55 protein-coding genes (2 of these 55 only partly in view) are annotated in these 55,267 nt (G+C 71.7%); 24 read left to right on the plus strand and 31 right to left on the minus strand.

Annotated features, from left to right (window positions below; all coding sequences use genetic code 11):
- Nucleotides 1–195, plus strand: the 3' end of a protein-coding gene (locus ACIBO8_RS23955; protein WP_396117492.1) for a Pr6Pr family membrane protein. It extends 423 nt beyond the left edge of the window; only the last 195 of its 618 coding nucleotides appear in the window; the start codon falls outside the window, past its left edge; its stop codon occupies nt 193–195.
- On the opposite strand, the gene ACIBO8_RS23960 is transcribed toward ACIBO8_RS23955, so the two are convergent.
- From ACIBO8_RS23960 to mce, 4 genes are all read right to left on the minus strand, one after another.
- Nucleotides 155–1,267, minus strand: a complete 1,113-nt coding sequence (locus ACIBO8_RS23960) for an AI-2E family transporter (protein ID WP_396117748.1) — start codon at nt 1,265–1,267, stop codon at nt 155–157. The genes ACIBO8_RS23955 and ACIBO8_RS23960 overlap by 41 nt on opposite strands.
- A gap of 346 nt (nt 1,268–1,613) precedes the next feature.
- Nucleotides 1,614–3,224, minus strand: coding sequence for a Laminin subunit beta-1 (locus ACIBO8_RS23965; RefSeq protein ID WP_396117749.1), 1,611 nt, complete (start codon nt 3,222–3,224; stop codon nt 1,614–1,616).
- Nucleotides 3,225–3,449: 225 nt separating this feature from the next.
- Nucleotides 3,450–4,757: a DivIVA domain-containing protein gene (locus tag ACIBO8_RS23970; protein ID WP_396117493.1), complete on the minus strand. Its 1,308-nt coding sequence runs from the start codon at nt 4,755–4,757 to the stop codon at nt 3,450–3,452.
- A 280-nt stretch (nt 4,758–5,037) separates the two neighbouring features.
- Nucleotides 5,038–5,472 (minus strand): methylmalonyl-CoA epimerase, encoded by a 435-nt coding sequence (gene mce / locus ACIBO8_RS23975; RefSeq protein ID WP_396117494.1) that lies wholly within the window; start codon nt 5,470–5,472, stop codon nt 5,038–5,040.
- Nucleotides 5,473–5,652: 180 nt separating this feature from the next.
- Between mce and ACIBO8_RS23980 the strand changes: the two genes are divergently transcribed.
- The 4 genes from ACIBO8_RS23980 (at nt 5,653) to ACIBO8_RS23995 (ending at nt 10,794) form a co-directional block, all read left to right on the plus strand.
- Nucleotides 5,653–6,837 carry an acetyl-CoA C-acetyltransferase gene (locus ACIBO8_RS23980; RefSeq protein WP_396117495.1) on the plus strand — a complete coding sequence of 395 codons (1,185 nt, stop codon included), beginning with the start codon at nt 5,653–5,655 and terminating at the stop codon, nt 6,835–6,837.
- Between the two features lie 117 nt (nt 6,838–6,954).
- Nucleotides 6,955–7,920: a methylmalonyl Co-A mutase-associated GTPase MeaB gene (meaB, locus tag ACIBO8_RS23985; RefSeq protein WP_396117496.1), complete on the plus strand. Its 966-nt coding sequence runs from the start codon at nt 6,955–6,957 to the stop codon at nt 7,918–7,920.
- A 99-nt stretch (nt 7,921–8,019) separates the two neighbouring features.
- Nucleotides 8,020–9,579: a diguanylate cyclase domain-containing protein gene (locus tag ACIBO8_RS23990; protein WP_396117497.1), complete on the plus strand. Its 1,560-nt coding sequence runs from the start codon at nt 8,020–8,022 to the stop codon at nt 9,577–9,579.
- Between the two features lie 96 nt (nt 9,580–9,675).
- On the plus strand, nt 9,676–10,794 hold the full coding sequence (locus ACIBO8_RS23995) for a sugar ABC transporter substrate-binding protein (RefSeq protein ID WP_396117498.1): 1,119 nt from the start codon (nt 9,676–9,678) through the stop codon (nt 10,792–10,794).
- Here ACIBO8_RS23995 and ACIBO8_RS24000 read toward each other — a convergent pair.
- Nucleotides 10,787–11,584, minus strand: coding sequence for an alpha/beta hydrolase (locus ACIBO8_RS24000; protein ID WP_396117499.1), 798 nt, complete (start codon nt 11,582–11,584; stop codon nt 10,787–10,789). The genes ACIBO8_RS23995 and ACIBO8_RS24000 overlap by 8 nt on opposite strands.
- A gap of 11 nt (nt 11,585–11,595) precedes the next feature.
- Nucleotides 11,596–11,877, minus strand: a complete 282-nt coding sequence (locus ACIBO8_RS24005; RefSeq protein ID WP_396117750.1) for a hypothetical protein — start codon at nt 11,875–11,877, stop codon at nt 11,596–11,598.
- A 101-nt stretch (nt 11,878–11,978) separates the two neighbouring features.
- Between ACIBO8_RS24005 and ACIBO8_RS24010 the strand changes: the two genes are divergently transcribed.
- Genes ACIBO8_RS24010 through ACIBO8_RS24020 form a run of 3 tightly spaced genes read left to right on the plus strand, consistent with a single transcriptional unit; the run spans nt 11,979 to nt 15,664 of the window.
- Nucleotides 11,979–13,472 carry an aldehyde dehydrogenase family protein gene (locus ACIBO8_RS24010; protein ID WP_396117500.1) on the plus strand — a complete coding sequence of 498 codons (1,494 nt, stop codon included), beginning with the start codon at nt 11,979–11,981 and terminating at the stop codon, nt 13,470–13,472.
- Between the two features lie 54 nt (nt 13,473–13,526).
- Entirely contained in the window at nt 13,527–14,168 is a 642-nt protein-coding gene (locus ACIBO8_RS24015) for an ATP-binding cassette domain-containing protein (RefSeq protein WP_396117501.1), read from the plus strand.
- On the plus strand, nt 14,165–15,664 hold the full coding sequence (locus ACIBO8_RS24020; RefSeq protein WP_396117502.1) for a DUF6297 family protein: 1,500 nt from the start codon (nt 14,165–14,167) through the stop codon (nt 15,662–15,664). The genes ACIBO8_RS24015 and ACIBO8_RS24020 overlap by 4 nt, the downstream gene beginning before the upstream one ends.
- Here the strand turns inward: ACIBO8_RS24020 and nucS are convergent.
- Nucleotides 15,661–16,320, minus strand: a complete 660-nt coding sequence (gene nucS, locus ACIBO8_RS24025) for an endonuclease NucS (protein ID WP_396117503.1) — start codon at nt 16,318–16,320, stop codon at nt 15,661–15,663. The genes ACIBO8_RS24020 and nucS overlap by 4 nt on opposite strands.
- A gap of 59 nt (nt 16,321–16,379) precedes the next feature.
- Here nucS and ACIBO8_RS24030 point away from each other — a divergent pair, with 59 nt between their 5' ends.
- The 7 genes from ACIBO8_RS24030 to ACIBO8_RS24060 all read left to right on the plus strand — a co-directional run bounded on the left by ACIBO8_RS24030 (nt 16,380) and on the right by ACIBO8_RS24060 (nt 23,975).
- On the plus strand, nt 16,380–17,006 hold the full coding sequence (locus ACIBO8_RS24030; protein WP_396117504.1) for a DUF4126 domain-containing protein: 627 nt from the start codon (nt 16,380–16,382) through the stop codon (nt 17,004–17,006).
- A complete protein-coding gene (locus ACIBO8_RS24035) occupies nt 17,003–18,376 on the plus strand; it encodes a hypothetical protein (RefSeq protein ID WP_396117505.1) in 1,374 nt (457 codons plus the stop codon). Before ACIBO8_RS24030 ends, ACIBO8_RS24035 begins: the two co-directional genes overlap by 4 nt.
- A 79-nt stretch (nt 18,377–18,455) precedes the next feature.
- A complete protein-coding gene (locus ACIBO8_RS24040) occupies nt 18,456–21,101 on the plus strand; it encodes an FtsK/SpoIIIE domain-containing protein (RefSeq protein WP_396117506.1) in 2,646 nt (881 codons plus the stop codon).
- Nucleotides 21,088–21,825 carry a hypothetical protein gene (locus tag ACIBO8_RS24045; protein WP_396117507.1) on the plus strand — a complete coding sequence of 246 codons (738 nt, stop codon included), beginning with the start codon at nt 21,088–21,090 and terminating at the stop codon, nt 21,823–21,825. Before ACIBO8_RS24040 ends, ACIBO8_RS24045 begins: the two co-directional genes overlap by 14 nt.
- 16 nt (nt 21,826–21,841) lie before the next feature.
- Nucleotides 21,842–22,702: an ABC transporter ATP-binding protein gene (locus tag ACIBO8_RS24050; RefSeq protein WP_396117508.1), complete on the plus strand. Its 861-nt coding sequence runs from the start codon at nt 21,842–21,844 to the stop codon at nt 22,700–22,702.
- Nucleotides 22,699–23,481 (plus strand): ABC transporter permease, encoded by a 783-nt coding sequence (locus ACIBO8_RS24055; RefSeq protein WP_396117509.1) that lies wholly within the window; start codon nt 22,699–22,701, stop codon nt 23,479–23,481. Before ACIBO8_RS24050 ends, ACIBO8_RS24055 begins: the two co-directional genes overlap by 4 nt.
- The gene (locus ACIBO8_RS24060; RefSeq protein WP_396117510.1) at nt 23,457–23,975 is read left to right on the plus strand and encodes a hypothetical protein; all 519 of its coding nucleotides are present in this window, start codon (nt 23,457–23,459) and stop codon (nt 23,973–23,975) included. Before ACIBO8_RS24055 ends, ACIBO8_RS24060 begins: the two co-directional genes overlap by 25 nt.
- A gap of 42 nt (nt 23,976–24,017) precedes the next feature.
- Here the strand turns inward: ACIBO8_RS24060 and ACIBO8_RS24065 are convergent, their stop codons facing one another.
- Nucleotides 24,018–24,872, minus strand: coding sequence for a 3-hydroxyacyl-CoA dehydrogenase family protein (locus tag ACIBO8_RS24065; RefSeq protein WP_396117511.1), 855 nt, complete (start codon nt 24,870–24,872; stop codon nt 24,018–24,020).
- 135 nt (nt 24,873–25,007) lie between these two features.
- On the opposite strand from ACIBO8_RS24065, the gene ACIBO8_RS24070 reads away from it, so the two are divergent.
- Nucleotides 25,008–25,364, plus strand: coding sequence for a hypothetical protein (locus tag ACIBO8_RS24070; protein ID WP_396117512.1), 357 nt, complete (start codon nt 25,008–25,010; stop codon nt 25,362–25,364).
- A 4-nt stretch (nt 25,365–25,368) separates the two neighbouring features.
- On the opposite strand, the gene murA is transcribed toward ACIBO8_RS24070, so the two are convergent.
- Nucleotides 25,369–26,655 carry a UDP-N-acetylglucosamine 1-carboxyvinyltransferase gene (gene murA / locus ACIBO8_RS24075; protein WP_396117513.1) on the minus strand — a complete coding sequence of 429 codons (1,287 nt, stop codon included), beginning with the start codon at nt 26,653–26,655 and terminating at the stop codon, nt 25,369–25,371.
- A gap of 41 nt (nt 26,656–26,696) precedes the next feature.
- On the opposite strand from murA, the gene ACIBO8_RS24080 reads away from it, so the two are divergent.
- Complete coding sequence (locus ACIBO8_RS24080) at nt 26,697–27,275, plus strand: cob(I)yrinic acid a,c-diamide adenosyltransferase (RefSeq protein ID WP_396117514.1); 579 nt, start codon at nt 26,697–26,699, stop codon at nt 27,273–27,275.
- 444 nt (nt 27,276–27,719) lie between these two features.
- On the opposite strand, the gene ACIBO8_RS24085 is transcribed toward ACIBO8_RS24080, so the two are convergent.
- The 13 genes from ACIBO8_RS24085 to glyA form a co-directional block, all read right to left on the minus strand.
- Entirely contained in the window at nt 27,720–28,187 is a 468-nt protein-coding gene (locus ACIBO8_RS24085; protein WP_396117515.1) for a DUF2550 domain-containing protein, read from the minus strand.
- A 9-nt stretch (nt 28,188–28,196) separates the two neighbouring features.
- Nucleotides 28,197–28,478 (minus strand): F0F1 ATP synthase subunit epsilon, encoded by a 282-nt coding sequence (locus ACIBO8_RS24090; RefSeq protein WP_364704987.1) that lies wholly within the window; start codon nt 28,476–28,478, stop codon nt 28,197–28,199.
- Nucleotides 28,479–28,583: 105 nt separating this feature from the next.
- On the minus strand, nt 28,584–29,717 hold the full coding sequence (locus ACIBO8_RS24095) for an LCP family protein (RefSeq protein WP_396117516.1): 1,134 nt from the start codon (nt 29,715–29,717) through the stop codon (nt 28,584–28,586).
- Nucleotides 29,718–29,941: 224 nt separating this feature from the next.
- Nucleotides 29,942–31,384, minus strand: a complete 1,443-nt coding sequence (atpD, locus tag ACIBO8_RS24100) for a F0F1 ATP synthase subunit beta (RefSeq protein ID WP_396117517.1) — start codon at nt 31,382–31,384, stop codon at nt 29,942–29,944.
- Nucleotides 31,384–32,313, minus strand: coding sequence for a F0F1 ATP synthase subunit gamma (locus tag ACIBO8_RS24105; protein WP_396117518.1), 930 nt, complete (start codon nt 32,311–32,313; stop codon nt 31,384–31,386). Before ACIBO8_RS24105 ends, atpD begins: the two co-directional genes overlap by 1 nt.
- Nucleotides 32,314–32,316: 3 nt before the next feature.
- Nucleotides 32,317–33,966: a F0F1 ATP synthase subunit alpha gene (gene atpA / locus ACIBO8_RS24110; RefSeq protein WP_396117519.1), complete on the minus strand. Its 1,650-nt coding sequence runs from the start codon at nt 33,964–33,966 to the stop codon at nt 32,317–32,319.
- Nucleotides 33,967–34,046: 80 nt separating this feature from the next.
- A complete protein-coding gene (locus ACIBO8_RS24115) occupies nt 34,047–34,868 on the minus strand; it encodes a F0F1 ATP synthase subunit delta (RefSeq protein ID WP_396117751.1) in 822 nt (273 codons plus the stop codon).
- Nucleotides 34,865–35,425, minus strand: coding sequence for a F0F1 ATP synthase subunit B (locus tag ACIBO8_RS24120; protein ID WP_396117520.1), 561 nt, complete (start codon nt 35,423–35,425; stop codon nt 34,865–34,867). Before ACIBO8_RS24120 ends, ACIBO8_RS24115 begins: the two co-directional genes overlap by 4 nt.
- Before the next feature lie 25 nt (nt 35,426–35,450).
- Nucleotides 35,451–35,684 (minus strand): F0F1 ATP synthase subunit C, encoded by a 234-nt coding sequence (locus ACIBO8_RS24125; protein ID WP_396117521.1) that lies wholly within the window; start codon nt 35,682–35,684, stop codon nt 35,451–35,453.
- Between the two features lie 69 nt (nt 35,685–35,753).
- Nucleotides 35,754–36,539, minus strand: a complete 786-nt coding sequence (gene atpB / locus ACIBO8_RS24130; protein WP_396117522.1) for a F0F1 ATP synthase subunit A — start codon at nt 36,537–36,539, stop codon at nt 35,754–35,756.
- 15 nt (nt 36,540–36,554) lie between these two features.
- Nucleotides 36,555–36,716 (minus strand): hypothetical protein, encoded by a 162-nt coding sequence (locus ACIBO8_RS24135; RefSeq protein ID WP_396117523.1) that lies wholly within the window; start codon nt 36,714–36,716, stop codon nt 36,555–36,557.
- A 261-nt stretch (nt 36,717–36,977) separates the two neighbouring features.
- A complete protein-coding gene (locus ACIBO8_RS24140; RefSeq protein WP_396117524.1) occupies nt 36,978–37,496 on the minus strand; it encodes a hypothetical protein in 519 nt (172 codons plus the stop codon).
- Nucleotides 37,493–38,782 (minus strand): serine hydroxymethyltransferase, encoded by a 1,290-nt coding sequence (glyA, locus tag ACIBO8_RS24145; RefSeq protein ID WP_396117525.1) that lies wholly within the window; start codon nt 38,780–38,782, stop codon nt 37,493–37,495. Before glyA ends, ACIBO8_RS24140 begins: the two co-directional genes overlap by 4 nt.
- An 81-nt stretch (nt 38,783–38,863) precedes the next feature.
- Between glyA and ACIBO8_RS24150 the strand changes: the two genes are divergently transcribed.
- The gene (locus ACIBO8_RS24150) at nt 38,864–40,330 is read left to right on the plus strand and encodes an SDR family oxidoreductase (RefSeq protein WP_396117526.1); all 1,467 of its coding nucleotides are present in this window, start codon (nt 38,864–38,866) and stop codon (nt 40,328–40,330) included.
- On the opposite strand, the gene ACIBO8_RS24155 is transcribed toward ACIBO8_RS24150, so the two are convergent.
- The 4 genes from ACIBO8_RS24155 to prmC are packed head-to-tail and all read right to left on the minus strand — an operon-like array spanning nt 40,311 to nt 43,429.
- Nucleotides 40,311–41,246: an L-threonylcarbamoyladenylate synthase gene (locus ACIBO8_RS24155; protein WP_396117527.1), complete on the minus strand. Its 936-nt coding sequence runs from the start codon at nt 41,244–41,246 to the stop codon at nt 40,311–40,313. The two genes, ACIBO8_RS24150 and ACIBO8_RS24155, sit on opposite strands and share 20 nt — an antisense overlap.
- The gene (locus ACIBO8_RS24160) at nt 41,243–41,869 is read right to left on the minus strand and encodes a phosphotyrosine protein phosphatase (protein WP_396117528.1); all 627 of its coding nucleotides are present in this window, start codon (nt 41,867–41,869) and stop codon (nt 41,243–41,245) included. Before ACIBO8_RS24160 ends, ACIBO8_RS24155 begins: the two co-directional genes overlap by 4 nt.
- Before the next feature lie 2 nt (nt 41,870–41,871).
- Entirely contained in the window at nt 41,872–42,516 is a 645-nt protein-coding gene (locus ACIBO8_RS24165) for an L-threonylcarbamoyladenylate synthase (protein WP_396117752.1), read from the minus strand.
- 37 nt (nt 42,517–42,553) lie between these two features.
- Nucleotides 42,554–43,429: a peptide chain release factor N(5)-glutamine methyltransferase gene (prmC, locus tag ACIBO8_RS24170; protein WP_396117529.1), complete on the minus strand. Its 876-nt coding sequence runs from the start codon at nt 43,427–43,429 to the stop codon at nt 42,554–42,556.
- Between the two features lie 16 nt (nt 43,430–43,445).
- Here prmC and ACIBO8_RS24175 point away from each other — a divergent pair, with 16 nt between their 5' ends.
- On the plus strand, nt 43,446–44,951 hold the full coding sequence (locus tag ACIBO8_RS24175) for a diguanylate cyclase domain-containing protein (protein ID WP_396117530.1): 1,506 nt from the start codon (nt 43,446–43,448) through the stop codon (nt 44,949–44,951).
- A 17-nt stretch (nt 44,952–44,968) separates the two neighbouring features.
- Nucleotides 44,969–46,318: a PQQ-binding-like beta-propeller repeat protein gene (locus tag ACIBO8_RS24180; protein ID WP_396117531.1), complete on the plus strand. Its 1,350-nt coding sequence runs from the start codon at nt 44,969–44,971 to the stop codon at nt 46,316–46,318.
- On the opposite strand, the gene prfA is transcribed toward ACIBO8_RS24180, so the two are convergent.
- Nucleotides 46,302–47,393, minus strand: a complete 1,092-nt coding sequence (prfA, locus tag ACIBO8_RS24185) for a peptide chain release factor 1 (RefSeq protein WP_396117532.1) — start codon at nt 47,391–47,393, stop codon at nt 46,302–46,304. The two genes, ACIBO8_RS24180 and prfA, sit on opposite strands and share 17 nt — an antisense overlap.
- Nucleotides 47,394–47,458: 65 nt before the next feature.
- Nucleotides 47,459–47,683: a 50S ribosomal protein L31 gene (gene rpmE, locus ACIBO8_RS24190; RefSeq protein WP_364711667.1), complete on the minus strand. Its 225-nt coding sequence runs from the start codon at nt 47,681–47,683 to the stop codon at nt 47,459–47,461.
- A 210-nt stretch (nt 47,684–47,893) separates the two neighbouring features.
- Here rpmE and ACIBO8_RS24195 point away from each other — a divergent pair, with 210 nt between their 5' ends.
- Genes ACIBO8_RS24195 through ACIBO8_RS24205 form a run of 3 tightly spaced genes read left to right on the plus strand, consistent with a single transcriptional unit; the run spans nt 47,894 to nt 50,498 of the window.
- A complete protein-coding gene (locus ACIBO8_RS24195) occupies nt 47,894–48,973 on the plus strand; it encodes an RNA ligase (protein ID WP_396117533.1) in 1,080 nt (359 codons plus the stop codon).
- The gene (locus ACIBO8_RS24200; RefSeq protein ID WP_396117534.1) at nt 48,970–49,866 is read left to right on the plus strand and encodes an AAA family ATPase; all 897 of its coding nucleotides are present in this window, start codon (nt 48,970–48,972) and stop codon (nt 49,864–49,866) included. Before ACIBO8_RS24195 ends, ACIBO8_RS24200 begins: the two co-directional genes overlap by 4 nt.
- On the plus strand, nt 49,866–50,498 hold the full coding sequence (locus ACIBO8_RS24205; protein WP_396117535.1) for an RNA ligase family protein: 633 nt from the start codon (nt 49,866–49,868) through the stop codon (nt 50,496–50,498). The genes ACIBO8_RS24200 and ACIBO8_RS24205 overlap by 1 nt, the downstream gene beginning before the upstream one ends.
- On the opposite strand, the gene ACIBO8_RS24210 is transcribed toward ACIBO8_RS24205, so the two are convergent.
- From ACIBO8_RS24210 to thrB, 3 genes are all read right to left on the minus strand, one after another.
- Nucleotides 50,495–51,649 (minus strand): nitric oxide synthase oxygenase, encoded by a 1,155-nt coding sequence (locus tag ACIBO8_RS24210; protein WP_396117536.1) that lies wholly within the window; start codon nt 51,647–51,649, stop codon nt 50,495–50,497. The two genes, ACIBO8_RS24205 and ACIBO8_RS24210, sit on opposite strands and share 4 nt — an antisense overlap.
- Before the next feature lie 160 nt (nt 51,650–51,809).
- Nucleotides 51,810–53,846 carry a transcription termination factor Rho gene (gene rho, locus ACIBO8_RS24215; RefSeq protein WP_396117537.1) on the minus strand — a complete coding sequence of 679 codons (2,037 nt, stop codon included), beginning with the start codon at nt 53,844–53,846 and terminating at the stop codon, nt 51,810–51,812.
- Between the two features lie 315 nt (nt 53,847–54,161).
- Entirely contained in the window at nt 54,162–55,097 is a 936-nt protein-coding gene (gene thrB / locus ACIBO8_RS24220; protein ID WP_396117538.1) for a homoserine kinase, read from the minus strand.
- A gap of 83 nt (nt 55,098–55,180) precedes the next feature.
- Here thrB and ACIBO8_RS24225 point away from each other — a divergent pair, with 83 nt between their 5' ends.
- Nucleotides 55,181–55,267: the beginning of a hypothetical protein gene (locus ACIBO8_RS24225; protein WP_396117539.1), read on the plus strand. 330 nt of this gene lie beyond the right edge of the window; only the first 87 of its 417 coding nucleotides appear in the window; its start codon is at nt 55,181–55,183; its stop codon lies beyond the right edge, outside the window.

Consider the following 55,267-nt stretch of genomic DNA (forward strand, 5'->3'; position numbering starts at 1 on the left):
TTCGCGCTGCTCCGCGGGCTGGTGACGCACACGTACCCGTACCCGTTCATCGACGTCGGCGACCTCGGCTACGGCGGGGTGGCGCTGAGCACGCTCTTCTTCGCGGTCGCGTTCTGGCTGCTCGGGCTCGCGTTCGTCGCGATCGACCGGCTGCCTATCTCCGTTCCATACTCGGGTTCACGACCTCGCGGATGATCAGCTGGACCGCGGCCACCATCGGGATCGCGATCAGCGCGCCGAGCACGCCGAAGAGCCCGACGCCCAGCAGCGCGGCCGTCACCGCCGCCACGTCGCTGACCTTCACCGAGCGCCGCATGACGTTCGGATAGATCAGGTAGTTCTCCACCTGCTGGTAGACGACGAAGAACACCAGGCAGACGATCCCGTTGGTCAGCGAGTCGGCGAAGCCCACCAGGCTCACGATCACCGCGCCGAGGGTGGCGCCGATCTGCGGGATGAGGTCGCAGACGGCGACCACCACGGCCAGCGCGAACGGGTACGCGAGCCCGATGATCAGAGCCAGCACCCACGTCGAGATCCCGGCCAGCACGGCGATCGCGATCGCACCCACCATGTACGCGCCGACCTTGGTGAGGATCTCGTCGGTCAGCAGCCGCACCCGGGTCCGCCGTGAGGCCGGGACCAGGGCGTACGCGCCCTCCTTGATCCGGTCGAACGCCGCCATGAAGTAGATGACCAGCACCAGCACGGTCAGCACGTTGAAGATCGTGCCGAACAGCAGCTTCGCCCCGCCGACCACACCGCCGAGCGCGTTGGTCACCGTGCCGGCATTGATGGCGCCCTGCACCTTGGTCAGGACGTCGTACCGCTGGATCAGCTCGTTGATCGTCTGGTTGCGCTGCAGGCTCTGGATGAATTCGGGAACGTTCTCGACCAGCTGCCCGGTCTGCGTGATCAGCGGCGGGATCAGCGCGAAGACGCCGCCGCACAGCAGCAGCACGACGGTCAGCGCCATCACCGTGACGGCCAGCCAGCGCGGCAGGCCCCAGCTGCGCAGCCGCACGATCGCCGGATTCAGCCCGATGGCCAGGAACAGCGCGACGAAGATCAGCACCAGGATCGAGGCGGCGTTGCGCAGCCCCAGGAAGATCCCGTACGCGACCAGCACCCCGAGTCCGCCGAGCAGCCCCACGAGGAACGGATTCCGCCGGTTCAGCGGCGGCCCGGGCGTGCCGAACTCCCCGGTCCGATGCGCCTCCGCGGCCGCGTCCTCCGACCGGCCGCTGCCACGAGCCTCCTGGACCAGGCGCCCCGGCTCGCCGATGCGGTGATCTTCCTCGGCCACACCCCGGGACTCGGTCGGTGCGGCGACGACCGTTGTATCCGGATCTTCCGAGCCGGTGCGGTCGGCGGGCGCCTCGTCGGCCGTCACCTTTACCTCCACGCGCGAACAGGAAGGTCACCCGCGGCGACCGGACATCCCGGCGGCAATTTATCGGTACGCCCGCATGCCCGCCACCCGCCGGGCCGCACCCCGGCCGATGATCCACACCAAGGCCCGCAGCGACGGCGACGCGCAACGCAACCCGGGCGCCCACCGCACCCAGCCGGCGCTCACCGCAGCCCACCGATTACCCGGGCGGCGGCCGGTGTCAGTCGGCGTCGACGCCCACGCGGCTGGCGGGCCGGGCCGTCACCTTGGCCGAAGCGGTGATCTTCCCGGTGCTGCCGCCCGGCCCCTGGGCCTTGTCCGCCCCTTGCTGCCCCGGCGTCTTCCCCGGCGCCGCCTGAGGGGCGACCGCAGCCGTCCCGGTAGCCGGCGCCGAGCCGCCCTGGCCGGCCGCGACCGCCCCGGTAGCCGGCCCAGCCGTCCCACCGCCGGAGCCGGCCGCGCCTGCGGGCGCGGGAGCAGTGCCGGTAGCCGTAGCCGTCCCGGTTGCCGCCGTCGGAGCCGCAGCCGTCCCGGTAACAGCAGTCGGAGCCGCCGCCGGCTCGTCCTCGGCGTCGTCGTCCGGCGACGCGGCCGCCGCCAGCACCGCCGCCGCGGCCAGCTCCGCCACCCGCTTGGCTTCCTTCTGCACCTGGCGCCGTACGTCCGCGGCGTGGCGCTCGGCGGCCTCGCCCGCCCGCTTCGCGTCGGCGACCCGCGTGAGCTCCGTCTCGAGCTCGCGCTTCACCTCGGCCAGCCGCTGCTGCACCCGCTCGGTCTCACGCTCGGCCGCCGCCGAACGCTCGGTGGCGTCGGCGACCTTCTTCTCCGCCGCGGCGGCCTTGGCCTGGGCCGCCTCGAGGTCGCGGGCGGCCGCCGCGATCTTGTCCTGCTGACCGGCGATCTCCTTGCGGACCGCGGTGGCCTGCTCGTCGGAGCGGCGCAGGACCTCCTCCGCGTACTTGTCCGCCTCGCTGCGCAGGTCGGAGCACTGCTTTTCGACGGCCGTACGCATCTGGCCGAGCTCCTGGACGACCTCCTGGCGGCGCTCGCCGACCTCGCGTTCGATCTTCGCCCGCAGCTCCGCCACCTCACGGTCGGTGTCGGCGCGCAGCTTCGCGATGTCCTGCTGGGCCTTGTCGCGCAGCGCCTTGATCTCCTGGTCGGCCTGCACGCGGGTGGACTTCGCGTAGCCGTCCGCCTCGGAGCGGATCCGCTGGGCCTCCTGCGCGGTGCGCTCGGCGAGCTGCTGCGCCTCGGCGCGCGCCCTTGTGAGGGTGGACTCGGCCTCGGCGCGCATCTGCTCCGCCGACTGGCGGGTGGCGACCAGCGACTTCTCGACCGCGGCGCGGCGGGCGACGTCGGCCTTCTCCTCCTCGGCGCGACGGGCGGCGAGGGCGATCTCGAAGTCGCGGATGCCGTCGTGCGCGTGGGCCTCGGCCTCGGCGCGGATGCGCTCGGCCTCGGCGAGCCGGGCGGCGATGTCCTCGGTGGCGGAGCTCTTGATGTCCTCGGCGACCTCCTCGGCCTTCGCGAGGATCTCCTCGACCTTGGGACCCAGGTGGCGGAAGGACACCTCGGCGCCCATGCCGGGCTGGCGGCGGGCCTGGGCCAGCTCCTGCTGAAGCCGGTCGATCTGGCCGATCATCGCCTGGTTCTGCAGCTGGGCGTTGTCGCGCTCGCTGATCAGCGTGGCGATCTCGGTCTCCGCCCGGGCGACGTACCGTTCGACCTGTTTCTTCTCGTAACCCCGCAGGGCGGTCTCGAAGCTGGGCTCCGGAGGCGTCTCTCCACCGAGGCCGAAGATTTCCCCGCCGTGCGACATGCTGTCCATCCTCACATACGTATCGTCCCGGAGCGTGTGGATACACACCTGCCCGGCGGGACTGGTACGTCTGGTTGCAGTTTGTCTGGGATGAGGCTACGCGCTAATGCGAACGGGCCGCACCGGAGCACTCCGGCACGGCCCGCACACAGGTCTCGCACACAGCCCACCCGGTCCTCTAACCGTGGCCCACCCGTCGGGGTGGCGCAACCGGGGTTCCGAGTGGCGAAACACTCAACTCGACTTCGCGGCCACCCCGGGCTTGTCCGCCTCGGCGTCACCCTCCGGTGTCCGCTGCGCCGGTGCGTCCGGCTTGGCCGCCTCGGCCTTCTGCACGGTCTCGGCCGCCTTGGCCGCGGGGCCGCCGACCGTGGGCACCAGGCCGGAGAGGCCGGAGAGCATCTGGCCGAGCTGGTTGGTGACCTGGTCCTTCTGGCGGGTCAGGTCCTCGACCTCGCGCTTGGCCGCCTGCGTGGTCAGCTCCGCCTCCTGGCGGGCCTCGCTCAGCAGCCGCTGCGACTCGGTGCGGGCCTCGGTGAGCGTCTTCTCGGCGTGGGCGCGGGCCTTCTCGACCGTCTCGACCGCGTTGCGCTCCGACTCGACCCGGCGGGTCTCGGCGCGCTGCTCGATCTCCTTGGCGCGGTCCTCCGCGGCGCGGGCCCGCTCCTCGGCCTCGGCCACCATCCGCTGGGTGGCGCTGACCTGGGCGGCGTGCCGCTCGGACTCCTCGCGCTCGGCCTTCTCGCGGCGTTCTGCTATTTCCAGCGCCAGGGCCTGCAGATCCTTGTCGCGCTTGTCGCGGGCGTCGGTCAGCAGCTTGGTCGCCTCGGCGCGCTTCTCCTCGGCCTCGCGGGCCGCCTTCGCGCGCAGCTGGGTGATCTCCCGCTCGGCGGTGGCCCGCAGCGAGGCCACCTCCCGCTCCACGGTCGACTTGAGCTCGGCGACCTCGTGGGCGGTGACCGTACGCAGCTGCTTGGTCTCGCGGTCGGCGTCGGAGCGCAGCGTGTCGGCCTCGCGCCGGGCCTGCACCCGGGCCTCGGCGGCCTCGCGCTCGGCGTGCGTCCGGACCTGCCCCGCCTCGCGCTCCGCGGTCGCCTTCATGGCGGCCGCCTCGGCGCGAGCCTTGTCCGTGATCTCACGCGCTTCGAGCCGCGCCGCGGAGAGGATGCCCTCGGACTCCCGCTTGGCCTCGCTGCGGTGGTCGTTCGCCTGTTCCTCGGCCAGCCGCAGGATCTGCTCGACCCGGGTGCCCAGCCCGGAGAGCGTCGGCCGGTTGTTCTCCTCGAGCAGCTTGTTGCTGTCGGCCAGCTTCTGCTCGAGCGCGTTCAGGCGCTGCTCCGCCTGCCGGAGGCGGCGCTGCGCGTCGTTCATCCGCTGCTCGGCCTCGCCGCGGGCCTGCTCGGACTGGTTCAGGGCGGCGACCAGCCGGCCGAGGTGGGCGTCCACCTGCCCGCGGTCGTATCCACGCAGGACGACGGTGAAGTCGTGCTGCGAATTTGCGGTCTCGAAAAACGCGAGATTGGCATCCTGCTGCTGGGGCATTGCGACATACTGGCAGACCCCCCAGGGGGCTACGCAAGACCGTACGGGCCGGGTATTCCGGCCTAAGATCACCTTCGCCCCGCTCGCCGAGGGGGTACGTCGGCCGTTCGGGTGGCGCCGTGCGGAAGACGCCCGCACAGCGTTGCCGCGCCGCTACCTGCTGTGCAGCACAAGACCGGAAGATCGTCTCATAGGGGCACCGCGCGGCGCCTCTCGATGCCGACGATCCTGCCAGTCCGCAGCTGCGGCGTCAGGACGTTTCACCCTCAAGGGGTACGAATCAGACTGGCTCCACGAGCTCCACGAGCACCCCGCCCGCGTCCTTCGGGTGAACGAAGTTGATGCGCGCTCCGGCCGTACCGCGCCGGGGCTCGTCATAAAGAAGGCGGAGCCCCCGCGCGCGCAGCGCGGCGCTGGTCTCGTCGAGGTTCCGGACGGTGTAGGCCAGCTGCTGCAAGCCCGGCCCGTTGCGGTTCAGGAACTTGGCGATCGCGGAATCCGGGCGCAGCGGGGCGAGCAACTGGATGCGGGCGCCGGTGCCGTCCGGCTCGGCGGCCACCATCGCCTCGCGTACGCCCTGGTCCTCGTTCGTTTCCTGGTGCACGCAGCGAAGCCCGAAGGCGCGCTCGTAGAAGGCGAGCGCCTCGTCGAGGTCGGCGACGGCGATGCCGACGTGGTCGACCCGCAGGAGACCGACGGCTGGGAGCGAGTCCATGTCGGAGAGTGTGACATTCTCGCTGTTGTTACCGCTGGGCCCCAAAGCACTCATCCGGCTAGGCTAAACCCTAACCATCGTTCAGGCACCTATGCCTGAGGCAGGCACTGCGGCCGGGTCCCACGAGGGGCGCTTTCCGCGCGCCTGCGCCCCCGTGCAGCCCGTCGAAAGCGAAGTTCCGTGACCAGTTCGGTGATCGTCAGCGGCGCCCGTACCCCTATGGGCCGTCTTCTCGGCAACCTCAAGAGCGTCCCGGCCACCGCCCTCGGCGGCTACGCGATCTCCGCGGCCCTCGAGCGCGGCGGGGTGCGCCCGGACCAGGTGCAGTACGTGATCATGGGTCAGGTCCTCCAGGCGGGCGCCGGCCAGATCACCGCACGCCAGGCCGCCGTCGCGGCCGGCATCCCGATGACCACCCCGGCGGTCACGATCAACAAGGTGTGCCTCTCCGGCCTCGACGCCATCGCCCTCGCCGACCAGCTGATCCGCGCCGGCGAGTTCGACATCGTGGTGGCCGGCGGCATGGAGTCGATGACCAACGCTCCGCACCTGCTGCTCAACCAGCGCCAGGGCAAGAAGTACGGCGACATCCTGGTGCGCGACCACACGGCGTACGACGGCCTGATGGACCCGTGGGACGGCATCTCCATGGGCGAGTCGACCGAGCGCAGCGGCGAGAACCTCGGCATCTCCCGCGCGGAGCAGGACGCCTTCGCCGCGCTCAGCCACCAGCGGGCGGCCGCGGCGCAGCGCGAGGGCCGCTTCGCCGACGAGATCGTGCCGGTCAAGGCGGGCCTGCGCGACGTCGACCCGGTGATCGACACCGACGAGGGCGTACGCCCCGACGCCACCGCGGAGTCGCTGGGCGCGCTGCGGCCGGCGTTCGCCAAGGACGGCACGATCACCGCCGGCAGCGCCTCCCCCATCTCCGACGGCGCGGCCGCGGTCGTGGTCATGAGCCGCGCCAAGGCCGAGGAGCTGGGCCTCACCTGGCTGGCCGAGATCGGCGCGCACGGCAACGTGGCGGGTCCGGACAACTCGCTGCAGGCCCAGCCGGCCAACGCGATCAAGCACGCGCTCGGCAAGGCCGGCCTGTCCGTCGGCGACCTCGACCTGATCGAGATGAACGAGGCGTTCGCCCAGGTCGTGATCCACTCGATGCGCGAGCTCAAGGTCAACGAGGACATCGTCAACGTCAACGGCGGCGCGATCGCGCTCGGGCACCCGATCGGGATGTCCGGCGCACGGCTGGTGCTGACCCTGGCGATGGAGCTGAAGCGCCGCGGCGGCGGCACCGGCGCGGCGGCCCTCTGCGGCGGCGGCGGGCAGGGCGATGCATTGATCATCAAGGTCCCCGGGGCATGATGGGACCCATGCCGACGGAACTCTCAGCATGATCGACTGCACCGAGCGACACTCGGCGCGGGCTGACGACGGCCAAGACGGCGAGGGCCAGGAGAGCATGCGAATGGACAGCTCAGCATGAGCCGCGGCCGGGACGTGCCGACCCTGGTCGCCCGGGCGCGTGAGGGCGACCCACGGTCGGTGGCCCGGCTGATCAGCATGGTCGAGAACGGTGACCCCAAGCTCGCCGAGGTCGCCGCCGCCCTCGCGCCGTACGCGGGCCGCGCCCAGGTCGTCGGCCTCACCGGCTCGCCCGGCGTGGGCAAGTCGACCACCACCAACGAGCTGGTCCGCGCCCTGCGCCGGGCCGGCCACCGGGTGGGCGTGCTCGCCGTCGACCCGTCCAGCCCGTTCACCGGCGGCGCGATCCTCGGCGACCGGGTCCGGATGCAGGAGCACACCACCGACCCGGGCGTCTACATCCGGTCGATGTCCAGCCGCGGCCAGCTCGGCGGGCTCTCGGCCGCCACGCCGCAGGCGGTACGGGTGCTCGAGGGCGCCGGCTGCGACGTCGTGCTCGTGGAGACGGTCGGGGTCGGCCAGGCCGAGGTGGAGATCGCCTCGCTGGCCGACACCACCCTGGTGCTGCTCGCTCCCGGGATGGGCGACGCGATCCAGGCGGTCAAGGCCGGCATCCTGGAGATCGCCGACGTCTTCGTGGTCAACAAGGCGGACCGGCCGGGCGCGGACGCCACCTACCGCGACATCCAGGGGATGCTCGGCCTGGGCGAGCGCGCGCCCGGCGACTGGCGCCCCCAGGTCGTCCGCGCGACCGCCGTCAAGGGCGAGGGCATCGACGACGTGGTCGCCGCGATCGAGAAGCATCGCGAGTGGCTCGAGAAGTCCGGCACGCTGCGCCTCGCCCGGGAGAAGCGCGCCGCCGTCGAGGTCGAGGCGATCGCCCTGGGCACGCTGCGTGCCCGCATGGGCAACCTCCATGACGGTACGGCGCTCGGCAAGCTCGCGGCCCAGGTGGCCGAGGGCGCGATCGACCCGTACGCGGCGGCCGACGCCCTCCTGGCCGACCTCGGCGAGCGGCTCTGAGACCCGCGCGACGCAAGCGGACGGCCTGAAGCGCTCAACCCGCCACACCGCCCGCCGATGAGGGTTCTCGTTAGGGAGCAACTCGGGAGCGGGGTACCGATGAATCGGCGGCAGGCAGCGCGGGCCTCGCGGCGCGCCGATCCGCTCATCGCCGGCCTGGTCGTCCTCGCTCTCCTCGCGTTCCTCGGCTACGGGTCGGGGCGCTTCCCGGTCACCGCCCAGGTGTTCACGTTCTGGACGCTGCTGATCCTGGTGCAGGCCTGCTTCGTCCGGTCGTGCCGCCGGGTCATCCGGTTCAGCCGCCCGGGTCCGGCGGCCACCCCGGCCGCCGCGGCGCGCGCCCGGGCCACCGCCGTTACCTGGCGGTTCTTCGCGGTCGCCGGGGCCGTGCTGGTGCTCGGCAACGTCATCCAGTTTTGGACGGTCCTGCGGGATCCGCTGGCGCCCGAGTCGAGCGTCGGCACGGACGTCCAGGTCACGTCGATCGCGGTCAGCATGATGCTGGTCGTCGCCGGCATGCTCCGCCATCCGATGGACGACATGGGCGCGGCCGAGCGGCTCCGGATGCGCATCGACGTCGCCACCCTGATGGCGGCCGCGGTGACGTACGGGCTCTGGATCGCCGACCTGCCGTCCGGCCCGCACGGCGCCGCCTGGGCGCTAAACGCGATGGTCAGCCTGCTGGTCCAGCCCGGGCTGTTCCTGGTGGTGATCTTCGCGGTCCTCAAGGTCATCCTCAGCGGTTCCTCGCCGTTCACCCGTACGGCCGGCCTCCTCAGCGGGGCGGCGGCCGTGCTGCAGGCGGTGCTCCAGGCGGTGCCGGTCCCCCTGTACGTCGAGCAGCCCACGAGGTCCTGGCTGTTCGCGGCGAATGTGCTCACCAGCGTGCTCATCGCGGTCGGTGCCCGGGTGCAGGAGCGCGACGTCCGGGCCGCCTCGGCATCCGGGCGACGCGAGGCTAAGCGGCCGTACAGCCTGCTCCCGTACGGGGCTCTGGTCGCGGTGTGGGGCCTGGCCATCGTGGTCCTCGCGGTCGACGGGCTCTCCGGCCGGGGCTGGGTCATCGCGATCGGCGCCCTGACCACGACGGTGCTGGTGATCGGCCGCCAGGTGGCCGCCTTCCGGCACATCGCCGAGCTGCTGCGCGAGCGCGACGAGCTGACCACGCAGCTCACCGAGCTCGCGTTCCACGACGGGCTCACCAAGCTCGCGAACCGGGGCATGTTCATGCAGCGGCTGGAGGACGCCCTCGCCGCCGGCCCGGTCACGGTCTTCCTCATCGACCTCGACGACTTCAAGCCGGTCAACGACAGGTACGGCCACGCCACCGGTGACCGGCTGCTCATCGAGGTCGGGCGGCGGCTGCGGGGCTGCGTACGGGACGGCGACACCGTTGCGCGGCTCGGCGGCGACGAATTCGCCGTCCTGGTGGACGGGGTGTCCGCCGATCGGCGGGCCGAGGTGGCGGACGGCCTGGCGCGGGCGCTGAGCGGCTCGGTCCTCCTCGGCGGCACGGAGGTGCCGGTGCGCGCGAGTATCGGCATGGCCACCGGAAGGCACGGGGTGCACAACCCGGACAGCCTCCTGCACGAGGCCGACATGGCGATGTACGCGGCCAAGAACCGCCACCGGCCCCTGATCGACAGTGACCTTGTGTAGCCATCCCGATGCTGGCCGTGGCGCCGCCTGTTTGCCAGGGTGGCGCCACGATCGCCCCTGGTAGCCTTGCCGCCCTCTGGCCTGGAGGAACACGCAATGCGCACGAAGTTGTTGGCCCTTGCCGCGGTCGGCCTGGTAGCCCTCTCCGGCATGTCCGCCTGCACCGACGACCACGGTGACGCCGGCAGCACGCCCGCCGGCGGCGTCCACGCCGCGGGCACCGGCAAGGTGGGCGTCATCCTTCCCGACACCGCCTCGTCGCAGCGGTGGGGCACCGACGACCCGAAGCTGCTGAAGGCGGCCTTCGACGCGGCCGAGGTGCCGGTCGACATCCAGAACGCCCAGGGTGACAAGGCCCAGTTCCAGCGCATCGCCGACAGCATGATCGCGGGTGGCGTCCGGGTTCTCATGACCGTGAACCTCGACTCCGCCACCGGCAAGGTCGTCCTCGACAAGGCACGCGCGGTCGGGGTCAAGACCATCGACTACGACCGGCTGACCCTCAACGGCGGCGCGGACTACTACGTCAGCTTCGACAACGAGGCGGTCGGCAAGCTGCAGGGCAACGGCCTGGTGCAGTGCCTCAAGGAGAAGAACTACCCGACGCCGCTGATCGCGGACCTCAACGGCTCTCCGACCGACAACAACGCCACCCTGTTCAAGGCGGGCTACGAGTCGGTCCTGCAGCCCAAGTACGACGCGGGCGAGTTCCTCAAGGGCCCCGACCAGTCGATCGCGGACTGGAACAACGACGAGGCGGTCGTGGTGTTCCGGGAGATGTGGGCGCAGACCGACAAGAGGATCAACGGCGTGCTGGCGGCGAACGACGGGCTGGCCAACGCGGCGATCTCCGTGCTCAAGCACGACAAGATGAACGGCAAGGTGCCGGTCACCGGCCAGGACGCCACTGTGCAGGGCCTGCAGAACATCCTCGCCGGCGATCAGTGCATGACCGTCTACAAGCAGATCAAGCTGGAGGCGGACGCCGCCGCCGGGCTCGCCATCAAGCTGTTCAAGGGCGAGAAGCCGCAGCTCGGCAAGGACGACCGGGTGAAGGACCCGGAGTCGGGCTCCTACGTCCCGGCCGTGCTGCTGCAGCCGAAGCTGATCCTCAAGAAGGACGTGAGCTCGGTCATCGCGGACGGCTTCGTCGAGAAGAAGGCCGTCTGCGCGGGCCGCTTCGCGCCGCTCTGCGTGCAGAACGGCATCAAGTAAGCGGCTTCGGGACGGGAACGTCGGCGAAGGCGGCCACCGTACGGTCCGCGTACGCGTTCATGTCGCCGGACTCCATCGGCCCGTCCCACTCGCGCGGCAGCGGCACCGGCACGTCCGGCGCCACCCGGCGCACGATCTCGTCGAGGACCCGCTCGGCGTCGCCCACCCACAGGTGCTTGGCGCCGGGCACGCCGACCACCTCGGCCTGCGGAATCGCCCGGAAGCGCTCGAGCGCCGCGTCCGGCCGCAGGTAGTCGTCGAACTCCGGGACCAGCGCGGTCACCGGCTTGCCGGACGCCGCCCAGGCCGCCAGGTGTTCCGGCCCGGAGAAGCGCAGCGGCGGCGACAGCAGGATCGCGCCGGCGACGACCGGGTCCAGGCCGTGCATGAGGGTCAGGTCGGTGCCGAAGGACCAGCCGAGCAGCCAGACGTTCGGCAGGTCGGCGAACTCCGCGTACTCGATCGCGGCGGCCACGTCGTACTTCTCGTCGACCGCGGACGAGAAGGTGCCCTCGCTGGTGCCGCGGACGCTCGACGTGCCGCGGGTGTTGAAGCGCAGCACCGCGATGCCGGCCAGCGCGGGCAGCCGCCAGGCCGCCTTGCGGAAGACGTGGCTGTCCATCATCCCGCCGTGGGTGGGCAGCGGGTGCAGGCAGACGAGCGTCGCGACCGGGTCACGGTCGAGCGGCCGGGCCAGCTCTCCGACGAGGGTCAGCCCGTCCGCGGTGTGGAGTTCGATGTCCTCGCGCGTGGCAGGCAGGACGGAGTTCGCTCGGATTTGGTTAGGCACGTCCTTGATCCTTACCCATAGCGCGGGGCGTTGCGCGAGCGCTCCACCGATGGGCCGCGCCGGTCACGGGCGCGCCAGCAGCCGGTGTGCCAGTGCCGACGGTCGGATGCGTCGCCGCGTTCGTCGGCCGGCCAGGCCACGACGTGCGCGACGCCGGGCCGGATGTCCTGCACGCAGCCCGGACACCGGTACGTCTTGACGGCCGCCCCGCCGAAGATCGAGCGCACCATCCACTCGCCGTCCTGGTACTGCTGGACCCCCTCGACGCCTCGCCGCACCCGCTCGTCCGGCATGACGGACGGCGCCTCGCGGCGCGGACGGTTTCGGCGGGGACTCACAATATCCAGCCTACGTGTGAGCCATTCCACACCGAACACGACCTAAACTCGCGTTCATGACGGCTACGCGTACCCCCGGAATGCCCGTGGTCGAGGACGGCGTCCTCATCTCGACCAGCCCTGCGACCGGGGCGGAGGCCGGCCGCGTGCCGGTCGCCGACGCTGCCGCGGTGAGCGCCGCGGTCGAGCGGGCCCGGACCGCCGGAGCCTGGTGGGCCGGTCTCGGCTTCGACGAGCGCAAGACCCGCATGCTGCGGTGGCGGGCGCTGCTCGCCGAGCGGATCGAGGAGCTGGCCGCGCTCACCCACACCGAGACCGGCAAGCCGGTCGCCGACGCGATCGTCGAGGCGAGCGCCGCGATCGAGCACACCGACTGGGCGGCCCGCAACGCCAAGCGCGTCCTCGGACCGCGCAGGGTCAAGTCGCGCCTGCTGGTGGCCGAGCACGCCGGTCACCTCGAATACCAGCCGTTCGGCGTCATCGGCGTCATCGGTCCCTGGAACTACCCCATCCTCACCCCGCTGGGCCCGATCTCCGGCGCGCTCGCCGCGGGCAACGCCGTCGTGCTCAAGCCCAGCGAGTACACGCCCGCCGTGGGCCAGTGGCTCGTCGACACCTTCGCGGAGGTCGTACCGGAGCAGCCGGTCCTGCAGGCCGTGCACGGCCTCGGCGACGTCGGCGCCCTGCTCTGCCGCTCCGGCATCGGCAAGCTCGCCTTCACCGGCTCGACGGCCACCGCCAAGAAGGTCATGGCCGCGTGCGCGGAGACGCTCACGCCGGTGCTCATCGAGGCCGGCGGCAAGGACGCGCTGATCGTCGACGCGGACGCGGACGTCACCGCGGCGGCCGAGGCCGCCGTCTGGGGGGCCATGACCAACGCCGGGCAGACCTGCATCGGCATCGAGCGGGTGTACGCCGTGGCACCCGTCTACGACGCCTTCGTCGAGGCGGTGGTGGCCAAGGCCGGCAAGCTGAAGATCGGCGAGGACATCGGGCCGATGACCATGCCCGGCCAGCTGGACGTGGTCCGCCGGCACATCGACGACGCGCTGGCGAGCGGCGGCAAGGCGGTGCTCGGCGGGGCGGACGCGGTGCAGCCGCCGCACGTGGCGCCGACCGTGCTTGTCGACGTGCCGGAGGATTCCGCCGCGATCCGTGAGGAGACGTTCGGGCCGACGCTGACGATCACCAAGGTCGCGGACGCGAACGAGGCGGTGGAGAAGGCCAACGCGCTCCCGTACGGGCTGGGCGGTGCCGTCTTCGGCAAGGCCAACGCCGTCCGGATCGCCCGCCGGCTCCGCACCGGCATGGTGGCCGTCAACTCGACGCTGAGCTTCGTCGGCATGGCCACCCTGCCGTTCGGCGGCGTCGGCGACTCCGGCTTCGGCCGGATCCACGGCGAGGAAGGGCTACGGGAGTTCGGCATCCCCAAGGCGATCACGGTACGCCGGGCGCCCTCGCTGCTGCCCGCCATGACCTTCGAGCGCACCCCCGCCCAGGTCCAGCGCATCGTCAAGGCCTTGAAGCTCCTGTACGGCCGCCGCCCATGACGGCACTTCCCACCCGCCCACCCCTGACCGGATGATGAACATTGCTACCTTCATGTGGTGGATCAACCCGCCATCGAGGTCCGCGGCCTCTCGGTGAGCTACGGCTCGGCGCCGGTGCTGGTGGACGTCGAGCTGACCGTGCCGGTCGGCGCCGGCGTCTGCATCACCGGCGAGAACGGCATCGGTAAGTCCACCCTGCTGCGCTGCGTCGCCGGCCTGCAACGGCCCGACGCCGGCGAGATCGAGATCTTCGGCGGCCGCCCGGGCGCCACTCCGGAGTTCTGGCGCGCCGTCGTGACCACGGTGGAGCCGCCGACCTGGTACCCGGGCCTGACCGCGCGCGAGCACGCCGAGCTGGTGTGCCGCGCGCACGGCCTCGATCCCGCTGCGGCCGGCATCGACGAGGCACTCGACCGGTTCGGCATCGCCTCGCACGCGGACGCCATCCCGCCGTCGCTGTCGTCGGGACAGAAGCAGCGGCTCACCCTGGCCCTGGCCCTGCTGCGGCCGAGCCGGCTGATGATCCTCGACGAGCCCGAACAGCGCCTCGATCCGGAGGCCCGCACGGCGGTGGCGGCGCTGCTCGCCGCGTACCGGGAGGACGGCGGCACCATCCTGATGGCCAGCCACGACGACGCCTTCGCGGCGGCGGCCGGAACGCTCGTGACCGGCATGGCCGACCTGGTCGCCCCATGACGACCGCGGTCAGCGTGGCCGGCGTCCGCCGCTGGGTACGCCGCACGCAGTCGGCGCACAAGGAACGCGGCGAGACGCTCGGCAACTTCTACTTCGCCGTGCTCTTCGTCGTGATCGTCGGCGGCATGGTCCACAAGCAGCTGGCGGCGGTCTTCTGGCCCGGCTCGCCGCACGCCTCGGCCCTGGCCGGCACCGGGCTGGCGCTGGCGCTCACCGGCGGCCTCTACCTCGTCCTGCGCCGCCTGGGCCCGCTGAGCCTCAGCCGCCCGGCCACGTCCTGGCTGCTCACCGCGCCGGTCAGCCGCCGCCGCCTGCTGCTGCCCTCGCTGGGGTGGGCGACGGTCGGTGCGGCCGCGGCGGGCGCCCTCGGCGGGTTCGCGATCCTGGGCCACTCGGTCGCCCGCCCGCTGCCCGACGGGACGGCGTTCCTGCCCGCGCTCGGCGCCCTGGTCGGCGGTGTCCTCCTCCTCGTCGCGCTCGGCGCGCAGACGGAGCGCTGGTGGTCGGCGCGCTCGGACGACGTGGCGTACCTGCTGCTGGCCGCCGGCCTGGCCGCCCTCGTCGCGGACTCCGCCGGAGCCGTGGTCTCCGTGTCGGCCGGTTGGCCCTCGCGCCCCGTCGTCACCGGCGGCGTAGCCGTGCTGACCGGGCTCACGGCGGCCTTCTGGCTGGTGGCCGTACGCCGGCTGGAGTGGACACCCCACGAGCGCATCCTCGAGGCGTCCAAGACCGCCGGAACCCTCGCCGACTCGGCCTTCGGAGTGGAACCGTCCTTCGTGACCGAGATGGTGGAGCGGCGCTACTGGGCCCGTCGCAAACTCCGGTCCCGCCCCCTGCCGGCGCGCCTGCCCGTCCTGACCGCCCAGGACCTGCTCATGCTCCGCCGACGCCCACGGCGCCTGCTGTGGCTCGCCGGCGCCACCACCCTGCCCGCCCTGCTGGGGCACGCTCCGGGCTGGGTCCTGGCCGTGGCGGTGCTGGCCGGCGGCCTGTTCGCGGGCGGCGTGACGACGGCGAGCCTGCGTACCGACGCGGGCAACCCGTGGATGCTGCGGATGCTGGGCCTCGACTCCCGCAAGGCGATCCTGCAACGCCTCTGGGTGCCGGGTGTGGTGGCCGCCCTCTGGTACGCCGCCGCGCTGACCCTGCTGCGCGTCCTCGGCGACCTGCCCGCGGGCCCGTGGTGGGCGCTCGGCCTCGGCCTGGGCCCGGTCGGGGCGGTGGCGGCGGTCCGCAAGGCGCGCACCGGCTTCGTGGACAACTCGCTGCTGCCGCTGGACACGCCGATGGGTTCGGTCTCCACCGGACCGCTGATCGCGGCGTTCGCCGGCTTCGACGTCCTGCTGCTGGGGCTGCCGACCGTGGTCCAGATCGCCCAGGGCGACCCGTTGAGCTGGACGGGCGTCGCCGTCCAGGCCGGCGTCGCGGCGTTCGGCGCGCGCGCCTACCTCAGCGGCACGACGGACACCGACCGCGTCGAGTTGTCCGCCGGCTAGAACAGCGTCAGCTCGTTGCGGTCCATGCCGCGAAGCTTGTCGTAGTCGACGACCACGCAGCGGATGCCGCGGTCGGTCGCCAGCACCCGGGCCTGCGGCTTGATCTCCTGCGCCGCGAACACGCCCCGCACCGGCGCCAGCAGCGGGTCGCGGTTCATCAGCTCCAGATAGCGGGTGAGCTGCTCCACCCCGTCGATCTCGCCGCGGCGCTTGATCTCGACCGCCACCGCGCCGCCGTCGGCGTCGCGGCAGAGCAGGTCGACCGGGCCGATGGCCGTCATGTACTCACGGCGGACGAGGCACCAGCCCTCGCCGAAGGTCTCCGGGTGGGCGGCCAGGAGCTCCTGGAGGTGCGCCTCGACGCCGTCCTTGACCAGGCCCGGGTCGACGCCCAGGTCGTACGAGGTGTCCTGGAAGATCTCCTCGAGGGTGATCCGCAGCTCTTCGCCGGCCTTGTTGACGACCTTCCAGACGCCCGGTGCCTCCTGGAGCTTGCACGGCGGGCTCATCCAGTTGAGCGGCTTGTAGGCGCGGTCGTCGGCGTGGATCGACACCGACCCGTCGGCCTTGACCATCAGCAGGCGTACCGCCGGGGGCAGGTGGGCGGAGAGGCGGCCGACATAGTCCACGGAGCACTTCGCGATGACCAGACGCACCGCACGAGGGTAGCCTCCGCCTCCGGGCGGGGCGAGCGCGGCGGTGCCATGCTGAGATCGTGCTCGAAGCCCTCACCGGTACCGGCCTGGCGGCGTCCGCCGGGCTGAATGCGTACATCCCCCTGCTCACGATGGGTCTGCTCGACCGGTACACCGACACGATCGACCTGCCCGGCGGGTGGCAGTGGCTCTCGAACGGGTGGGTGCTGGTCATCCTCGCGGTGTTGCTCGCGGTCGAGGTCGTCGCCGACAAGGTGCCGGTGGTCGACCACGTGAACGACGTCGTGCAGACGGTGGTCCGGCCGACGGCGGGCGGCCTGGCGTTCGGGGCCGGGTCGTCGTCCGAGACGGTCACCGTGTCGGACCCGGGTTCGTTCTTCGGATCGCACCAGTGGGTGCCGGTCGCGGCCGGTGTGGTGATCGCGCTGTGCGTGCACGGCTTCAAGGCGGCGTCCCGGCCGGTGGTGAACGTCTCCACCGCCGGCGTCGGCGCACCGGTCGCCAGCACGGCCGAGGACTTCACCAGCGTCGTCCTGTCGCTGCTGGCGATCCTCCTGCCGGTGCTGGTGCTGCTCGGTCTCGTGGTGCTGGTGGCCGGCGCGGTGTGGGTGATCAGGCGGCGCCGCCGGCGCAGGAGGGAACGGCAGACGTCCGAGGGTGTCGGTACGCAACGACTCTTTGGTTGACTGCCCCGGTGCCCGCGATCGCCGTACCCGTCTTCGCCCTGACCTGGTGGCTGGGGTGCTACCTCGTCGCCCGTGACCCGGCCCGCGTCCTCCTGTGGCGTGCTGCCGGCGCCCTCGGGTCGTACGCCGTGGCGGTGGCCGCCTGGAGCCTGGCACCGGGGTCCGCGGTGGCGAGGGTGCTGCTCTGCATCCCGGCCCTGTGCTGGTCGGGCGTCGCGGCGGCGCTGCTGCCCCGCGACGTGCCGGAGCGGCGGCAGATCAACCTCGGGTGGGCGTACGCGTCGGCGCTGTTCCTGGTCCTGGCCGCGCTGCTGCCCGGCGTCGGCAAGCTGGTCGCGCTCGCGCCCCTGGCCGGCGCGACGGTTCTGCTCCTGCGCTACCGCGACAAGGTCCGGCCGGGCTCCCTGCCGGCGGCCCTGGCCGTCGCCGCCGCGCTGTACGCCGCCGGCCTGATCGTCGTGCTGGCCCCGATCGACCTGGGGTCGGCCGAGCTGGTGCTCGCGGCGATCGGCCTCGACCTGCTGCTGCTCGGGTTCCTGGTGGCCGTGGCGGACGCGACCGAGGCGGGCGAGCGGCTGATTCCGGACCTGCGCCGTTCCCTGGTCACCGCGGTGGCGGCGACGCTGCTGTGCGGCGGCCCGGCCGCGCTGACGATGCTGGCGGCGCCGGGGCTGCGTACGGTGACCGTGCTGCAGTACGTGCTGGTGGCGGTGGTGCTGGGAGCGGCGGGGCTGGCCGTACCGGTGCGGGCCGGCCTGGACCGGCTGGCGTTCCTGCAGGACGAGCGGCTGCGGCAGGACCGGTCCGCGCTGCTGCTTGCGGCCGAGGCACTCCCCCGGCGGCGGGAGCGGCACCGGATGATCGCGCTGGACGAGGACGAGTTCCGCCGGCTGACCCGGCGCGCCCTGGACGACTTCGCCGACATCGGCCGGCTGCTGCGCAACCCGCTGGTCGATCTGCCCGCGGTGGACCGGCGGCTGCAAGCGCGGGGGCCGGGTGTGGCGGAGCAGCCGCTGATGCGGGTGGCCGAGTTGCGGGCCGTGCTGGCCGAGCAGGTCGCGAAGCTGCGGCCCGCGGCCGGGTTCGGCACCACCGACGAGTGGCGGCTCTACAACGCCCTGCACTACTGCTGCGTGCTGGGACTGCGGCCGTACGACCGCACGCCCCGCGCCGACGGCCTGAACCGGGACGCCCGCCGCGCCCTGGACTGGTTCCGCCGCCACGTCCCGCGCGGCACCCTGCGCCGCTGGACGGCCGAGGGGGCGGACATGGTGGCCGCGCGGCTGTGGCGTGAACTGCTCAGTACCGACCCCCGATGGCTGACCCGGGGGACCGCCGGCCGCGCGGATCCCGCGCGGCCGAGGCGGTGAAGACCCGACACGCCGCCCAAAAGGGCAATAAGCCCCCGAAAGCGGTTAAAATCCCCCCACGTGGATTCCGGGGGGTTGAGTGGGTAGCCACCGCAACGCGCTGGTCGCCGTCGTCCGGCAGGAGCTGGCCGAGGCACGCGGCACCGCCCGAGCCGTGCTGGCCGCCGCCGAGTCGGCCCGCAACGAGGCTCAGCGCCGGAAGAAGCTGATCCGGGACGCGTACGCGACCTGCCTCGCCCAGCTCGCCGAGGCCCGGGATTCCGCACGCCAGGACATCCTGCGCCGGACCCAGGCCGAGGCGGCCGCGCTGACCCGCAACGTCGAGTCGCTCGCCGCCCTCACCGCGTCCGGTGCGGCGGGCACCTCCTGGCGCTACTGGACCCCGACCGAGCCCGACCGGGTCGGCCGCCCCGGGCTGCTCCGGATCGGCACGGTCGCGTACGAGGCGGGCGAGGAGCGCAGGAAGCTACCTGCGCTCGTACCGTTCCTGGACCACGCGCACGTGAACGTCCTCGGCGACCAGCCGGCGGCGGACGGCGTCGTCTCCGGGCTGCTGCTGCGGGCCCTCGGCACCACCCGCCCCGGCGACGTCCGGCTCAGCGTCTACGACCCGGAACAGCTCGGCGGGACACTGGCCGCGTTCGCGCCGCTGGGCAACGCCGGCCTGCTGTCGTTCGTGAGCCCTGGTGGCCTCGGCGCCACCCTCGACGAGCTGGTCGAGCACATCTGCCGGGTCAACGAGAGCGTGCTGGCCGGCGAGTACGCCTCCCTGGCCGACCTCACCGCCGCGACGCCCGGCCCCCGCCCCGAGCCGTGGCGGGTGGTGGTGCTGCTGCTCGACCCCGCCCGGGCCGGCGACCTGAGCGACGCCCACCGCGCGCAGCTCGACCGGGTGGTGCGGACCGGCGTGGCTTGCGGCGTACACCTGGTGGTCCGGGGTCTGGACCTCGCGCCGCACCCGACGGTGGAGCGCATCGCCGTGCGCGGGGAATCCGCGACCTGCGACACCACCGGCGCTCTCACCGTGAGCCTCGACGCGGCGCCTCCGGCGGAGCGGATCGCCGGCTTCTGCCGGACCACCGCCGAGCGGCTGCGTGAGGGCCCGCCGCCGGCCCGCTTCGCCGACCTGGAGCCGGAGAAGATCTGGACCGAGTCGTCGGCGCACGGCCTGACCGCCCCGATCGGGGACAGCACCGACGGCTCGCTGGTGGAGGTGCCGCTTGGCGACGACCCGCCGCACGCGTTGATCGGCGGGCCGTCCGGGTCGGGCAAGACCAACCTCATCTACGCCTGGATCGGTTCCCTCGCCGCCCGGTACGGCCCCGAGGAGCTCGCCCTCTACCTGCTCGACTTCAAGGAGGGCGTGTCCTTCGCCCGGTTCGCGCCCGGGCCGCGGGACCCCAGCTGGCTGCCGCAGGTCCGGCTGGCCGGCATCAACGTCAACGGCGACCGCGAGTTCGGGCTGGCGATGCTGCGCCACCTGAGTGAGGAGCTGCGGTCCCGGGCCCAGGCCGCCAAACGGTACGAGGCCTCCAAGCTGGCCGAGCTGCGCGCCGAGGACCCGGGCGGCCACTGGCCCCGCATCGTCGCGGTCATCGACGAGTTCCAGGTGCTGCTGTCGGGCCGCGACCCGCTCGCCGACGAGGCGGTGACCCTGCTGGAGGACCTCGCCCGGCGCGGCCGCTCCCAGGGCATCCACCTGGTGCTGGCGAGCCAGGACGTGTCCGGCATCGAGGCGCTCTGGGGCCGCTCGGGCCTGGTCGGGCAGTTCACGCTGCGGATCGCGCTGCCGAAGGCGCGGCGCATCCTGACCGACACCAACCTCGCCGCCGCGGTCATCCCCCGCTTCCACGCGGTCGTCAACGCCGACTCCGGGGTCGCCGGGGCCAACCAGGTCGTCCGGCTGCCCGACGCGAGCGACCGGTCGGTGTGGCGGGCGCTGCAGCGCAAGCTGTGGCACGAGCGGCCGGAGTCGTGCGTACCGCCGCGGCTGTTCGACGGTGATGCCGTGCCGCGGCTGCCGGACGCGTACCGGCCCGCCGGCCGGGTGCCGGTCAGCACCGCCGACGTCGGGTCGTCGCCCGGCGCGGTGCTGGGCGAGCGCATCGACGTCTCCGCGCGCCCCGCGCGGCTGCGGCTGGGCCGGATGCCCGGGCGCAACCTGGCGGTCCTCGGCACCCGCGTCGACGAGGCGTGCGACGTGCTCGCGGCCGCCGCCCTGTCGCTGGCCGCCCAGGGACCCGCGCGTTTCAGCATCGTCTGCCTCGACCCGGGTGCGGAGCGACCGGCCGCCCGACTGGTCGCCGAACTGCCGCAGGCCGACTGGTACGGCCCCACCGACCTCGACGACCTGTTCGCCGCGTTCAGCGCGGACGGCATCCCGCACTACGTGCTCGGGTACGCGTTCGACGCGGCCGGGCCGGCGTACCGGGAACGGCTGCGCGCCCTGCTCGCCGACGGCCCGGAGCAGCGGATGCACGTGCTGGGCTGGTGGCGCTCGGTCGCCCGGCTCCGGGACGACCTCGGCGGCATCGGCGCCCGGTTGGACACCATCGGCGCCTGGGTGGCGCTCGACGTGCAGGGCCCCGAGCTGAGCCCGCTGTCGCCCCAGCCGGGCGGCCCGCTGTGGTATCCGCGGCGGCGCCGGGCCCTGTTCTTCGACCGCTCGGTGCACCGCCATCCGGAAGTGATCATCCCGTACGAGGTGAACAGTGACCACACGTGACCGCGACTACCAGCTCATGATGACCGCGCTCGCCGAGGTCGCCCGGCGGCGTGACGCCGAGCTGTCGAACGCCGAGGAGGCGTACCGGACCAGCGCCGCCCAGGCCGCCGGCGAGCTCGCCCGCGCCGAAGGCGACGCGGCGGCCGCGGACCGCTGGGCGGGCGCCGCGGCGGCCCAGGTGCTCGACGTGGACCGCGAGGCCGCCCGGCTCTGGGACCAGCTGCGCCGGGCGCCCGGCATGCGGGTACGGGCGCTGGGCGAGGTGCCCGAGCCCGCCGCGGTCGAGGCGCTCCCCCGGGTAGCGCTGGAACGCTCCCCCGGCTCGCAGGCCATGGCGCCGGCTCCCCGCCAGTCGGCCCGCACCCTGCTCGCCCGGGCGGCCGAGCGCATCGACGTGACCGTACGCCCCGCCGAGCGCCGGCCCCTGCCCCGCTGGGCCCTGCCGCTGCTGCCCCTGCTCGGCGCCCTGGTCGCCGGCCTGACGGGGCTGATCGCCGCCGGCCTGGTGACCGTCGGCAGCACGCCCGTACCCGGCGGTGCCGTCATCCGCGGCCTGGGCTGGCTGGCGTTCCTGGTGGCACCGTCCGCGGGTGTGCCGGTGGGCGCCGTGATCGCGCACCGGCGGCTGCGCTCGAAGCTGGACATCGGCGGCATCGGCCTGACCCTGCTCGGCGGCATGCTCGCGGCAACCCTGCTCTCGGTGACCTTTGCCGCGAGCCGGTGAGCTAGGTTCTCCCTCCATGAGGGAAGCCGCTATCGAGGTACGGGGGCTCCGCAAGGTCTACGGCGACACGGTCGCGGTCGACGCCGTGGACCTCACCGTCGCTGCGGGCGAGATCTTCGCGTTGCTCGGCCCGAACGGCGCCGGCAAGACCACCACTGTGGAGATCCTGGAGGGCTATCGCCGCCGGGACGCGGGCGAGGTCCGGGTGCTGGGCGTGGACCCGGCGGTCGAGGACGCTGCCAAGCGGCGGTGGCGCACGCGCGTCGGCATCGTGCTGCAGGGCACCGGGGAGTTCGACGAGCTGACCGTGGGCGAGGTGGTCGGGCACTTCGCGCGTTTCTACCCCGAGCCCGACGATCCGGCGGCGGTCATCGCGCGGGTCGGCCTCACCGGCAAGACCCGATCCCGTACGCACACCCTCTCCGGCGGCCAGAAGCGGCGCCTGGACGTGGCGCTGGGCATCATCGGCCGGCCGGAGCTGCTCTTCCTCGACGAGCCGACCACCGGCTTCGACCCGGAGGCGAGGCGCGAGTTCTGGACGCTGATCCGGGACCTGGCCGGCACGGGGACGACCATCGTGCTGACCACGCACTACCTCGAGGAGGCGGAGACGCTCGCCGACCGGGTGGGGGTCATCGCGGCCGGGCGACTGATCGCCGTGGACACTCCCCGGCAGCTCGGCAACCGCGAATCCGCGATGGCGACCGTCTCCTGGCGTACCCCCGAGGGGTCGTGGGAAAGCACCCGCAGCGCGACGCCGACGGCGGTGGTGACCGACCTGGCCGCGCGCTTCGACGGCGAGGTCCCCGGCCTGACGGTGACCCGGCCGACTTTGGAGGACATCTACCTCGACATGATCGGAGCGGGCACAGCATGAGCCTCGGTTTTCGGCAGGGGTTGCTGGAGATCCGGCAGTTCCTCCGCAGCCGCGAACAGGTCATGTTCACGCTGGCGTTCCCGGCGATCCTGATCCTGGTGTTCGGCTCGATCTTCAAGGGCGAGATCGGCGACGGGGTGAAGTTCACCCAGTACTTCGTCACCGGCATGATCGCGACCGGGCTGATGACCGCCGGCTTCCAGGCGCTGGCGATCCAGATCCCGATGGAACGGGACCGCGGGGTGCTCAAGCGGCTGCTCGGCACGCCGATGCCGCGGTGGGTCTACTTCGCCGGCAAGGTCATCATGGTGGCCTTCGTCGCGGTGCTGGAGACGATCATCCTGCTCACCGTGGCGGCGCTGCTCTTCGGCCTGGACCTGCCGGACACCGCCGGGAAGTGGCTGACGTTCCTCTGGGTCTCCGCGCTGGGCATCACGGCGTGCACGCTCTGCGGCGTCGCCTTCTCGTCGCTGGCCCGCACCGGACGCAGCGCCCCGGCCGTGGTCACCCCGGTCGCGCTGATCCTGCAGTTCATCTCCGGGGTGTTCTTCGTCTTCACCAGCCTGCCGGGCTGGATGCAGAACGTGGCGTCGGTCTTCCCGCTGAAGTGGATGTGCCAGGGGCTGCGTTCGGTGTTCCTGCCCGCGTCGTTCGGGCCGCGGGAGCCCGGCGGCTCGTACGACCTGCCGATGGTGGCGCTGGTGCTGGGCGTGTGGTGCGTGGTGGCCCTCGTCCTGTGCCTCACGACGTTCCGATGGACCACCAAGCGCGACGGCTGAGCAGCATGGGCTTCTTCAAGCGCTTCTTCGGCCAGATGTCCGAGGTCGGGGCGATGGCCAAGGCCGACGTGGTGGCGTCCCTGGTGCCGGCCGACGCCCTGTACGTCACTATCGGGCCCATCGCCGTGCTCCCCGACGTCTGGGCCTTCAACGGGGGCGAGCGGGGTTCCGTGTACGGAAAGGACCTGGGCTACCTGCCGGCCAGCTACCGCCAGGAGATCGCCTACCTGGTGCGGACCCCCGACCGGCTGATGGTCATCGAGAGATCCGGGCCGCGCTGGTCCTGCGGCATCGACCGGATCACCGATCTCGACGGCCATCGGCGTGGAGGCTTCCTCGTGTGGACATCCGGCCGCGAGGGACTCGCGGTCGGCCCGCAGACCCCGGTCGAGGTGCCGCCGGGCGCCTCGTTCCGAACCCCGCGCGGGATGATGAACCTCTTCATCGGCTGGGATCAAGAACTGATGCCGTATGGCGTCCGGCGGCACTTCTGAGCAGCGGAGTCCCCGACGGGTGACCGGGAACTCCGCGACGGCTCAGGCCTCGTACGTGTAGAAGCCCTTGCCGGTCTTGCGGCCGAGGTCGCCGGCGGTGACCATGCGCTGCAGCAGCTCCGGCGGGAAGAACTTCTCGTCCGCGGTGTCGCGGTAGATGTTGCTCGTGGCGTTGAGCATGACGTCGAGGCCGGTCAGGTCGATGGTGGCCAGCGGACCCATGGCGTGGCCGAAGCCGAGCTTCATGACCGTGTCGAGGTCGGCCGCGGTGACCACGCCCGACTCGACCAGGCTGATCGCCTCGACCAGCAGCGCCGAGAAGAGCCGGTTGGAGACGAAGCCGGCGACGTCACGCTTGACCTCGACGCAGGTCTTGCCGACCTCCTCGGCGAAGTTGCGCGCCGCGGCGAGCGTCTCGTCCGAGGTCTGGTAGCCGCGGACCAGTTCGACGAGCTTCATCATCGGTACGGGCGAGAAGAAGTGGATGCCGACCACGGACTCGGGGCGCTCGGTCACGGCCGCGATCTGAGTGATCGGAATGGCGGAGGTGTTGGTGCCGAGCACCGCGCCGGGCTTGCAGATCTTGTCGAGGGCCCGGAAGACCTCGTGCTTGGCCTCGACCTTCTCGAAGATGGCCTCGACCACGACGTCGGCGTCGGCGGCCGCCTCCAGCTCGGTCGTGGTGCTGATGCGGGCGACGGCGGCGTCGGCGTCCTCCTGGGTGATCTTGCCCTTGGCAGCGAACCGCCCGAGCGAGTCCCTGATCGCCGAGACGCCGCGCTGCAGCGACGACTCGTCCAGGTCCCGCATGGTGACCTGCCATCCCGCCTGCGCCGCCACCTGGGCGATACCGGAACCCATCAGACCGGAGCCGATGACCGCGAGCCGACCCGCCATGTGTGCCTCTCCTTCTCTGTATCCCGCTCATCTTTGAGGGTGCCCCCAGACTAGCGGGCGTGCTTAACGCAGGCTCAGGGCCTCTATCGGGGCAAATCCCCGGAAAAGCGTTCCCGGCGATGCCAGACTGTGCGCATGCCACCAAGCGACGGCTGGTACCTCCTAGGGCCCTTCATAGCCGTCGCGCTCGTCGGTTTCCTCGGCGCGATCTTCTGGCGGATGGGCCTGCAGTGGACCCGGGCGGGCGAGGACCCGCTCCGCGACCTCTACGCCGGCCTGGCCATCTTCGAGCGCGGCGAGGACTACGGCCTGCTCTGCCCGGCCGCCGCCACAGACGACGCGATCATCGCTGAGGAGATCCGGGCCCTGCTGCGGGCCGCGGGCATCCGCTCGACCTCGGCCGTACGCCCCGACGGCCGCCTCGTGGTGCTGGTCTTCCCCGAGGAGGTCGACGAGGCGCGGCGCCTCGTCGGGGGCTCACCCGCGCTGTGACCGCTCAGAAGTCGTACGTCGGCTCGGTGACGACCGCGCGTTCCACCTCGACGCCGAGGTTCGCCAGGTCCGCCACGAAATCCGGGTAGCCGCGGTCGATGTGGTGCACCTCACCGACCTCCGTGACGCCGTCCGCACACAGGCCCGCGATCACCAGGCCCGCGCCGGCCCGGATGTCGGTCGCCCGCACCGGCGCTCCGGAGAGCCGCTCACGGCCGTTCGTCACGGCATGGTGGCCATCGGTACGGATGTCCGCTCCGAGCCGCACCATCTCGTTCACGAACATGAACCGGCCGTCGAAGATGTTCTCGGTGATCAGGGACGATCCCGAGCTGACCGCCGCCAGCCCCAGCGCCATCGGCAGCAGGTCGGTGGCGAAACCCGGGTAGGGCAGCGTCACGATGTCGACGGCCTTCGGACGGTCGTCCATGCGTACGCGGAAGCTGTTGTCGCCGGGCTCCACGACCCCGCCCGCCGAGACGAGCTTGTCGAGCGCGATCTCCAGATACTCCGGGCGTACGCCGTGGACGGTCACGTCGCCGCGGGTCATCGCGGTGGCGAACGCCCACGTGCCGCCGACGATCCGGTCGCCGACGGTGGCGTGCCGCACCGGCTTCAGCGCGTCGACCCCCTCAATGGTGAGCGTCGACGTGCCGGCGCCGTCGATGCGCGCCCCCATCTCGGTCAGCATCTGGCAGATGTCGACGATCTCCGGCTCGCGCGCCGCGTTGTCGATCTCCGTGACGCCCTTGGCCAGCACGGCGGCCATCAGGATGTTCTCGGTCGCCCCGACGCTCGGGAAATCCAGCCAGATCTTCGCGCCGCGCAGCCCGGCCGGCGCCGACGCGATGACGAAACCGTGCTCGCCGGAGATCTCCGCACCGAGCCGCGCCAGCCCGGACACGTGCATGTCCAGCCCCCGCGAACCGATCATGTCGCCACCGGGCAGGGCCACCCGCACGTACCCGCGGCGCGCCAGCAACGGACCCAGCACACAGATCGAGGCCCGCAACCGGCGCACGAGGTCGTAGTCGGCCTCACTGCCCGGCTCGGCCGGCACGTCGATGGTGGCCTCCCCACCGTCGAACGACACATCACAGCCCAGCCGGCGCAGCACCTCGCCCATGATCGCGACATCGGTGATCCGGGGAACGTTCGCCACGACGCTGCGCCCCTCGGCCAGCAGCGCGACGGCCATCAGCTTGAGCGCCGAGTTCTTGGCACCGCCCACCGTGACATCACCGGAGAGCCGTGCGCCGCCCTTGACCCTGATCACATCCACGCGGGCCATCGTATGGGGCGCGTCCAGGCGGCATCCGTAGGGTGGGGGCCATGGCCGTGCATCTCACCCGCATTTACACCCGCACCGGCGACGCCGGCTCCACCCGCCTCGGCAACAACGAGGTGGCCGCCAAGACCGACCCGCGCATCGTCGCGTACGCCGACGTCGACGAGTGCAACGCCGCCCTGGGCGTGGCCCTGGCGCTGGGCTCCCTGGCCCCGGACGTGCGCAGCGTCCTGACGGCGGTGCAGAACGACCTCTTCGACGTGGGCGCCGACCTGTGCAACCCGCTCGCGGAGGACCCGCCGTACCCGCCGCTGCGGATCAAAGAGTCGTACGTGACCCGCCTGGAAGGCTGGTGCGACGAATACAACGAACAACTCCCGGCGCTGGACTCCTTCATTCTTCCGGGTGGCACGCCGGGGGCGGCGCTGCTGCACGTGGCCCGCACGGTGGCCCGGCGCGCGGAGCGCTCGGCGTGGACGCTGGTCGAGGAGGACCCGGACCGCACGGGGCCGCTGCCGGCGAAGTATTTGAACCGGCTCTCGGACCTGCTGTTCATCCTGGCCCGCACGGCGAACGGCGCGGCCGGCGACGTGAAATGGGTCCCGGGCGGTACGGCCTCCTGAACGACGCCGCGCTCGCCGGGCCGCCGGCACACGGCGGCCCGCTTGCGGGGCCCGCGCGGCTGACGCAGCCACCCGGGGCGAGGGCCGGCGCGGCGACCTGAGGCCCTTGCCAAGCCGCCGACGCAGCCTTTGGGGGGTCGCCCGGCCGTGACGGCTCCTGGCTCACCGGGTCGCCAGCCGGTGGTCGGGTGCCGAGACAGCGGCTCTCGCACCGGCGGTGGAGGCGCACCGGCCGGCGGTAGCGGCCATTGCCGGGCAGAAAGGGCGGCTCCGCAGCCTTCCCGGGCCGAAGCACGCGGCAGGCGGTAGAACTGGGCTAGGCCCGACCGCCGGCCCCGTGGCTGACGGCAGCACCACCGCCCGCAGTCCTTGCCGAATACCGACCCAGGCCGAATCGCCGGCCCACGAAGGCCGCCGGCCCCTCCCGGGTTACCGGCGTGGCGGTCAGTTCTCGGCGGGGCGGGGGCTGATGGCCGGTCGAGGCGCCACGCTGCCCGGTTGCCCGGGCGGTCCCGCCTCGAGCCACGAGAGGAAGCCCGTCACCGTGGATTCCGCCATCGCGATCTCGATCTCGGCGTCCGGCAGGCGGCACAGCAGGATGACCCAGTGGCCCGGCATGGTCAGCCGCTCGGGGCCCTCCGGGAGGCGGCGGCGCTGCACGTTGAGGGTGCGGCGGTCGAGCACGCGTTTGGGGCGGACGGCGAAGCTGAACATGCGGTGGAAGCGCAGCTCGTCACCGACGAACTGGCCGAGCCCCGCGGACCAGCCGCGGCCCGGGACCATGGTGGTGACCCGCACCTGGACGCGGATGGTGCCGCCGCCCTGCATGAGCAGACGGCGGCGGAAGAAGAGGGCGAAGAGGATGACGAGCAGCGCGCCGACGCAGATTCCGACGACCTCCAGAATCCGCATCGCGTGGCGTCAGTGCGCGTCGGGGGTGGCGGGGGTCGCGCTCTCGGCGAGGACCGTCACGCCGTCCGCGTCGATGGAGAGGAAGCCGCCGGCTACGTCGTAGGTGAGCTGCTCGCCGCCGGCCAGCTTGACGCGGACCTGGGAGGGCTCCTTGAGCAGGCCGAGGAGCGGCGAGTGGCCGGGCAGGACGCCGAGCTCACCCTCGGTGGTGCGCGCGACGACCATCTCGGCGTCGCCGGACCAGACCTTCTCCTCGACGGCGACGACCTGGACGTGCAGTTGCTTGGCCACGCTGTCTCCCTGTAAGCCTGCGGAATCTTGCGATCCCTCTGGGGTGAAGTCTAAACGGCCGGGTGACACAGCGTTGCCCCGGGTGGCGACCGCCACTCCTGGGTGCTAGAGCTTCTGGAGGAAGCTCGGGTTGTCCACCAGGAACGACGCGATGGAGTCGTCGTTCACCGACGCGAAGAACTGCTGGGCCGACGGTTCGAGACCCTCGCCGATGTACGACTTGCCGTTGAACAACGAGTCGCCCGGCAGCTTGATCAGGGTCATGTCGTCGGAGCGCAGGCCGCGTAGCGCGAGGCCCCAGTCGACCACGTTGTGCCCGTTGCCGTCGAAGATGAGCGCGTCGCCGGCGGCCCGCAGCACGTGGTCGAGCTTGATCGGGTTGGTCACGACGTCCTTGCTCAGCGCCTGCTGCGCCATGGCCTTGATGAACTGCTGCTGGTGGCGCTGGCGGTCGTAGTCGCTGTGGGGCAGCCCGTAGCGCTGACGGCAGTAGTCGAGCGCCTGCCAGCCCTTGAGGTGGTAGGTGCCCTTCTTGTATTCCGCCTGCGGACCGATGTACGGGTGGGCGCAGCTGTTGTCGGCGCACTCCGGACGGCGGGGGCGGGGCTTGCCGTTGGGCTGGAGGTGCTCCGACTTGACGTCCTGGTCGATGGTCATCGTGACGCCGCCCATGGCGTCGACGATGTCCTTGAAACCGCTGAAGTTGATGATCGCGCCGGCGTCGAAGCGCTTGATGCCGGTGAGCTTGCCGACCGTCTTGGCCAGCAGGTCGAAGCCCTGGGCCACATCGTGCTTGCCGTTGCCGATGCTGCTGCCGTACGACATCGCGGCGTTGATCTTCGAGGTGCCGCCCTGGAAGCCGGTCTTCGGGAAGGGCGGGATCTCGACCCGCAGGTCACGCGGGATGGAGAAGAGGTACGCCTGCTTCAGCCCGGCGGGGATGTGCACCACGATGATCGAGTCGGACAGCGGCGCGGTGGTCGCGTCGCGCGGGTCGATGCCGACGAGCAGGATGTTGAGCGGGCCCTTGATGTCGCTGACCGGCTGCTTGGCGGCACCCTTCGCGGCGTTGCCGAAGAGGTCCTTGGTCTCCACCGCGCCGGCGTAGCGGGCCACGAGCGCCTGGCTCGTGATCAGGGCGCCACCACTGAGGACCATCAGCGCGCACCCGAAGATCGCGCACAGCCTCGCCCAGAGCGGCGAGCGCCGCTTGGTTCTGGGTTTTCCGCTCTTCGCCACTCGCTCCCCAACCGCCGTCGACGGGTCTCATCCGCGACCAAAGGAGCAATGATCGCAGGGCAGTGCAACGGGCACCGTCAAGAGTATCCGAACAAGAGAAGAAACTTTCGCGTCCTGATACCCGCCCGCGCCCACCCGGCTGGCTAAACGGACATAACGGTCCCGAGGAAACGCGTAGGGCCGCCCCGACCTGTGTCGGAGCGGCCCCGTGGATCGCGTCTGGATCAGCCCTTCATGAGCTCGTGCGCGTTGCGCTCGAGGTCCTCGAGGCCACCGCACATGAAGAACGCCTGCTCGGGGAACGAGTCGTACTCGCCCTCGCTGATCTTCTTGAACGCCTCGATGGTCTCCTTCAGCGGGACCGTCGAGCCGGGAACGCCGGTGAACTGCTCGGCCGCGTACGTGTTCTGCGAGAGGAAGCGCTCGATGCGGCGGGCCCGCTGCACCGTGATCTTGTCCTCCTCGGAGAGCTCGTCCATACCGAGGATGGCGATGATGTCCTGCAGGTCCTTGTACTTCTGCAGGATTCGCTGCACCTCGCGGGCGACCGCGTAGTGCTCGGCGCCGACGAACTCCGGCGCCAGGATCCGCGAGCTGGAGGCCAGCGGGTCCACGGCGGGGTAGATGCCCTTGTCGGAGATCGACCGCTCAAGGTTGGTGGTCGCGTCCAGGTGGGCGAACGTGGTCGCCGGGGCCGGGTCGGTGTAGTCGTCCGCGGGCACGTAGATCGCCTGCAGCGAGGTGATCGCCTTGCCCCGGACCGACGTGATCCGCTCCTGCAGCTCGCCCATCTCGTCGGCCAGCGTGGGCTGGTAACCCACGGCGGACGGCATGCGGCCGAGCAGGGTGGACACCTCGGAACCGGCCTGGGTGAACCGGAAGATGTTGTCGATGAAGAGCAGCACCTCCTGGTTCTGGACGTCCCGGAAGTACTCCGCCATGGTCAGGGCGGTCAGGGCGACGCGCAGGCGGGTGCCCGGCGGCTCGTCCATCTGGCCGAAGACCAGGGCGGTCTTGTCGAGCACGCCACCCTCGTCCATCTCGAGGATGAGGTCGTTGCCCTCGCGGGTGCGCTCACCCACGCCGGCGAACACCGACGTACCACCGAAGTTGCGGGCGACACGGATGATCATCTCCTGGATGAGCACCGTCTTGCCCACGCCCGCGCCGCCGAACAGGCCGATCTTGCCACCGCGCACGTACGGCGCGAGCAGGTCGAGCACCTTGATGCCGGTCTCCAGCATCTCGGTCTTCGGCTCGAGGTCCGCGAACGCCGGCGGCTTGCGGTGGATCGGCCAGCGCTCGGTGACCTGCAGCGTCGCCGGGTCGGCATTGAGCACGTCGCCGAGGGCGTTGAAAACGTGGCCCTTGGTCACGTCACCGACGGGCACCGAGATCGGCGCGCCGGTGTCGCTGACCTCGGCGCCGCGGACCAGGCCGTCGGTCGGCTGCATCGAGATCGCTCGCACCACGTTGTCGCCCAGGTGCTGGGCGACCTCGAGGGTCAGCGTCTTGGTGCCCTCGGAGAGGGTCACGTCGACGTGCAGCGCGTTGAAGATCTCCGGCATCGCGTCCCGCGGGAACTCGGCGTCGACGACCGGGCCGATGACCCGGACGACGCGGCCGACGCCGGTCTCCGTCTTGGTGGGCTCAGCTACAGCAGTCATCACACATCACTTCCCGACGTGGACAGCGCCTCGACGCCGCCGACGATTTCACTGATTTCCTGGGTGATCGCAGCCTGCCGCGCGGAGTTCATCTCGCGCGTGTACCGCTTGAGCAGGTCGTCCGCGTTGTCCGACGCGCTCTTCATCGCCCGGCGCCGCGACGCCGACTCGCTCGCCGCCGACTCCAGCAACGCCGCGTAGATCCGCGTGTTGAGGTACTTCGGCAGCAGCGCGTCCAGCAGCTCCTCGGCCTCGGGCTCGAACTCGTACGCCGGCCGCAGTCCCGGTTCGCGCTCCTTGTCCTCGACCTGCATCGGCGCGAGGAACCGCGCCTGCGGGCTCTGGGTCATGAGCGACTTGAACTGGGTGCTGACGATGTGCAGCTCGTCCACGCCCTGGATGCCGTCCGGACCATGGTGCTCGTCCGTGTCGTCCGCGCCGGCGACGAACGCCTCCAGCAGGGACTCCCCGATGCGGCGGGCGTCCTCGAAGGACGGCCGCTCCGAGAAGCCGGTCCAGCTGGCCTCGATCGGCCGGTTGCGGAACCGGTAGTAGCCGACGCCCTTGCGGCCGACGACGTACAGCGCGACGTCCTTGCCGTCCGCCCGCAACCGCGAGAGCAGCTGCTCGCACGTGCGGATGGCGTTGGCGTTGTAGGCGCCGGCCAGGCCGCGGTCGCTGGTGATCAGCAGTACACCCGCGCGCCGCACCCGCTCACGCGGCTGCAGCAGCGGGTTGTCGATCGAGGCGTTCGAGGCCAGCGCCGTCAGCACCTGCGTGATCGCCTCCGCGTACGGCTTGGAGGCGGTGACCCGCTCCTGCGCCTTGGCGATGCGGCTGGTGGCGACCAGCTCCTGCGCCTTCGCGATCTTCTTGGTCGACCGGACGGTGCGGATGCGCCGCCGGAGGGCCTGTACCTGACCGGCCATGGCTCAGCTCTCGTCCGAGGAGGACCGGACCTCGCGGGTGACGGTCTCGCGGCTCTCGGTGCCCTCGGCCATCGGCTGGGCCGGGGCCTCGTTCGGGCCACCGGTGGTCTCGCCGCGCTTGAAGAGCTCCTTGAACTCGTTCACGCCGCTCTGCAGCGCCTCGACCTGGTCGTCACCGAGCAGGCCGGAGGAGGAGATCGCGGTGAACGCGTCGCTGCGGTTGCGCTTGATCCAGTCGAGGAACTCGGTCTCGAAGCGGCGCACGTCGCTCACCGCGATGTCGTCGAGCTGGCCGGTGGTGCCGGCCCAGATGACCACGACCTCCTCGGCCACCGACAGCGGCGAGTACTGCGGCTGCTTGAGCAGCTCGACCAGGCGGGCACCGCGCTCCAGCTGGGCCCGCGAGGCGCGGTCCAGGTCGGAGGCGAAGGCCGAGAAGGCCTCCAGCTCACGGAACTGGGCCAGGTCGAGGCGGAGCCGGCCGGAGACCGAGCGCATCGCCTTGACCTGCGCCGAACCGCCGACGCGCGACACCGAGGTGCCGACGTTGATGGCCGGGCGCACACCGGAGGCGAACAGGTCACCCTCGAGGAAGATCTGGCCGTCGGTGATGGAGATGACGTTGGTCGGGATGTAGGCCGAGATGTCGTTGGCCTTCGTCTCGATCAGCGGCAGGCCGGTCATCGAACCGCCGCCGAGCTCGTCGGAGAGCTTGGCGCAGCGCTCGAGCAGCCGGCTGTGCAGGTAGAAGACGTCGCCCGGGTACGCCTCGCGGCCCGGCGGGCGGCGCAGCAGCAGCGACACGGCACGGTACGCCTCGGCCTGCTTGGTCAGGTCGTCGAAGACGATGAGGACGTGCTTGCCGTTGTACATCCAGTGCTGGCCGATGGACGAGCCGGTGTACGGGGCGATGTACTTGAAGCCGGCCGGGTCGGACGCCGGCGAGGCCACGATGGTGGTGTACTGCAGCGCGCCCTGCGCCTCCAGCGTCCCGCGGATGCTGGCGATGGTGGAGGCCTTCTGGCCGATGGCGACGTAGATGCAGCGGACCTGCTTCTCCGGGTCGCCGGTCTCCCAGTTGGCGCGCTGGTTGATGATCGTGTCGAGCGCGACCGTGGTCTTGCCGGTCTTGCGGTCGCCGATGATCAGCTGGCGCTGGCCGCGGCCGATCGGCGTCATGGCGTCGATCGCCTTGATGCCGGTCTGCAGCGGCTGCTTGACGGGCTGGCGCGCCATGACGTTCGGCGCCTGCAGCTCCAGCTCGCGGAAGCCCTCGTTGGCGATCTCGCCGCGGTCGTCGATCGGGTTGCCCAGGGCGTCGACCACGCGGCCGAGGTAGGCGTCACCGACCGGGACGGAGAGGACGCGGCCGGTCCGCTTGACCTGCTGGCCCTCCTCGATGCCGGCGAAGTCACCCAGGACCACGACGCCGATCTCGCGGACGTCGAGGTTCAGGGCGACACCCAGCGTGCCGTCCTCGAACTCGAGGAGTTCGTTCGCCATCGTCGAGGGCAGACCCTCGACGTGCGCGATACCGTCGCCCGCATCGGAGACGATGCCGACCTCCTCACGGGAGACCTCGGGCGTGTAGGACGAGACGTAGCGCTCTAGCGCCCCCCGGATCTCGTCCGAGGAGATGGTCAGCTCGGCCATCCTCTGCCTTCTCTAGTCGGCTCGGGGCGTCGCCGCGCCCGAGGGCTGTCGGTAGCGTCGCCGCCGCCGAGGGGAAGTAGTTATTTAGCGAACGCCTGCCGGGCTTCGTTGAGTCGCCGCAGGATCGTGCCGTCGTAGAGGTCGGAGCCGACACGGACGCTGAGACCACCGATGATGCTCGGATCCACATCGACCTTCAGCGAAACCTGCCGACCGTAGATGTCGGACAACTTGGCGGCGAGCCGCTGCTCCTCGGCGTCGTCGAGCACCTTGGCCGCCGTCACGTACGCGACCTGACGGTCCCGCTTGGCGGCGGTCAGCTCGACCAGCTTGCTCAGCGACGTCTCGAAGCTGCGGCCGCCGAAACCTTCGAGCGCGACCCGGACGAGCTGCAGCGTTCCCGTCTGGGCCTTACCCGTCAGCAGGTCTTCGACCAGCTTAGCCCTTCGGTCGACCGGCGCAGTGGGGTCACTGAGCGTGACGGAGAGCTGGGGGTTGCCCGAGACGACCTGCCCGAAGCGGAAGAGCTCGTCCTCGATGTCGGACAGCTTGCCGGCCTTGTCGGCCGCCGCCAGCGCGGTGTCGACCCCGAGCCGCTCCGCGGCGTCGAGCAGCTCGTTCGGCGCCGACCAGCGGCCGGACGCCAGCACCGCGAGCGTGTCCACCGCCACCGCGCTGAGCTTGCCGGTGAGCAGCGAACGCAGCAGCTCGCCGCGCTCGGTGCCCGAGCGCGACGGGTCGGTCAGCGCGCGCCGCAGCCGGGGCTCGCCGCGCAGCAGCCGCGCCACCGACAGGATCTCGTCGGCGGTGATGGCGATCTGCGCGGCGGTGGCCGTCTGCGTGTCCGCGGTCAGCTTCTCCACCGCGGCGGCGTACGACTCCCGGTTGACGGTCGCCATCAGCGACCGCCCGCCGTACCGGCGCCGAGCTCGTTGATGAACCGGTCGACGGTGCCCCGGTTGCGCGCCTCGTCGGCGAGCGACTCACCGACGATCTTGCTGGCCAGGTCCACCGCGAGCGTGCCCACCTCGGAACGCAGGTCGCGCACGATGCTCTCGCGCTGGGCGGCGAGCTGATCCTGCCCGGCCGCGATGATGCGCTCGGACTCCTCCCGGGCCTTGGCCAGGACGTCCTGACGGATGCCCTCGGCGTCGGCACGAGCCTCGTCGCGGATGCGCGCGGCCTCGGTGCGGGCTTCGGCGAGCTGCGCCCTGTACTGCTCGAGCAGCTGGTTCGCCTCGGCCTGAGCGGCCTCGGCGCGCTTGATGCCGCCCTCGATCGCGTCGACCCGCGCCGCGAACGTCTTCTCCATCTGCGGGAAGACGAACTTCATCAGGATGAAGCACAGCACGATGAACGCGATCGAGCCGACCACGATCTCTTCCCACGCCGGGATGATCGGGTTGTGCGGCTCCGTGGTACCGGCCTCAGGCGCGGCCAGATAGGTCAGGGAAAGCATGGACACCTCCTAGCGAGGGAAAGGCTTAGAGGTTGCTTCCCTGCCAGATGAAGCCGAACGCGATGCCGAGCAGGGCGAGCGCCTCGATGACGGCGAAGCCGATCCAGACGTACGGGAGGGTCAGGCGCGACGACTCCGGCTGACGGGCCGTCGACTGGATGTAGGCCGAGAACACCAGGCCGACACCGATACCGGGGCCGATGGCGGCGAGGCCGTAACCGATGGCAGCGGTGCTACCTGCAACTTCGGCGAGAAGCATTTCAGATCCTCCTGAGATCTCGCGTGACTGTCACGCGGGACGACAAACGGGGTGGTGCTCCAACAGCTCTCAGTGCTCGTCAGCGAGAGCGCCCTGGACGTAGCTCGCGGTCAGCACGGTGAAGACGTACGCCTGCAGGCAGATGACCAGGAACTCCAGCAGCGTCAGCGCGATCGTCATGATCCAGGAGACGATCGAGAACGGCGTGAACCAGGCATTGGTGCTGATCATTGCGAATCCGCCGAGCGTGAACACCAGCAGCAGCATGTGGCCGGCGAACATGTTGGCGAAGAGTCGGACCGCCAGCGAGAAGGGGCGGACCATGAAGTTCGAGAAGAACTCGATCGGGATCAGCAGCGGGAGAATGAACCACGGCGCCGGCGGGATGAGCGCGGTCTTGAAGTACTTCGCGAAGCCGTGGTGCCGGATGCCGACGATGATGAACAGGAAGTAGCTGATCACCGCGAGGAATGCCGGGAAGGCGATGTGCGAGTTCGGCGAGATCTGCACGAACGGCACGATGCCCCAGAAGTTGTTCAGCAGGATGAACAGAAACAGCGTCGTCAGGTACGGCGCGAACTGAACGCCCTTCGGGCCGATCATCTCGACGGCGATGTTGTTGCGCACGAAGCCGTACGCGCTCTCGGCCAGCCACTGCTTCTTGGTGGGCACGAGCTTCGGCTTCCGGTACGCGACCAGGAAGAACAGGATGATGAGCGCGGCCGAAAGCCAGACCAGGAACGTGATCTTCGTGAACCAGTAGGACTCGTGCCCCCACGGCAGGATGCTGGGCAGGTAGAAGTCCTCGACGCTGGGCGGGAACTCCGCTGCGAGGACCGTCGACTGACCGATCACCGTAGCCCTTTCCTGTCAGGCGCCGAGACGGCGCACGATGAGGTAGACACCACCGCCGATACCGAGGACCGCGCCGATTCCGGCGAAGATCCCGCGAGTACCGACCCAGTGGTCGACCAGCCAGCCGATCCCGCCCCAGACCAACATGCCCGCGAAGAGGTAGGTGACTGCCGTCATGCCCATGCCCGTATCGGGCGGGGGTGGACCGTCGTCACCGTGGGAATCGTTGGGAGGTTTCTGACCGGCCATGACGGCATGAAGATATCAGTCAGCGAGACGAAGCTAAGCGGGACCCCCCGCACAACCGCAGTTGTCCAGGCGTCAGGGGTCTCGCAACTAGCGAGCCACGGTACTCCCCCTCCGCCAGAACCGGACACCATTGCCGCCTTTCCGTCACCGATTCGTGGATCAAAACCCACGAAAACCCCACCGCAGCGGTCACGTGCGGTGACGCAGCCGGGCGACCCACCAGATCTGGGCGGCCGTCCAACCCATGACGCCGGCGACGACGCCCCAGCCGAGCGCCGTGCGACCCGGCCACTCCGAGGAGATCACAAACGCGAGGATCACGCCGAGCAACGAGTACTTCACCACGTATGTGGTGATCCCGAGCGGCATCAGCAGCGCCGGGCGCACGGTGTCCGCCCAGGCGAGGACGAGGGTGGACATGGTGTAGCTGACGATCACGATGGCCACTCCGGCCGCCGCCCCCAACGCCGCCGGCGCCCCCGCGGTGAGGAATCCCACCGATGCGGCTGACATGAGAAGCGCCACCGAGAAGGCGGTGAGCAGCGGCAGGTGCTCCACCCGCCAGCGCGGGTCGGCCGGCAACGGCGGCAGGTCCGGCAGCGGCCGGTCATCGTCCTCGTCCGCTCGCAGGGCCCACTCCGGAACGTCGGCGTCCCGCGGCCCGGGCACGGTGTCGTCCCGGTGAGCCGCGCTTTGCTTCTCGGTCATACCGGCACCTCGGCACCCGGGTAGGCCGGGAACCGCCGCACCAGCTCTCCCACTTCGTCAGCAGTGTCCCGCAGCGTGCCCGCACCCGAGACCGTGCTCGGGTCGGCCCGGACCGCGGCGGCGATCATGCCGGCGATCTGGCGCATCTCCCCCTCGCGCATGCCCTGGGTGGTGACGGCGGCCGTACCGACCCGGATGCCGGAGGCGGTCATCGGCCGCTCCGGGTCGAACGGGATCGCGTTCTTGTTGAGAGTGATCCGTGCCCGGTCGCAGCGCTCCTCGGCGTCGCGGCCGCTGACGCCCAGGTCGCGCAGGTCGAGGAGGGCCAGGTGGGTGTCCGTGCCGCCGGAGACCGGGCGCATGCCCTCGCCGGCGAGCCCGGAGGCAAGCGCCTGGCAGTTGCGCACGACCTGGTGGGCGTACCCCTGGAAGCCCGGCATCGCGGCCTCCCGCAGCGCGACCGCTTTCGCGGCGACGGCGTGCATCAGCGGCCCGCCTTGGGTGAACGGGAAGACGGCCTTGTCGATGCGCGCGGCGAGACTCTCACGGCAGAGAATCATGCCGCCCCGCGGCCCGCGCAGCACCTTGTGGGTGGTGCACGACACCACGTCGGCATACGGTACGGGCGAAGGCACGGCGCGCCCGGCCACCAGCCCGATGAAGTGCGCCGCGTCGACCATGAGGTACGCCCCCACCTCGTCGGCGATGTCCCGGAACGCCTTGAAGTCGATCAGCCGGGGGTACGCCGTGGCGCCGCAGATGATGAGCTTGGGCCGGTGCGCCTGGGCGAGGTCGCGCACCTCGTCGTAGTCGATGAGCTCGGTGTCCGGGCGTACGTGGTAGCCGATGGTGTGGAACCACTTGCCGGAGAAGTTGACCTTGCTGCCGTGGGTGAGGTGCCCGCCGTGCGGCAGGTCCATGGCCAGCACGGTGTCCCCGGGCTGCACGAGCGCCGCGTAGGCGGCCATGTTCGCCGACGCCCCGGAGTGCGGCTGCAGGTTGGCGTGGTCGGCGCCGAAGAGCTCCCGGGCGCGCGCGATGCCGAGCTCCTCGGCCCGGTCCACCTCGGCACACCCGCCGTAGTAGCGCCGCCCCGGGTAGCCCTCCGCGTACTTGTTGGTCAGCGTCGAGCCCAGCGCGGCCAGGACCGCCGGGGAGGTGAAGTTCTCGCTCGCGATGAGCTGCAGGCCGCCGCGCTGACGGTCGAGCTCGCCCACGATCACCTCGGCGATCTCGGGATCCTCGCGCTGCAGCGCGGCGAAGTCCGGACCCCAGAACGTGTCCATGGCGCGCTCCTCACGTCGGCGACGGCGCCGGAATACGAGCATATGGCTTATCGGGCCCCACCTGCGGGCACAGTGTGAGTTATGCGCTGTCTGGTGACCGGTGCCACGGGATATATCGGCGGCCGCCTGGCGCCCCGGCTCCTGGCGGCCGGCCACGACGTGCGCGCGCTGTCGCGCAGTGCCGCCCGGCTCCGGGACGTGCCCTGGGCGCCCCGGGCGGAGGTCGTCGAGGGCGACCTGGCCGACCCGGCGTCCCTGGAAGCCGTCCTGGAGGGCGTCGACGTGGCGTACTTCCTGGTCCATTCGCTGGGTCAGAGCGACTTCGAGCGCCGGGACCGGGAGGCGGCCGACAACTTCGCGCGGGCGGCGTACCGGAAAGGGGTCCGCAGGATCGTCTATCTGGGCGGTCCGGAGCCGCCGGCGAGCGAGAAGCCGTCGGCGCACCTGCGGTCGCGGGCCGAGGTGGGCCGGATCCTGCTGGACAGCGGCGTGCCGACCGCGGTGCTGCGGGCTCCCGTGATCATCGGTTCCGGCTCCGCGTCCTTCGAGATGCTGCGCTACCTGACCGAGCGGCTGCCGGTCATGGTCACCCCGCGCTGGGTGCGCAACCGGATCCAGCCGATCGCCGTGCGCGACGTGCTCCGCTACCTGGTCGCCGCGGCGGAGCTCCCGCCGGAGGTCAACCGCGGTTTCGACATCGGCGGCGCCGACGTGCTCACCTACGCCGAGATGATGCAGCGCTACGCCCGGGTGGCCGGGCTGCGCCGCCGCATCATCGTGCCGTTGCGGCCGCTGAGCCCGTGGCTCTCCGCGCACTGGGTCGGTGCGATCACCCCCGTGCCCAACGCGATCGCCCGGCCGCTGGTCGGCAGCCTGATCCACGAGGCCGTCGCCCACGAGCACGACATCGGTCGGTACGTCGAGGAGCCGCCGCTGGGCTTCGACGAGGCGGTCCGGCTGGCGCTGGGCAAGATCCGCGACGCCGAGGTCGAGACGCGCTGGTCGAACGCGTCCGGCCGGGACGCGGACGCCGAGCCGCTGCCGAGCGACCCCGAGTGGTCCGGCGGCACCATCTACACCGACGTGCGCTGCCGCGAGGTGGACGCGCCGGTCGAGGCCCTGTGGCGGATCATCGAGGGCATCGGCGGCGAGAACGGCTGGTACTCCTTCCCCCTGGCCTGGTCGGTGCGCGGCTGGCTGGACCGGCTGGTGGGCGGCGTGGGCCTGCGCCGCGGCCGGCGCGACCAGCACCGCCTGTACGTCGGCGAGGCGCTGGACTGGTGGCGGGTCGAGGAGATCAAGCCCGGCGAGCTGCTGCGGCTGCGCGCCGAGATGAAGGTGCCGGGCCGGGCCTGGCTGGAGATGAGCGCGTCGCCGGGGCCGGACGGTACGAGCGTCTACCGCCAGCGCGCCCTGTTCGTGCCGCGCGGGCTGGCGGGGCACGCGTACTGGGCGAGCGTGGTGCCGTTCCACGGGATCGTCTTCAGCGGGATGGCCCGCAACATCGCCCGCGGTGCCGAGGTGGGCGCTAGGCCGCGGCGCGGGTGAGCCGGTCGCGGATCGCGAGCCACTCCTCGGTGTCCGGCGGGGACTTCACCAGGATCGTGGCGACGCCGGCGTCGTCGAGGCGGTGCAGGGCGGCGTAGAGGTCGGCGGCGTACTCCTTCGGGTCGGCGCTCAGGATCTCCGCTCCCGGCACGTCCTGCGTCTCGTACGTCAGCACACCCACCGACTCGTCGAGAGCGGAAGCGTCCACCTCCTCGGTGAGCACAACCTTGGCCCGCGGCGCATAGTGTCGCCGGCTCATCCCGGGCGAGGGCCGCGCCGAGCCGTCCGCCACGTCCTCGGGCAGGGCGATCGCGCCGGTCACCTCGCGGATCTCGCGCAGGCCGAGCGCGCCCGGCCGCAGCAGCCGGGGCACCTCGCCGGTCACGTCCAGCACCGTCGACTCGATGCCCCAGGACGCGGGCCCGCCGTCCAGTACCAGCGGCACGTCCGGCAGGCTGCGCAGCACGTGCTCGGCGGTGGTCGGCGAGATGCTCTCCGAACGGTTGGCGCTCGGTGCCGCAAGCGGCAGCTCCGCGGCCTCCAGCAGCTTCAGGGCGACCTCGTGCGCGGGGACCCGGACGGCGATCGTGCCGGTGTCGGCGCCGACCCCGGTCAGGTGTTCCGCGCGGCGTACGACCAGGGTCAGCGGGCCGGGCCAGAAGGCCGCGGCCAGCTCGTTCGCCACGTCCGGCCATTCGGCGGCCAGCGCGCGGGCCGCCGCCACGTTCGCGACGTGGACGATGAGCGGGTTCCACGAGGGGCGGTTCTTCAGCCTGTACACCTCGGCGATCGCCTGCTCCGAGAAGGCGTCGGCGCCCAGGCCGTACACGGTTTCGGTGGGAAAGGCGACGACGGAGCCGGCGCGCAGCATCTCGGCCGCGCGGCGGATCCCGGCGGCGTCCGCGGTGACGATCACGCCTGCCTCGGTGCTCCCGGTAGCAGGGCGTCGACCAGGGCGTACATGGCCTCGTCGATGTCGTCGCCGATGCGCTGGAAGGTCTGGTCGCCGCGGCCCCACGGGTCGTCGAGGTCGTCGCCGGGCTGCGGCTCGTCGTCCCCGCGCCGACGGTCGGCCGCCTCGACCAGGGCGGCGGCCCGGGCCGCGAAGGCCTGGGGATCGGTACCGGCCCGGGGCAGGGCCGCGAGGTCGAGCTCGCGCAGGAGCCGCCCGAAGTGGCCGAGGACGAACGTGCGGTGCGCGGCGCCGGGCACCAGGGCGTGCACGTAGTCGCTCTGGTCGGCGGTCGCGGTGAGGACGAGGTCGGCGTCGGCGAGGTGGGCGCTGGTCAGCTTCCGGGCGGTGAACCCGTCCACGCTGCCGCCGCGCAGGCGGATCTGCCGGGCCGCCGGGGGGTTCATCTCCTCGCCCTCGTGCCATCCGCCGGTGCCCGCGCTCGCGCTGCGTAGCAGGTCGCCGAGGCGGGCGTCGGGATCGAGCTTGGCCAGCCGCTGCTGCGCCGCCAGCACCAGCAGGCGTTCCGCCATCGGCGATCGGCAGATGTTGCCCATGCACACGTGCAGGACGGCGAAGGGCGGCATCGTCAGGACCCCGCGGCCAGGATGTCCGGCACGACGTCGCGAAGCTTTCCGTACGGCACCGCGCCGTCGCGCAGGACCCTGGGCACGTCACCGGTGACGTCGACGATCGTGCTGGGCGCCGGGTCGTGCGCCACGCCGGCCTCGAGGTAGATGCGGACCGCGTACTCGAGCTGGTCGCGGGCCTCCTCGGCGGTGACCGGGGCGGCCTGGCCCACCTTGTTGGCGGTGGTGACGGCCATCGGTCCGACCTCGCGCAGCACCTCGAGCGCGACGGGGTGCAGCGGCATGCGTACGGCGACGCGCCCGCCGGTCTCCCCGAGATCCCACTGCAGGCTCGGCGAGTGCTCCACCACGATGGTCAGGGCGCCCGGCCAGAAGGCGTCGGCCAGCTCCCGGGCCGCCTTCGGCAGGGAGTAGACCAGGCCGTCGAGGGTGTGGCGGGAGCCGACCAGCACGGGCGGGGCCACCCGGCGGTCCACGCCGCGGGCGTTCTGCAGCGCCGTGACGGCGTGCGGCGTGAAGGCGTCCGCGCCGACACCGTAGACCGTGTCGGTGGGCAGGACGACCAGCTCGCCGCTCTTGACCGCCTCGACGGCGGCGGCGATGCCGCGATCGCGCTCGGCCACGGCCCGGCAGTCGTAAAGCATCACGGTATGAAGTCTGCCATGGTGCCCCCGGGGCCCGTCACGCCAGCCGGGCGGTCGCGTATCGGGGGCGGCCCGCGAGGTCCTCGTGAGCGGTGACCGCCTCGAACCGGCCGTCGGCGCGCAGCAAGTCCGGCACGGCATCGGCGTGCACGTCGTCGTGCTCGATGCCGACCACGCCGCCCGGCCGCAGCAGGGCCGCGGCCAGGGCGATCACCGGCCGGATCACGGTCAGGCCGTCCGCGCCGCCGAAGACCGCCTCGGCCGGGTCGTGCTCGGCCACCTCCGGCGGCACGGCGGTGCCCTCCGGTACGTACGGCGGGTTGCACAGCACCACGTCGACCTGCCCGCGCAACTCGGCGAGCAGCCCCGGCTGGGTCACATCGGCGGCTACCACCCGTACCGTGGAGAAGGTCTCGGCATTGCGCCGCAGGAAGCGAAGCGCCTCGGGTGAGCGTTCGACGGCCACGACCCGGGCCGGGTCCGCCTCGTCCGCTACCGAGAGCGCGATGGCGCCGCTGCCGCTGCACAGATCGACCACGGTCGCGCCGGGCGCGGTGTGCTCGATCCCCCACCCGGCCAGCAGCTCCGTCTCGGGCCGTGGCACGAAGACGCCCTCGCCGACGGCCAGCTCCAGATGCCGGAACGCGGCCGTGCCGAGCAGATGCTGCAACGGGATCCGCCGCGCCCGCCGCTGCACCAGATCGTCGAAGCGGCGCAACTCCTCGGGGCGCACAGTGTCCACGAGCAACAGCCGGCCGCGGCCGATTCCCAGCACGTGCGCGGCGAGCAGTTCGGCATCGACCCGGGGCGATTCCACCCCCGCCTCGGCGAGCCGGGCCGTCCCCTTCGCCAGGGCGGGTGCCAACCGTGGACGGTCCGTGCCCTCGGAGGGGTGTTCGTGCGCCGGTGTCACGGCATAATCATGAGCCATGACGTGGTTGGACCAGCTCCCGGACTGCGTCGACGACCTGCGCAGGGCCGGTGACCTGCAGCAGGGCGGCCGCTCCGCCGAGGCGCTGGCCATTCTGGACAAGGTCCTCGAGGTCACCACCGACCCGCTCACCCGCGCGTACGCCCTGGTCCAGCGTTTCGGGGCGCTCATCAACCTCGGCCGGGTCGTCGAGTTCGCCACCGCCATGACCCTCGCCTCGAACGCCGTCCACGAGACCTCGGACCCGTACCTGCGCGGCCAGATGCACGCCTTCGCCGCGCTCGGCGCCCACCTGCAGAGCGCCCTCGACCGGGGCGTCACCCACCTGGTGCAGGCCGCCCGCGCGCTGGCGGCGGTGCCCGACGGCGACGGCGAGACCGCCTGGGGCTGGCACGACCTCGCGATGGCGTACTCGTACCTCGGCTTCCACGGCCATGCGCTCACGGCGATCGAGCAGGCCCGGCAGGTCGGCGCGGCCGCCGGCCTCCCGCCGGAGCTCTTCGCCGCCCCGGGAATCCGGCTGCGCAACGCGGTGGCCCTCGACCACCAGGGCGACACGGACGGCTGCCTGCGGGTGTTGCGCGACATCGACGCCGAGCTGACCCGCTACGCCGCGACCGGCGCCGACGCCCGGCTGCGGCCCAGCAGCCGGCCCGTCTACGGGTACGCCCTGGCCCGCCGCGCCGCCCTGGGCGAGAGCACCGACACCGACATCGGCGCCCTGTTCACCGGCGGCGGCGACAGCGTCCGCTCCCGGGACCTGCGCCATCTCGGCGGGGTGTGCCTGGACATCGCTGCCGGCCGGCCCGGGGAGGCGCTGCGCAAGCTCGACGCCGTGCCGGTCTCGCAGGAGATCCTCGGGCCGGCCGAGCCCGCCCGCCTGCGCAGCATCTGCCACGCCGCGGCCGGCGACCACCAGGCCGCCCACCAGGCCGACCGGTACGCCTTCCGCCTCGCCGCCCAGCGCATCGACCGGCTCCGCGACGGCTACCTCGACGGCGTCGCGGCCCGTCTGGACGCCCAGGAGACCCACCGCGACGCCGGCCGCTACGGCGACGAGACCCTCACCGACCCGCTCACCGGCCTGCCCAACCGCCGCCAGCTCGAACGGTACGTGTCGGCGATGCTGGCCCGCGGCGAACGGGCGGCGATCGGCGTCTGCGACCTGATCGGCTTCAGCGCGGTCAACGCCCGGCACGGCCGGCACTGCGGCGACCTGGTGCTCCAGCGCATCGCCGGGGTGCTGCACCGGGTGATGCGCCGCGGCGACTTCGTGGCCCGGTTCGCCGGCGACGAGTTCGTGGTGGTGCTGCCCGGCGCCGGGCCCACCCAGGCGGCTGAGGTGTCGCGCCGGATCAGCGCGGCCGCGGCGGGCGAGAACTGGCAGGTGCTGGTCCCGGGCACGCCGATCGGGCTGGCCGCGGGCTGGTCCGAGGTGGGTACCAATGCCCGCAGCCTCAGCGCCGCGCTGGCCGACGCGGCAGCTCACCGTACGCCCGCCTGAGCCGTACCCTCAGTGACATGTCCGTCATCGAGCTCGGGCTGGTCACCGATGACGGCAATCCGCCCCCGGAACCGGCCCGGCGCCCGCTGCGCCGCGGCGACGTGCGGCGGGTTCTGGTGGCGGCGGTCGCGGCGCTCTGCGGGCTGACGGTCACGGGCTCGGCGCCGCCCGAGTCGCACGGGCCGCGGCAGCTCTGGAGCGTGCCGTTCCGCGAGGGCGGCGACGTCTTCACCGTCGCCGACGGGACGGTCTACGTGCTCACCGCCTCGGGCAACAGCACACTTCGGGCGTACGGGCTGCGCACCGGCGCGGTGCGGTGGTCCAGCACCGGGCTGGGCGACGCCTCCTGGGTCGGGTCGATCGAGTCCGGCGTGATGCTGCTGCCCGCCGCCGACGCCACCGTGCAGTTCCAGGACGAGAAGGGCGGGGAGGGCTTCCGGCAGTTCACCCGCGAGACCGTCGCGATCGACGCCGCCACCGGACGCCGGCTGTGGCGGCGACCCGGCGAGTTCTCCGTCACCGCCGCCGGGCGCGTCCTGCTCATCGAGTGGAACGCCGACGGCAGCGCGGCACGAACCCTGCACGTCCTCGACCTGCGCGACGGCACCCCCGTCTGGTCCCGCCCGGCCGGCGGCGTCGAGACGTGGGTGGCCCGCGGCACGCTGACGGGCGACACCGACCGCCTGCTCACCGTGACCCCCGCCGGCCGGGTCTCGGTGTACGACCTGACCGACGGGCACCTGGTGAGCACCGGCCGGGTGCCGTGGAAGGGCGAGAACCCTGGGGACGACTCGTACACGAACGTCTCCGTCGAGGGCCACGTGTTCTACCTGGAGAGCGTCGACCGGGGGCAGGGCACGCTCACCGCGTACGACACCGAGACGCTGCGCGCAAAGTGGCACACCGACGCACGCTCATACGGCGGCTTCTACCCCTGCGGCGCGGTCCTGTGCGTGAACGACGTCGAGGGCACCACCGGCTACGACCGGGAGACCGGCGAGGTGCGGTGGCGTACGCCCGGCTCCACCAACGGCATCCCACTGGGAGACGGCCGGCTGGTGGTCGCCGACGACGCGAACGGCTCCCGGCACTCCCTGATCGACGGCGCCACCGGCCGCCGCGTCGCCGACCTCGGCCACTCGAGCCTGGTGTGGGACCTCGCGTCGCCGGGAGACCCGCCGTACCTGGTGAACCACAGCCGGACCCCGGCAGGTCTCATGTACGTCGCCCAGCTCGACCGGCACAGCGGTGAGATCTTCGTCCGCGGCACCATCGAGCCGGTCCTCGACTACAGCTGCCAGAGCGCCGGCAACGTGCTCGTCTGCATCACCCCGCGCGGGCGGCTGACGGTCACGGACGCCGGCTGATCTCCGTCCCGCCCGCCAGGCGGGCGGCCCGGTCGGCCTCGGCGAGCGCGTCCAGCACGCCGTCGAGCTCCCCACCCAGGGCCAGATCCAGGTTGTACGCCGTGTAGCCGATGCGGTGATCGGTGATCCGGTTCTGCGGGAAGTTGTACGTGCGGATGCGCTCGGAGCGGTCGACCGTGCGTACCTGTGCCTTGCGGGCGTCGGACGCGGCGGCGTCGGCCTCCTCCTGGGCGGCGGCGAGCAGCCGGGCCCGCAGGATCCGCATGGCCTGTTCCCGGTTCTGCAGCTGGCTCTTCTCGTTCTGGCAGCTCACCACGATGCCGGTGGGCAGATGCGTGATGCGTACGGCCGAGTCCGTGGTGTTGACCGACTGACCGCCGGGCCCGGACGAGCGGAACACGTCCACCCGGATGTCCCCGGCGTCGATCTGCACGTCGACGTCCTCGGCCTCGGGCAGCACCAGCACGCCGGCGGCCGAGGTGTGGATGCGGCCCTGCGACTCGGTGACGGGCACCCGCTGCACGCGGTGCACCCCGCCTTCCCACTTCAGCCGCGACCAGACCCCGTGGCCGCCCTCGGGCACGCCCTTGGTCTTCACCGCGACGGAGACGTCCTTCACGCCGCCCAGGTCCGACTCCTGCGCATCGATGACCTCGACCGTCCAGCCGCGGCGCTCCGCGTACCGGGTGTACATGCGCAGCAGGTCACCGGCGAACAGCGCCGACTCCTGGCCGCCCTCGCCGGCCTTGATCTCGACGATGACGTCCTTCGCGTCGTGCGGGTCGCGCGGGATGAGCATCTCGCCCAGCTTCTCCTCCAGCGGAGGCAGCAGGGCGGCGACCGCCTCGACCTCCCCGGCGAACGACGGGTCCTCCGCGGCGAGCTCCTTGGCGGCGGCCAGGTCGGCGCGCGCGGCCTCCAGCTCGGTGTGGGCGGCATGGAGCGGCGCCAGCTCGGCGAAGCGGCGCCCGACCCGGCGCACCAGGGCCTGGTCGGAGTGGATGGAGGGGTCCTCCATCTGCTTCTCGAGCTGCGCGTACTCGTCCAGCAGCGTGGTCAGCCGGTCGTTGCTCACAAGGTCTCCCTACATACCAACGGCGCCCGGCCCCGCTGGTGCGGAACCGGGCGCCGTCGAGGCAGTTACTTCTTCTTGCCGGCGTTGACCTTCGCGTACTTCGCCTGGAACTTGGCGACCCGGCCCGCGGTGTCCAGCACGCGCTGCTTGCCCGTGTAGAACGGGTGGCAGGCGCTGCAGGTCTCGACGCGGATCTCGCCGCCCTTGGCGGTGCTGCGGGTCGTGAACGTGCTGCCGCAGGAGCAGATGACCTCGGTGGTCGTGTACTCCGGGTGGATACCGCTCTTCATGTCTTCTCGGTCTCTCTCGATAAGCGGTCGCCGGGTCGCCGAGTGCTCGCTGGCGTGAGCCCTCTCCTGGCGTGAACCGGAACCTTTTGGTGGCCGATGGACCAGTCTGCCATGTCACAGAGCCTGACCGAAAATCAGGAGGCGTTTCCTGGTCCGTGGTCGATAACGTGAGCGGCCCTCAAGGCATTCCCACCCGGAAGGAAACGTGCCATGACGCTGCTCGCCGACGTCCTCGACCCGGTCGAACTGACCGCCGCGGTCGAAAACGGGCACGTGCGGAAGCAGCGCCACCCGTCGCTGCCGTATGTGATCTACAACTACACCGAGTCCTGCCAGTACGCCGGCGCCTGGACTCCGGTGACCCTCGCCTGCCGCGGCCTGGTGGTCGACGAGACGACCGGCACGGTCCTCGCCCGCCCCTTCCCGAAGTTCTTCAACCATAACGAGGGAAATGCCCCTTTTCTCCGCCCGGATGCGCCGGTCGCGGTGACCGACAAGGCGGACGGGTCGCTCGGCATCATCTACCGCGACGGCGACCGGCTCGCGGTCGCTACGCGGGGGTCGTTCGCGTCGGATCAGGCCGCGCACGCGACCGAAGTGCTGCGCACCCGGTACGCGGGGTTCGTGCCGCCGGCCGGTCTCACCGTGCTGGTCGAGATCGTCTACCCGGGCAACCGGATCGTCGTGGACTACGGCGGCATGGACGACCTCGTGCTGCTCGGCGCCGTCGACATCGCCACCGGACGGACCTTCGGGCCGGGCGCGGTGCCGGAATGGCCGGGCCCGGTGGTGGACTCGTTCGCGTACGCGACCCTGGCCGAGGCGCTCGCGGCACCGCCCCGGGACGGCAAGGAGGGGCTGGTGGTGCACTTCCTCGACACCGACGAGCGGGTCAAGATCAAGTACGCCGAGTACGTGCGGCTGCACCGGCTCGTCACGGGGCTCTCCGCCCGTACCGTATGGGATGTGCTGGCCTCCGGCGGCGACCTGGACGCGCTGACGGAACCGCTTCCCGACGAGTTCCATGCGTGGGTTCGCGGGGTGGCCGCCGAGCTCGTGGCGGCCGTCGAGGAGATGGCCGAGCAGGTGGAGAAGGAGTTCGCGGCGATCGTGGGCAGCCTTCCCGAGGGCTGGGGACGGCGGGAGTTCGCGGCCCGGGCCGTGCGCAGCGAACATCGCGGCGCGCTGTTCCTGCGGCTCGACGGCAAGGACTACCGTCCCGGCCTGTGGCAGCTCGCCCGTCCGGCGGGCGACGTGACCCCGGGCGGGACCGAGGTGAGTGAGGAATGACCAGACTGCTGATCACGCGTGGCCTGCCCGCGTCGGGCAAGACCACGTTCGCGCGCAAGCTGCAGCCGCAGGTCGTCCGGGTGAACCGCGACGACCTGCGGCGGATGCTGCACGGCGAGCGGCTCTTCACCCAGCGGGCGGAGGCCCAGGTGACGCAGGCGCAGCGGGCGGCCGTCGAGGCGCTGCTGCGCGCGCACGGTGACGTGATCGTGGACGACACCAACCTGCGAGCCAAGACGGTACGGGAGTGGGCAGAGCTCGCGGCCCGGTTCGGCGCGACGTTCGAGGTGCACGACTTCACCGACGTACCGGTGGAGGAGTGCATCCGCCGCGACGCCGAGCGGCCGGAGGACGACCGGGTCGGCGAGGGGGCGATCCGCCGCATGCACGAGCGGTACCTGGCGGGGAAGAACCTTCCGCTGCCGGTCCCGTACGTCGAGCCGGGCGGCCCCGGCGTCGTCTACCAGCCGGACCCCGAGCTGCCCGAGGCCGTGCTGGTGGACATCGACGGCACGGTGGCGCTCATGCACGACCGGAGCCCGTACGACTGGCACCGGGTCGGCTCGGACCTGCCGAACCCGGCGGTCATCGCGGCGGTCCGGGCCATGCACGCGGCCGGCCACGCCATCGTGTTCTGCTCCGGGCGCGACGCGGTCTGCCGGCCGGAGACCGAGGCCTGGCTGGACCTTTACGTGAATGTGCCGTACGAAGGACTCTTCATGCGGCCCGAGGGTGATTCGCGTAAGGACGCGATCGTCAAGCGGGAGATCTTCGAGCAGGAGATCCGGGACCGCTGGCGCGTCGTCGGCGTGTTCGACGACCGGCAGCAGGTCGTGCGCATGTGGCGGGCGCTGGGACTGACCGTCTTCCAGGTGGCGGAGGGGGACTTCTGATGAGCGGGCAGGCGGGCAAGTATCCGCGGACTTTCCACCTGCCCGACTCCCCCGGCGCCACCGCGGACGACAAGGTGCAGCACGATCTGTCCTGGCTGGACGGAGAGCTCGTGGTGACCGAGAAGCTCGACGGCGGCAACCTCACCTTCACCCGCGACGCCATGTACGCCCGCTCCCTCGACTCCGGCACCCACCCGTGGGACCGCCCGGCTAAGGCGTTGTGGGCCATGACGGCGTACCGGATCCCCGACGACTGGCGGGTCTGCGGCGAGTCGATGTGGGCGCGGCGCAGCATCGCGTACACGGATCTGCCGGGGGTCTTCATCGTCTTCGGCATCTGGGACGAGACCGACACGCTGCTCGGGTGGGACGACACCGTCGACTGGGCGAAGCGGCTGGAGCTGCCGGTGGTGCCGGTGCTCTACCGCGGCGGCAGCCTGAGCGAGGCCCGCGCGGCGTGGGCGCGCCGGCACACCCCGGAGACGTCGGAGGGGTTCGTGGTCCGCAGCGCCGGTCGCATCCCGGCCGACGAGTTCTCCCTCAAGCTTCTGAAATGGGTACGCCCGGGCCACGTACGCACCGAAGCGGCGTGGCGCCACCGCGACGACTTCCCGGTCAACGAGTTCGCCTAATTCGGTGCGTACGGGCAGGCCTCCTCGGCGGGGTAGAAGTTCGGCCGCAGATCCATCTCCTCGTAGTAGCGGTGGAACACCGGCGTGAGGCCGCCGGAGATGGGCGGCACGATCCACGTCCAGTCGGCCGGCACCCGTCGTCCGGCCTTCTCCTCGTTGCGCAGGTGGGCGATGAAGCGCTGGGACTCGGTGTGGTGGTCGCTGATGCGTACGCCGGCCTTCTCGAACGACCACAGCACCGCGCGGTTGAGCTCGACGAGCGCACGGTCGCGCCACAGCGTCGACTCGCTGCTGGTGTCCAGGCCCATGCGCGCGGCGACCGTGGGCAGCATGTCGTAGCGGTCCGCGTCGGCGAGGTTGCGGGCGCCGATCTCGCTGCCCATGTACCAGCCGTTGAACGGGGCGAGCGGGTAGGTCACGCCGCCGATGGTGAGCCTCATGTTCGAGATGGCGGGGACCGCATGCCAGCGCAGGCCCAGTTCCGCGAACCAGCCGAACTCGGGGTGGGTCAGGGGAACCTCGAGGACGGCGCGCTCGGGCAGCTCGTAGAGGCGTACGGGTTCGCCCGGCACCTCGACGGCCACCGGAAGGATGTCGAAGGCGTCGCCCTTGCCCTGCCAGCCGAATCCCTGCATGCGCGCGGTGAAGTCGGCGGTGCGCGGGTCACCCACCACGCTGCCGTCGTCGGTGCGGTAGCCGGCGTAGCGGATGAGCTGCTCGTTCCACACCTTGGCGTACGGCTGGCCCGGTTGAGCCGCGGCGAAGACGCTGATGACCGGGCGGATCCGGCCGGCCTCCTGTCCCCCGCCGGCGGCCTGCAGGTGGTGCACCAGTAGCGAGAAGATCTCGTCCGCGGTGCGGGCTCGGCGGCGGTCCAGGACGACGAGGCTGCGCCAGTACAGGCGGCCGATGCAGCGGCTGGAGTTGCGCCAGGCCATCTTCGCGCCGTACGTCAGTTCGTCGGTGGTGTGGACGTAGCTGCCGGTGGCGGCGATCTGGGCTCGCACGATGGCGAGCCGTGGCTCGACCGGTCCGAGGCGGGGATTCTCCAGATAGCACTGGCGCAGGAACTCTTCCGCCTCTGCGGGGTCGACGGGGGCGTTCGGATCCCATTGCGGAGCCGGATGGTCCCGGTAGCCAGGCACGATCATCGAGCGCCCTCCCCCAGATCGAGTAGGTGATACCGGAGGTTCGCACGACCCCTGAGGAGCCGAAACGCACCCGATGTGCGACGAAGGGGCGGTCACCTTGCGGTGACCGCCCCTTTTCGGGTGCTTTTGACCCCTACCTAATCGGCATCGAGAGGATTACTCATTCCCCCGGGGTCGACTTGGCGATCTGCATCAGGAACTCGATGTTCGTCCGCGACTGCTTGAGGCGGTCGAGCAGGAGGTCCAGGGCCGCCGACGACTCCAGCGAGCTCAGCACCTTGCGCAGCTTGTGGACGATCGCCAGCTCCTCCTTGCCGAGCAGGATCTCCTCCTTGCGGGTGCCGGACGGGTGGATGTCGATGGCGGGGAACGTCCGCTTGTCGGCGATCTTCCGGTCGAGCTTGAGCTCGGCGTTACCCGTGCCCTTGAACTCCTCGAAGATGACCGTGTCCATCATCGAGCCGGTCTCGACCAGCGCGGTCGCGAGAATGGTCAGCGAGCCGCCGTTCTCGATGTTGCGCGCCGCGCCGAGGAACCGCTTCGGCGGGTAGAGCGCCGTCGAGTCGATACCACCGGACATGATGCGGCCGGAGGCCGGCGCCGCCAGGTTGTACGACCGGCCGAGCCGGGTCACCGAGTCGAGCAGCACCACCACGTCGTGGCCCAGCTCGACCAGGCGCTTGGCCCGCTCGATGGCCAGCTCGGCGACCGTGGTGTGGTCCTGCGGCGGCCGGTCGAACGTGGCCGCGATGACCTCGCCCTTGACCGAGCGCTGCATGTCGGTGACCTCTTCGGGCCGCTCGTCGACCAGCACGACCATCAGGTGGCACTCGGGGTTGTTGTGCGTGATCGCGTTGGCGATCGCCTGGAGCACCATCGTCTTACCGGCCTTCGGCGGCGAGACGATCAGGGCGCGCTGGCCCTTGCCGATCGGCATCACCAGGTCGATGACGCGCGTGGTCAGGATGTGCGGCTCCGACTCCAGCCGCAGGCGCTCCTGCGGGTAGAGCGGGGTGAGCTTGTAGAACTCGGGGCGGCGCCGGGCCTCCTCGGGCTCCATCCCGTTGATGGTGTCGAGGCGCACCAGCGGGTTGTACTTGTCGCGGCGCTGGTCGCCCCCGCCGTCGCGCGGAGCGGCACGCACGGCACCGGTCACCGCGTCACCGCGGCGCAGCCCGTGCTTCTTCACCTGCGACATCGACACGTACACGTCGTTGGGGCCGGAGAGGTAGCCGGTGGTGCGCACGAACGCGTAGTTGTCCAGCACGTCGAGGATGCCGGCCACCGGCACGAGGACGTCGTCCTCGTTGACGTGCGGCTCGCGGCCACCCTCACGACCGCCCTCGCGACTGCCGCCCTCGCCGCCGTCGCGGTCCCGGCCCCGGCGACGGTCCCGGAAGCGGCTGCGCCGGCTGCGCCGTCCGCCCTCGCCGCCGTCGTTGTCGTCGTCGTCGTGACCGTCGTTGCGCGGGCCGCGGTCGTTGCGGTCGCGGTCGTTACGGTCCCGGTCGCTGCCGTTGCGGTCCCGGTCGTTGCGCTCGCCGTTGTCGGAACGCTGCTGGTTGCGCTGGCGGTTGCGGTCGCCCCGCTCCGGACGGTCGCCGCGGTCGCGCTCCGTGCGCTCGCCGGTCTCGGCGCCCTCGGTGCGGGCGTCGCCCTGCTCGCGAGGCTCGCGCTCCGAACGGTCCTGACGGTCCTGGCGATCGCGACGGTTGCGGCGGCCCTGCTCCGGCTCGGCCTGCTCCGTCGCCGGGGCCTGCTCGGCCGCGGGGGCACCGGCGGTCTGCACGACGGCCGGCGCCGAGGTGGGCTGCTGCTCGGCCGCGGGGGCCGGCTCGCTGCGCACCGGCTCGGCCGGCGGCGCGACGTCCGCCGGGGCCGCGGTCTGGGCGCGGGACGCGGACTCGCCCCGGCTCGACGAGCCGTTGGTGCGGCGGGACCGGGGGGTCGACTCCGCGGCGGGGGCGGCGGCCGCGGCCCCGCCGTTCTGGCGCTCGGAGATCGCGGTGATCAGTTCACCCTTGCGCATCCGGGCGGTGCCGGAGATGCCGAGGGAGGCGGCGAGACTCTGCAGCTCGGGCAGCAGCATCGCGGACAACCCCGTGCCGCCGCGGCGGCGCTTGGTGACAGCCGCGGTGGTGGCGCCGTCATCAGCGACGTCAGAAACACCCGACGTCACGTCGGTGGTGTCGCTCAATGGATTCCTTCCGTCGAAAAAGCCAAGACCACCCGGGTCTGCAGCAGCCTGGTGGCCGGGTGCCCTCGGAACCCGCTTCGCACATGCGGCGCGGGAGTTTGCAGCACGGCAGCTCGACGGTTTCCCGACCCGTCCGACAGTGACGGGTAGGTCTCGGCGAGTGCAGCGATCCGATGGTCTGCTGCCCGGCGTGTGCCTCGAAAGAAAATGAGACGAACCAGATCGGCGTAAGTCTCGGGGGTGCGCGCCGAACCGCAGAGAGATCGCTTGCTTCGCGGCTGTGCCTGGTCTTGAATCAACCAGCCTTGAGCGTAGTCAACTCTTGCGACCTGCGGCAACAGGGTCCCGCTCGGCGTGTTCCACCATACTCCACCCGGCAAGGGCTCCGGTGGCATCCACGCCCAACGCTTCGGCGCGCCATGCTGTTCCCGGGTGGAAATCTGCTGGTAGAGGGCCGAATGCCAGCACGGTGGGCCCGGCACCGCTGACCACTGCCGCCACACCGAGCGATCGCAACGACGCGACAAGTGACGCCGTACCGGGCATCGCCTCGGCCCGATAACCCTGATGCAGCCGGTCCTCGGTCGCCGCGAAGAGCAGATCCGGCTCCGCGGTCAGCGCATGCACCAGCAGAGCGGACCGCCCGGCGTTGAAAGAGGCGTCCGCGTGGGGCACGCTCGGCGGCAGAGCCGCCCGGGCCGTCGAGGTCAGGCCGCGCTCCTGAGGGACGAAAATCGTCGGGCGTACGCCCTCAGCCACCGCCAACCGCACGGCCCGCGAACCGGAAGCCTCGGTCCAGGCGATGGTGAACCCGCCCAGCAGGCACGGCGCGACGTTGTCGGGGTGGCCCTCGAGCTCGGCCGCGATCCGCAGCGCGTCCTCGTCCGAGATCTGCTCCTGCACCAGGCCCCGAGCCAGCTGCACGCCGCCCACGATGGCTGCCGAGGAGGAGCCCAGGCCACGGGCCTGCGGGATCCGGTTGACGCACTCCACGGCCACCCCGGCGGGCCGGCCGCCCAGCTCGTCGAAGGTGCGCAGCATGGCTCGTACGACCAGGTGCGACTCGTCGCCCGGCAGCTCACCGGCGCCCTCCCCGGTGACGGAGACCGTGAACCGGTCACCGGTGACCCGCGCGGACAGGTCGTCGTACAGGGTGAGCGCGAGGCCCAGCGTGTCGAAGCCGGGACCGAGATTGGCGCTGGTGGCCGGGGTCCGCACCCGCACCGGCTCGGAGACGAAGGTCAAACCCATCGCCACATGCTAGGCCTAGATCATCCACGGCGCGTCACCCGCCGGACCCGCAAATGTCGCACCCCTCGGCTACGGTTCCGCCCATGACCGTCGGATACCTGCTCTCGGGCGTCCTCACCCATCTCCCGGTACTGGCCGTGCTGATCACCGGCCTGGTCCTGGTGACGTCC

It is taken from the genome of Actinoplanes sp. NPDC049681, from assembly GCF_044465265.1.
Taxonomy (GTDB): domain Bacteria; phylum Actinomycetota; class Actinomycetes; order Mycobacteriales; family Micromonosporaceae; genus Actinoplanes.

What these genes read in the sequence shown, in the direction of transcription:
- ACIBO8_RS23965 (WP_396117749.1), bottom strand. Translation starts at nt 3,224, where the DNA reads ATGGACAGCATGTCGCACGGCGGGGAAATCTTCGGCCTCGGTGGAGAG.
- ACIBO8_RS23970 (WP_396117493.1), bottom strand. Translation starts at nt 4,757, where the DNA reads ATGCCCCAGCAGCAGGATGCCAATCTCGCGTTTTTCGAGACCGCAAAT.
- mce (WP_396117494.1), bottom strand. Translation starts at nt 5,472, where the DNA reads ATGGACTCGCTCCCAGCCGTCGGTCTCCTGCGGGTCGACCACGTCGGC.
- meaB (WP_396117496.1), top strand. Translation starts at nt 6,955, where the DNA reads ATGAGCCGCGGCCGGGACGTGCCGACCCTGGTCGCCCGGGCGCGTGAG.
- ACIBO8_RS23990 (WP_396117497.1), top strand. Translation starts at nt 8,020, where the DNA reads ATGAATCGGCGGCAGGCAGCGCGGGCCTCGCGGCGCGCCGATCCGCTC.
- ACIBO8_RS23995 (WP_396117498.1), top strand. Translation starts at nt 9,676, where the DNA reads ATGCGCACGAAGTTGTTGGCCCTTGCCGCGGTCGGCCTGGTAGCCCTC.
- ACIBO8_RS24005 (WP_396117750.1), bottom strand. Translation starts at nt 11,877, where the DNA reads ATGCCGGACGAGCGGGTGCGGCGAGGCGTCGAGGGGGTCCAGCAGTAC.
- ACIBO8_RS24010 (WP_396117500.1), top strand. Translation starts at nt 11,979, where the DNA reads ATGACGGCTACGCGTACCCCCGGAATGCCCGTGGTCGAGGACGGCGTC.
- ACIBO8_RS24020 (WP_396117502.1), top strand. Translation starts at nt 14,165, where the DNA reads ATGACGACCGCGGTCAGCGTGGCCGGCGTCCGCCGCTGGGTACGCCGC.
- ACIBO8_RS24050 (WP_396117508.1), top strand. Translation starts at nt 21,842, where the DNA reads ATGAGGGAAGCCGCTATCGAGGTACGGGGGCTCCGCAAGGTCTACGGC.
- ACIBO8_RS24055 (WP_396117509.1), top strand. Translation starts at nt 22,699, where the DNA reads ATGAGCCTCGGTTTTCGGCAGGGGTTGCTGGAGATCCGGCAGTTCCTC.
- ACIBO8_RS24060 (WP_396117510.1), top strand. Translation starts at nt 23,457, where the DNA reads ATGGACCACCAAGCGCGACGGCTGAGCAGCATGGGCTTCTTCAAGCGC.
- ACIBO8_RS24065 (WP_396117511.1), bottom strand. Translation starts at nt 24,872, where the DNA reads ATGGCGGGTCGGCTCGCGGTCATCGGCTCCGGTCTGATGGGTTCCGGT.
- ACIBO8_RS24070 (WP_396117512.1), top strand. Translation starts at nt 25,008, where the DNA reads ATGCCACCAAGCGACGGCTGGTACCTCCTAGGGCCCTTCATAGCCGTC.
- murA (WP_396117513.1), bottom strand. Translation starts at nt 26,655, where the DNA reads ATGGCCCGCGTGGATGTGATCAGGGTCAAGGGCGGCGCACGGCTCTCC.
- ACIBO8_RS24080 (WP_396117514.1), top strand. Translation starts at nt 26,697, where the DNA reads ATGGCCGTGCATCTCACCCGCATTTACACCCGCACCGGCGACGCCGGC.
- ACIBO8_RS24085 (WP_396117515.1), bottom strand. Translation starts at nt 28,187, where the DNA reads ATGCGGATTCTGGAGGTCGTCGGAATCTGCGTCGGCGCGCTGCTCGTC.
- atpD (WP_396117517.1), bottom strand. Translation starts at nt 31,384, where the DNA reads ATGACTGCTGTAGCTGAGCCCACCAAGACGGAGACCGGCGTCGGCCGC.
- ACIBO8_RS24105 (WP_396117518.1), bottom strand. Translation starts at nt 32,313, where the DNA reads ATGGCCGGTCAGGTACAGGCCCTCCGGCGGCGCATCCGCACCGTCCGG.
- atpA (WP_396117519.1), bottom strand. Translation starts at nt 33,966, where the DNA reads ATGGCCGAGCTGACCATCTCCTCGGACGAGATCCGGGGGGCGCTAGAG.
- ACIBO8_RS24120 (WP_396117520.1), bottom strand. Translation starts at nt 35,425, where the DNA reads ATGCTTTCCCTGACCTATCTGGCCGCGCCTGAGGCCGGTACCACGGAG.
- ACIBO8_RS24125 (WP_396117521.1), bottom strand. Translation starts at nt 35,684, where the DNA reads ATGCTTCTCGCCGAAGTTGCAGGTAGCACCGCTGCCATCGGTTACGGC.
- ACIBO8_RS24135 (WP_396117523.1), bottom strand. Translation starts at nt 36,716, where the DNA reads ATGACGGCAGTCACCTACCTCTTCGCGGGCATGTTGGTCTGGGGCGGG.
- ACIBO8_RS24140 (WP_396117524.1), bottom strand. Translation starts at nt 37,496, where the DNA reads ATGACCGAGAAGCAAAGCGCGGCTCACCGGGACGACACCGTGCCCGGG.
- glyA (WP_396117525.1), bottom strand. Translation starts at nt 38,782, where the DNA reads ATGGACACGTTCTGGGGTCCGGACTTCGCCGCGCTGCAGCGCGAGGAT.
- ACIBO8_RS24150 (WP_396117526.1), top strand. Translation starts at nt 38,864, where the DNA reads ATGCGCTGTCTGGTGACCGGTGCCACGGGATATATCGGCGGCCGCCTG.
- ACIBO8_RS24160 (WP_396117528.1), bottom strand. Translation starts at nt 41,869, where the DNA reads ATGCCGCCCTTCGCCGTCCTGCACGTGTGCATGGGCAACATCTGCCGA.
- ACIBO8_RS24165 (WP_396117752.1), bottom strand. Translation starts at nt 42,516, where the DNA reads ATGCTTTACGACTGCCGGGCCGTGGCCGAGCGCGATCGCGGCATCGCC.
- ACIBO8_RS24175 (WP_396117530.1), top strand. Translation starts at nt 43,446, where the DNA reads ATGACGTGGTTGGACCAGCTCCCGGACTGCGTCGACGACCTGCGCAGG.
- ACIBO8_RS24180 (WP_396117531.1), top strand. Translation starts at nt 44,969, where the DNA reads ATGTCCGTCATCGAGCTCGGGCTGGTCACCGATGACGGCAATCCGCCC.
- rpmE (WP_364711667.1), bottom strand. Translation starts at nt 47,683, where the DNA reads ATGAAGAGCGGTATCCACCCGGAGTACACGACCACCGAGGTCATCTGC.
- ACIBO8_RS24195 (WP_396117533.1), top strand. Translation starts at nt 47,894, where the DNA reads ATGACGCTGCTCGCCGACGTCCTCGACCCGGTCGAACTGACCGCCGCG.
- ACIBO8_RS24200 (WP_396117534.1), top strand. Translation starts at nt 48,970, where the DNA reads ATGACCAGACTGCTGATCACGCGTGGCCTGCCCGCGTCGGGCAAGACC.
- ACIBO8_RS24205 (WP_396117535.1), top strand. Translation starts at nt 49,866, where the DNA reads ATGAGCGGGCAGGCGGGCAAGTATCCGCGGACTTTCCACCTGCCCGAC.
- ACIBO8_RS24210 (WP_396117536.1), bottom strand. Translation starts at nt 51,649, where the DNA reads ATGATCGTGCCTGGCTACCGGGACCATCCGGCTCCGCAATGGGATCCG.
- thrB (WP_396117538.1), bottom strand. Translation starts at nt 55,097, where the DNA reads ATGGGTTTGACCTTCGTCTCCGAGCCGGTGCGGGTGCGGACCCCGGCC.